54 protein-coding genes, 3 tRNA genes and 1 other RNA gene (2 of these 58 running past the window's edge) are annotated in these 57,671 nt (G+C 28.9%); 33 read left to right on the top strand and 25 right to left on the bottom strand.

All coding sequences use genetic code 11. The features are described from left to right. Both H0H60_RS00515 and fabD read right to left on the bottom strand, forming a co-directional pair. Positions 1–716, bottom strand: partial view of a GYDIA family GHMP kinase gene (locus H0H60_RS00515; RefSeq protein ID WP_185862780.1) — the 5' portion only. 238 nt of this gene lie to the left of the window's left edge; 716 of the gene's 954 nt are visible here — the first part of the coding sequence; its start codon is at positions 714–716; its stop codon lies beyond the left edge, outside the window. After that, a complete protein-coding gene (gene fabD, locus H0H60_RS00520) occupies positions 713–1,591 on the bottom strand; it encodes an ACP S-malonyltransferase (protein ID WP_185862781.1) in 879 nt (292 codons plus the stop codon). Before fabD ends, H0H60_RS00515 begins: the two co-directional genes overlap by 4 nt. 43 nt (positions 1,592–1,634) lie before the next feature. Between fabD and H0H60_RS00525 the strand changes: the two genes are divergently transcribed. Next, complete coding sequence (locus H0H60_RS00525) at positions 1,635–2,399, top strand: TatD family hydrolase (protein ID WP_185862782.1); 765 nt, start codon at positions 1,635–1,637, stop codon at positions 2,397–2,399. On the opposite strand, the gene fumC is transcribed toward H0H60_RS00525, so the two are convergent. Beyond that, complete coding sequence (gene fumC, locus H0H60_RS00530; RefSeq protein WP_185862783.1) at positions 2,396–3,781, bottom strand: class II fumarate hydratase; 1,386 nt, start codon at positions 3,779–3,781, stop codon at positions 2,396–2,398. The two genes, H0H60_RS00525 and fumC, sit on opposite strands and share 4 nt — an antisense overlap. A gap of 241 nt (positions 3,782–4,022) precedes the next feature. Here fumC and H0H60_RS00535 point away from each other — a divergent pair, with 241 nt between their 5' ends. Further along, on the top strand, positions 4,023–4,304 hold the full coding sequence (locus tag H0H60_RS00535; protein WP_185862784.1) for an FtsB family cell division protein: 282 nt from the start codon (positions 4,023–4,025) through the stop codon (positions 4,302–4,304). Here the strand turns inward: H0H60_RS00535 and mnmG are convergent. Beyond that, entirely contained in the window at positions 4,301–6,178 is a 1,878-nt protein-coding gene (gene mnmG, locus H0H60_RS00540; RefSeq protein WP_185862785.1) for a tRNA uridine-5-carboxymethylaminomethyl(34) synthesis enzyme MnmG, read from the bottom strand. The genes H0H60_RS00535 and mnmG overlap by 4 nt on opposite strands. Positions 6,179–6,187: 9 nt before the next feature. After that, entirely contained in the window at positions 6,188–6,607 is a 420-nt protein-coding gene (gene ybeY, locus H0H60_RS00545; protein ID WP_185862786.1) for an rRNA maturation RNase YbeY, read from the bottom strand. A 56-nt stretch (positions 6,608–6,663) separates the two neighbouring features. Between ybeY and H0H60_RS00550 the strand changes: the two genes are divergently transcribed. Both H0H60_RS00550 and H0H60_RS00555 read left to right on the top strand, forming a co-directional pair. Then, a complete protein-coding gene (locus H0H60_RS00550) occupies positions 6,664–7,365 on the top strand; it encodes a CDP-alcohol phosphatidyltransferase family protein (protein WP_185862787.1) in 702 nt (233 codons plus the stop codon). A 3-nt stretch (positions 7,366–7,368) separates the two neighbouring features. Beyond that, positions 7,369–8,136 carry a 3'-5' exonuclease gene (locus H0H60_RS00555; RefSeq protein WP_185862788.1) on the top strand — a complete coding sequence of 256 codons (768 nt, stop codon included), beginning with the start codon at positions 7,369–7,371 and terminating at the stop codon, positions 8,134–8,136. Here H0H60_RS00555 and htpG read toward each other — a convergent pair whose 3' ends face one another. The 5 genes from htpG to rpmB all read right to left on the bottom strand — a co-directional run bounded on the left by htpG (position 8,137) and on the right by rpmB (position 11,630). Next, positions 8,137–9,975 carry a molecular chaperone HtpG gene (gene htpG, locus H0H60_RS00560; RefSeq protein WP_185862789.1) on the bottom strand — a complete coding sequence of 613 codons (1,839 nt, stop codon included), beginning with the start codon at positions 9,973–9,975 and terminating at the stop codon, positions 8,137–8,139. A gap of 94 nt (positions 9,976–10,069) precedes the next feature. Continuing rightward, complete coding sequence (ftsY, locus tag H0H60_RS00565; RefSeq protein ID WP_185862790.1) at positions 10,070–11,029, bottom strand: signal recognition particle-docking protein FtsY; 960 nt, start codon at positions 11,027–11,029, stop codon at positions 10,070–10,072. Positions 11,030–11,053: 24 nt separating this feature from the next. After that, a complete protein-coding gene (locus H0H60_RS00570; RefSeq protein WP_185849899.1) occupies positions 11,054–11,218 on the bottom strand; it encodes a DUF4295 family protein in 165 nt (54 codons plus the stop codon). A 2-nt stretch (positions 11,219–11,220) separates the two neighbouring features. After that, positions 11,221–11,403: a 50S ribosomal protein L33 gene (gene rpmG / locus H0H60_RS00575; RefSeq protein ID WP_185849900.1), complete on the bottom strand. Its 183-nt coding sequence runs from the start codon at positions 11,401–11,403 to the stop codon at positions 11,221–11,223. Then, a complete protein-coding gene (gene rpmB, locus H0H60_RS00580) occupies positions 11,403–11,630 on the bottom strand; it encodes a 50S ribosomal protein L28 (protein WP_185862791.1) in 228 nt (75 codons plus the stop codon). Before rpmB ends, rpmG begins: the two co-directional genes overlap by 1 nt. Positions 11,631–11,721: 91 nt before the next feature. Between rpmB and H0H60_RS00585 the strand changes: the two genes are divergently transcribed. From H0H60_RS00585 to H0H60_RS00595, 3 genes are all read left to right on the top strand, one after another. Next, complete coding sequence (locus H0H60_RS00585; protein WP_185862792.1) at positions 11,722–12,453, top strand: YebC/PmpR family DNA-binding transcriptional regulator; 732 nt, start codon at positions 11,722–11,724, stop codon at positions 12,451–12,453. Positions 12,454–12,463: 10 nt separating this feature from the next. Further along, positions 12,464–12,765, top strand: an RNA gene (gene rnpB / locus H0H60_RS00590) — RNase P RNA component class A. A gap of 25 nt (positions 12,766–12,790) precedes the next feature. Then, positions 12,791–12,875: transfer RNA gene (locus H0H60_RS00595), tRNA-Ser, on the top strand. A 19-nt stretch (positions 12,876–12,894) separates the two neighbouring features. On the opposite strand, the gene H0H60_RS00600 is transcribed toward H0H60_RS00595, so the two are convergent. The 3 genes from H0H60_RS00600 to rho all read right to left on the bottom strand — a co-directional run bounded on the left by H0H60_RS00600 (position 12,895) and on the right by rho (position 15,742). Then, a complete protein-coding gene (locus H0H60_RS00600; protein ID WP_185862793.1) occupies positions 12,895–14,028 on the bottom strand; it encodes a DNA recombination protein RmuC in 1,134 nt (377 codons plus the stop codon). Positions 14,029–14,067: 39 nt separating this feature from the next. After that, a tRNA-Met gene (locus H0H60_RS00605) sits at positions 14,068–14,140 on the bottom strand. Between the two features lie 54 nt (positions 14,141–14,194). Beyond that, the gene (gene rho, locus H0H60_RS00610) at positions 14,195–15,742 is read right to left on the bottom strand and encodes a transcription termination factor Rho (RefSeq protein ID WP_185862794.1); all 1,548 of its coding nucleotides are present in this window, start codon (positions 15,740–15,742) and stop codon (positions 14,195–14,197) included. A gap of 132 nt (positions 15,743–15,874) precedes the next feature. Between rho and H0H60_RS00615 the strand changes: the two genes are divergently transcribed. Next, positions 15,875–16,282: a DUF4293 family protein gene (locus H0H60_RS00615; RefSeq protein ID WP_185862795.1), complete on the top strand. Its 408-nt coding sequence runs from the start codon at positions 15,875–15,877 to the stop codon at positions 16,280–16,282. Positions 16,283–16,334: 52 nt separating this feature from the next. Beyond that, positions 16,335–17,420 (top strand): peptide chain release factor 1, encoded by a 1,086-nt coding sequence (gene prfA, locus H0H60_RS00620; RefSeq protein ID WP_185862796.1) that lies wholly within the window; start codon positions 16,335–16,337, stop codon positions 17,418–17,420. A gap of 7 nt (positions 17,421–17,427) precedes the next feature. On the opposite strand, the gene accC is transcribed toward prfA, so the two are convergent. The 3 genes from accC to rpmF are packed head-to-tail and all read right to left on the bottom strand — an operon-like array spanning position 17,428 to position 19,522. After that, a complete protein-coding gene (accC, locus tag H0H60_RS00625; RefSeq protein ID WP_185862797.1) occupies positions 17,428–18,804 on the bottom strand; it encodes an acetyl-CoA carboxylase biotin carboxylase subunit in 1,377 nt (458 codons plus the stop codon). Positions 18,805–18,827: 23 nt separating this feature from the next. Next, positions 18,828–19,310, bottom strand: a complete 483-nt coding sequence (accB, locus tag H0H60_RS00630; RefSeq protein WP_185862798.1) for an acetyl-CoA carboxylase biotin carboxyl carrier protein — start codon at positions 19,308–19,310, stop codon at positions 18,828–18,830. Between the two features lie 20 nt (positions 19,311–19,330). Next, positions 19,331–19,522, bottom strand: a complete 192-nt coding sequence (rpmF, locus tag H0H60_RS00635; RefSeq protein WP_185862799.1) for a 50S ribosomal protein L32 — start codon at positions 19,520–19,522, stop codon at positions 19,331–19,333. A 123-nt stretch (positions 19,523–19,645) separates the two neighbouring features. Between rpmF and proS the strand changes: the two genes are divergently transcribed. Next, entirely contained in the window at positions 19,646–21,121 is a 1,476-nt protein-coding gene (gene proS / locus H0H60_RS00640; RefSeq protein ID WP_185862800.1) for a proline--tRNA ligase, read from the top strand. Positions 21,122–21,142: 21 nt separating this feature from the next. Here proS and H0H60_RS00645 read toward each other — a convergent pair whose 3' ends face one another. Then, complete coding sequence (locus H0H60_RS00645) at positions 21,143–22,090, bottom strand: dihydroorotate oxidase (RefSeq protein WP_185862801.1); 948 nt, start codon at positions 22,088–22,090, stop codon at positions 21,143–21,145. A 76-nt stretch (positions 22,091–22,166) separates the two neighbouring features. Here H0H60_RS00645 and pyrF point away from each other — a divergent pair, with 76 nt between their 5' ends. Together pyrF and H0H60_RS00655 are read left to right on the top strand one after the other, a co-directional pair. Continuing rightward, positions 22,167–23,534: an orotidine-5'-phosphate decarboxylase gene (gene pyrF / locus H0H60_RS00650; RefSeq protein WP_185862802.1), complete on the top strand. Its 1,368-nt coding sequence runs from the start codon at positions 22,167–22,169 to the stop codon at positions 23,532–23,534. Between the two features lie 243 nt (positions 23,535–23,777). Further along, positions 23,778–24,350 carry a MarC family protein gene (locus H0H60_RS00655; protein ID WP_185862803.1) on the top strand — a complete coding sequence of 191 codons (573 nt, stop codon included), beginning with the start codon at positions 23,778–23,780 and terminating at the stop codon, positions 24,348–24,350. Here H0H60_RS00655 and H0H60_RS03170 read toward each other — a convergent pair. Together H0H60_RS03170 and fbp are read right to left on the bottom strand one after the other, a co-directional pair. Next, entirely contained in the window at positions 24,344–24,520 is a 177-nt protein-coding gene (locus H0H60_RS03170; RefSeq protein ID WP_394366732.1) for a hypothetical protein, read from the bottom strand. The two genes, H0H60_RS00655 and H0H60_RS03170, sit on opposite strands and share 7 nt — an antisense overlap. Before the next feature lie 215 nt (positions 24,521–24,735). Beyond that, the gene (fbp, locus tag H0H60_RS00665) at positions 24,736–25,737 is read right to left on the bottom strand and encodes a class 1 fructose-bisphosphatase (RefSeq protein WP_185862804.1); all 1,002 of its coding nucleotides are present in this window, start codon (positions 25,735–25,737) and stop codon (positions 24,736–24,738) included. Positions 25,738–26,023: 286 nt separating this feature from the next. On the opposite strand from fbp, the gene H0H60_RS00670 reads away from it, so the two are divergent. Next, entirely contained in the window at positions 26,024–26,791 is a 768-nt protein-coding gene (locus tag H0H60_RS00670; protein ID WP_185862805.1) for a lysophospholipid acyltransferase family protein, read from the top strand. A 3-nt stretch (positions 26,792–26,794) separates the two neighbouring features. Beyond that, positions 26,795–27,280 carry a ribonuclease HI gene (locus H0H60_RS00675; protein ID WP_185862806.1) on the top strand — a complete coding sequence of 162 codons (486 nt, stop codon included), beginning with the start codon at positions 26,795–26,797 and terminating at the stop codon, positions 27,278–27,280. On the opposite strand, the gene H0H60_RS00680 is transcribed toward H0H60_RS00675, so the two are convergent. After that, positions 27,277–28,056, bottom strand: a complete 780-nt coding sequence (locus H0H60_RS00680) for an RNA methyltransferase (RefSeq protein WP_185862807.1) — start codon at positions 28,054–28,056, stop codon at positions 27,277–27,279. The two genes, H0H60_RS00675 and H0H60_RS00680, sit on opposite strands and share 4 nt — an antisense overlap. A 73-nt stretch (positions 28,057–28,129) precedes the next feature. Between H0H60_RS00680 and H0H60_RS00685 the strand changes: the two genes are divergently transcribed. Together H0H60_RS00685 and H0H60_RS00690 are read left to right on the top strand one after the other, a co-directional pair. Further along, positions 28,130–28,561 carry a deoxycytidylate deaminase gene (locus H0H60_RS00685; protein ID WP_185862808.1) on the top strand — a complete coding sequence of 144 codons (432 nt, stop codon included), beginning with the start codon at positions 28,130–28,132 and terminating at the stop codon, positions 28,559–28,561. A gap of 7 nt (positions 28,562–28,568) precedes the next feature. Then, positions 28,569–28,651: transfer RNA gene (locus H0H60_RS00690), tRNA-Leu, on the top strand. Positions 28,652–28,679: 28 nt separating this feature from the next. Here the strand turns inward: H0H60_RS00690 and ureC are convergent. Next, the gene (ureC, locus tag H0H60_RS00695) at positions 28,680–30,380 is read right to left on the bottom strand and encodes an urease subunit alpha (RefSeq protein WP_185862809.1); all 1,701 of its coding nucleotides are present in this window, start codon (positions 30,378–30,380) and stop codon (positions 28,680–28,682) included. Positions 30,381–30,382: 2 nt separating this feature from the next. Further along, positions 30,383–31,015, bottom strand: a complete 633-nt coding sequence (locus H0H60_RS00700) for an urease subunit gamma (RefSeq protein WP_185862810.1) — start codon at positions 31,013–31,015, stop codon at positions 30,383–30,385. 436 nt (positions 31,016–31,451) lie between these two features. On the opposite strand from H0H60_RS00700, the gene thrA reads away from it, so the two are divergent. From thrA to thrC, 3 genes are read left to right on the top strand one after another with little or no spacing between them, the layout of a single operon-like run. Next, positions 31,452–33,899: a bifunctional aspartate kinase/homoserine dehydrogenase I gene (gene thrA, locus H0H60_RS00705; protein WP_185862811.1), complete on the top strand. Its 2,448-nt coding sequence runs from the start codon at positions 31,452–31,454 to the stop codon at positions 33,897–33,899. 5 nt (positions 33,900–33,904) lie between these two features. Then, entirely contained in the window at positions 33,905–34,858 is a 954-nt protein-coding gene (locus H0H60_RS00710; RefSeq protein WP_185862812.1) for a homoserine kinase, read from the top strand. A gap of 35 nt (positions 34,859–34,893) precedes the next feature. Beyond that, the gene (thrC, locus tag H0H60_RS00715) at positions 34,894–36,204 is read left to right on the top strand and encodes a threonine synthase (RefSeq protein ID WP_185862813.1); all 1,311 of its coding nucleotides are present in this window, start codon (positions 34,894–34,896) and stop codon (positions 36,202–36,204) included. Between the two features lie 21 nt (positions 36,205–36,225). On the opposite strand, the gene H0H60_RS00720 is transcribed toward thrC, so the two are convergent. Further along, complete coding sequence (locus tag H0H60_RS00720; protein WP_185862814.1) at positions 36,226–37,023, bottom strand: thymidylate synthase; 798 nt, start codon at positions 37,021–37,023, stop codon at positions 36,226–36,228. A gap of 53 nt (positions 37,024–37,076) precedes the next feature. Between H0H60_RS00720 and H0H60_RS00725 the strand changes: the two genes are divergently transcribed. The 3 genes from H0H60_RS00725 to H0H60_RS00735 are packed head-to-tail and all read left to right on the top strand — an operon-like array spanning position 37,077 to position 39,111. Next, a complete protein-coding gene (locus tag H0H60_RS00725) occupies positions 37,077–38,009 on the top strand; it encodes a ribose-phosphate diphosphokinase (RefSeq protein ID WP_185862815.1) in 933 nt (310 codons plus the stop codon). Positions 38,010–38,021: 12 nt separating this feature from the next. Continuing rightward, a complete protein-coding gene (locus H0H60_RS00730) occupies positions 38,022–38,657 on the top strand; it encodes a 50S ribosomal protein L25 (protein ID WP_185862816.1) in 636 nt (211 codons plus the stop codon). 22 nt (positions 38,658–38,679) lie between these two features. After that, positions 38,680–39,111: a nucleoside deaminase gene (locus tag H0H60_RS00735; RefSeq protein ID WP_185862962.1), complete on the top strand. Its 432-nt coding sequence runs from the start codon at positions 38,680–38,682 to the stop codon at positions 39,109–39,111. Here the strand turns inward: H0H60_RS00735 and H0H60_RS00740 are convergent. After that, positions 39,104–39,757: a DedA family protein gene (locus H0H60_RS00740; protein ID WP_185862963.1), complete on the bottom strand. Its 654-nt coding sequence runs from the start codon at positions 39,755–39,757 to the stop codon at positions 39,104–39,106. The two genes, H0H60_RS00735 and H0H60_RS00740, sit on opposite strands and share 8 nt — an antisense overlap. 283 nt (positions 39,758–40,040) lie before the next feature. On the opposite strand from H0H60_RS00740, the gene aroB reads away from it, so the two are divergent. Continuing rightward, complete coding sequence (aroB, locus tag H0H60_RS00745) at positions 40,041–41,114, top strand: 3-dehydroquinate synthase (protein ID WP_394366733.1); 1,074 nt, start codon at positions 40,041–40,043, stop codon at positions 41,112–41,114. Positions 41,115–41,205: 91 nt separating this feature from the next. After that, positions 41,206–43,668 carry a DNA gyrase subunit A gene (gene gyrA / locus H0H60_RS00750; protein WP_185862818.1) on the top strand — a complete coding sequence of 821 codons (2,463 nt, stop codon included), beginning with the start codon at positions 41,206–41,208 and terminating at the stop codon, positions 43,666–43,668. Here gyrA and H0H60_RS00755 read toward each other — a convergent pair. Further along, entirely contained in the window at positions 43,643–45,736 is a 2,094-nt protein-coding gene (locus H0H60_RS00755) for a carboxy terminal-processing peptidase (RefSeq protein ID WP_185862819.1), read from the bottom strand. The genes gyrA and H0H60_RS00755 overlap by 26 nt on opposite strands. A gap of 51 nt (positions 45,737–45,787) precedes the next feature. Between H0H60_RS00755 and surE the strand changes: the two genes are divergently transcribed. From surE to purM, 9 genes are all read left to right on the top strand, one after another. Beyond that, on the top strand, positions 45,788–46,597 hold the full coding sequence (surE, locus tag H0H60_RS00760; protein WP_185862820.1) for a 5'/3'-nucleotidase SurE: 810 nt from the start codon (positions 45,788–45,790) through the stop codon (positions 46,595–46,597). 19 nt (positions 46,598–46,616) lie between these two features. Further along, positions 46,617–47,582: a Holliday junction branch migration DNA helicase RuvB gene (ruvB, locus tag H0H60_RS00765; protein WP_185862821.1), complete on the top strand. Its 966-nt coding sequence runs from the start codon at positions 46,617–46,619 to the stop codon at positions 47,580–47,582. Positions 47,583–47,674: 92 nt separating this feature from the next. Then, positions 47,675–48,988: an adenylosuccinate synthase gene (locus H0H60_RS00770; RefSeq protein WP_185862822.1), complete on the top strand. Its 1,314-nt coding sequence runs from the start codon at positions 47,675–47,677 to the stop codon at positions 48,986–48,988. A 24-nt stretch (positions 48,989–49,012) separates the two neighbouring features. Next, positions 49,013–50,440 (top strand): adenylosuccinate lyase, encoded by a 1,428-nt coding sequence (gene purB, locus H0H60_RS00775; protein ID WP_185862823.1) that lies wholly within the window; start codon positions 49,013–49,015, stop codon positions 50,438–50,440. 26 nt (positions 50,441–50,466) lie between these two features. Beyond that, entirely contained in the window at positions 50,467–54,192 is a 3,726-nt protein-coding gene (locus tag H0H60_RS00780) for a phosphoribosylformylglycinamidine synthase (protein WP_185862824.1), read from the top strand. A 17-nt stretch (positions 54,193–54,209) separates the two neighbouring features. Beyond that, on the top strand, positions 54,210–54,698 hold the full coding sequence (gene purE / locus H0H60_RS00785) for a 5-(carboxyamino)imidazole ribonucleotide mutase (RefSeq protein WP_185862965.1): 489 nt from the start codon (positions 54,210–54,212) through the stop codon (positions 54,696–54,698). Between the two features lie 2 nt (positions 54,699–54,700). Next, positions 54,701–55,423, top strand: coding sequence for a phosphoribosylaminoimidazolesuccinocarboxamide synthase (gene purC / locus H0H60_RS00790; RefSeq protein WP_185862964.1), 723 nt, complete (start codon positions 54,701–54,703; stop codon positions 55,421–55,423). Positions 55,424–55,465: 42 nt separating this feature from the next. Beyond that, a complete protein-coding gene (gene purF / locus H0H60_RS00795) occupies positions 55,466–56,893 on the top strand; it encodes an amidophosphoribosyltransferase (protein WP_185862825.1) in 1,428 nt (475 codons plus the stop codon). A 33-nt stretch (positions 56,894–56,926) separates the two neighbouring features. Next, positions 56,927–57,671, top strand: partial view of a phosphoribosylformylglycinamidine cyclo-ligase gene (gene purM, locus H0H60_RS00800; RefSeq protein WP_185862826.1) — the 5' portion only. 242 nt of this gene lie beyond the right edge of the window; only the first 745 of its 987 coding nucleotides appear in the window; it begins with the start codon at positions 56,927–56,929; the stop codon falls past the right edge of the window.

The raw sequence follows: 57,671 nt of genomic DNA on the forward strand, positions 1-57,671 counted from the left end.
CAAAAAGGAATTTTTTTAGTGATAGAAGATATGACATCCATACTTTTACCAAAAATATTTTTTTTTTTTCGAAAAAATCGGATACTTTCACAAGTATTCTGTTTCTTATTTAAATGTAAAAAAAAAAGTTTTTCTTTAAATGGGAGATTAAAATCTATAGGAATAACATGAGGTACTTGATTTTTTAATTTTCTAAAAATTATAGGTTTCGAATGAAATCCACAAGCAATATCATATCCACTTCCTGGAAAATTTTTTTCTAACAATAAATGAGGTTTTACTCTGGACCATTTTGCTATATTACTGATCAAAGTAGAACTACTTCCTAACCCCCAATTTCTAGGAAATTCTAATTTCGTTTTTACATATATTCCAAATGTATTGGAAAGAAAATTTTTTTGAATCTCTCTAGATTTTAGAAGTAAATTTCTTAATCGAAAAGCCGTTTTTTTTTCTGTTTCATAACAGATATCTAAAGAAGGAAGTTGAAAGATCCCCTCGAACCAAAGTTTATCTTTTTCATCAAAACTCTTCCAATGTAATAGTTCAGAACATGGATAGGTAGTAGGTTTATTTTTATAAAATATGGTAAATGATTGTCCTTTAATTGTAGGTAAAGCTAATCCAAAAGCTCCATGTAAAATCAAATACTCTCCTGTTAATAACAATTTTCCATGACTATAATAATAAAAAAAATGTAAATCTTGTAATTTCATATTTTTGATGAAAAATTATTCTTTTTTATAATTTTCTTTATAATCCCTTGTAAAACTTTTCCTGGTCCTACTTCAGTAAATGAAATAGCCCCTTTTTGTATCATATTTTCTACTGATTGTTTCCATTTAACAGGAGAAGTCAATTGTTCGATAAGATTTTTTTTTATTTCATCAGAATTACTTACTGATTTAGCGGTGACATTTTGATATATTGGACATTTAGAATCTTTAAAGGTAATTTTTTCTATAAATATTTTTAATTTTTTTTTAGCTGGTTCCATAATAGGAGAATGAAAAGCTCCATGAACGGGAAGTTTTAAAATTTTTTTAGCACCAATTTGTTCTAAAGAATGACAAACTCTTTTCAGAGCATTTTTTTCTCCGGAAATTACTAATTGTCCAGGACTATTATAATTAGCTGGAACAATAATTCCAGGATCTTTTTTGCAAACATTCTCTATGATTTCATCTTCTAATCCAAATACAACTGCCATTCCTCCATATATAGATTCACATATTTTTTGCATCATACTAGCTCTTTTTTCTACTAATTTTAACCCATCCTCAAAAGAAAATACTTCAATAGCAGCTAAAGCAGAAAATTCTCCAAGAGAATGTCCAGCTACCATATCCGGATTAAAATGATTTAATATTTTTGCTTGGATTACTGAATATATATAAATAGCTAATTGTGTATACTTAGTTTTTTTTATAACTTCCATCGTAGAACAATCGAACATGATATTTGTCATTTTAAATCCCAAAACGTCATCGGATAATTGAAACAATTTTTTTGCTAAACTAGAAGTTTTGTATAAATCTTTTCCCATGCCCAAAAATTGGGATCCTTGACCTGGAAATATATAAGCCTTCATATTCCTAATAAATTTTTAATTTGAACAAAATCAATAATTTTTTATGAAAATAACAGATACTCATACTCATTTATACATGAAACAATTTGATCTCGATAGAGATTTAGTCATAAAAAAAGCGATATATAATGGAATAAATAGGTTCTTGATTCCTTCTATAGATAGCTCCACGATTCCTAGCATATTAAAATTAGAAAAAAAATATCCAAAAAAATGTTTTCCCATGATCGGATTGCATCCTAATAAGGTACATCCAGAAAATGTAGAAAAAGAATTAAATGATATAAAAAAATGGTTAGATTTGCACTCTTTCATTTCTTTAGGAGAAATTGGAATGGATTTTCATTTAGAAAAAAAATTTATAATGGAACAAGAATATGCTTTCCAAACTCAAATACAATGGGCGAAAAGAAAAAATTTACCCATAGTTATTCATTGCAGAAAAGCATTTGATCAAGTTTTTGATATTTTAGAAAAATATTCTGCTACAAAAGGAATTTTTCATTGTTTTTCCGGAACTTTAGAACAAGCAAAAAAAATTATTGATTTTGGATTCAAACTAGGCATTGGAGGAATTATTACTTTTAAAAAAAATGATCTCTGTAACTTTTTACATAAAATTAGTTTAAATAATATCGTATTAGAAACAGATTCTCCATATTTATCTCCCGATCCATTTAGAGGAAAAAGAAATGAACCCATTTATCTAAAAATTATTTTAAAAAAACTTTCTCAAGTTTATTCTACTTCAGAAAAAAAAATAGCTGACATTATTAATATGAATGTACAAGAACTTTTTTTTAATTAAACCATTTTATCCGGTTTTACTAATTTATCAAATTCCTCTACGGTTAAATATCCTAACCTAATAGCTTCTTCTTTTAAAGTAGTATTATTCACATATGCACATTTTGCAATTTGTGCGGATTTTTCGTATCCTATGCTGGTGTTAAGTGCAGTTACTAACATTAGAGATCTCTCTAGTAGTTCTTGAATCCTTGCATGATTTGGAGTAATTCCTTGAACACAAAGATTAGAAAAAGAAATGCTAGCATCTGACAATAGCTGTGCAGACTGTAAAAAATTATAAGCCATTAATGGTTTAGAAACATTTAATTCATAATTTCCTGATGCACCTGCTATTGAAATAGCCATATCATTCCCTATTATTTGTGTGCAAACCATCATAAGAGCTTCACATTGTGTAGGGTTGATTTTTCCAGGCATGATAGAAGATCCAGGTTCATTTTCAGGAAGGATAATTTCTCCTATTCCACAACGAGGTCCAGAAGCTAAAAAACGGATATCGTTTGATATTTTCATTAAAGAAACCGCTATTTGTTTTAGAGAAGCATGAGATTCTACTATGGCATCATGAGAGGCTATAGATTCGAATTTGTTATTTGCAACTTTAAATGTAAGTCCAGTATATTTGCATATATAGTCAACGACTTTAAAATCATATCCTTTAGGTGAATTTAATCCAGTTCCTACAGCCGTTCCACCAATAGCTAACTCGGAAAGATGATCTAAAGTTTTTTTGATAGAATTTAAACCGTGATTTATTTGAGAAACATAACCGGAAAATTCTTGTCCTAAAGTTATGGGTACAGCATCCATAAGATGAGTTCTTCCTATTTTAACCACATTTTTGAATGAATGGCTTTTTTTTTCTAATGTATTACGTAATTTTTCCAGAGAAGGAATGGTTTTTTCTACCAATTTCTTATAAGAAGCAATGTGCATGGCGGTAGAATAAGTATCATTAGATGATTGAGACTTATTGACATCATCATTAGGATGTATAAAAGACTTTCCTTTTCCAAGAACCCCACCCATTAAAACTTTAGATCTATTAGATATTACTTCATTTATATTCATATTAGAATGCGTACCAGATCCGGTTTGCCATATAACTAAAGGAAATTGATCATCTAATTTTCCTTCTAGGATTTCTTCACAAACCAAAGAGATAAAGTCTTTTTTCTTTTTGGATAAAATACCTAATTCAAAATTGGCATGTGCCGCAGCTTTTTTTAAAATAGCAAAAGCGTAAATAATTTCTATAGGCATAGATCCTTCCAATCCGATTTTAAAGTTATTTCTTGATCTTTCAGTTTGTGCTCCCCAATACTTATCCACAGGAACTTGAACTGCACCCAAGGTATCTGTTTCTGTTCTAAAAATCATTTTCCTATTTTTTTTTACGAAATTAATAAACTTTATATAAAAAAAATTCGAATTTTTATTAAATTTTATCAAATTTAATCATGTATGATAATTAAATTTATAGGATTTTTACTCTTTCTATTCATAGCCATATCTGGATTTTGGTGTATTATTTTTTTATCTTTTTTTAGTATATACTGGATGATCAGTATAGGAATTAACACTATAAAAGAAATTGGAAAACGAAAATAAAAAATTTGTTATGAAACAAAAGATATTTAAGAGTAAATATTTTTGGATTAGTCTATTTTTTTTTATATGGATGTTTTTTTTTGATACAAATTCTTTAGTATTACATTGGAAATTTCAAAAAAATATAAATAAAATGATCTCAGATAGAGATTCTTTGAAAAGAAAAATTTTTTTGGAAGGGAATTATTTAAAAAAATTAAATACAGATCCTAAATATCTGGAAAGATTAGCTAGAGAAAAATTCTATATGAAAAAAGAGGATGAGGATTTATTTGTCATAAAAAAAAATTAACGTCCCATATACATTAGCAAAATACTTAAATCGGATGGGGAAACCCCACTAATTCTTGATGCTTGTGCCAACGACTCTGGACGATGATAAGTTAATTTTTCTCTAGCCTCTAGAGAGATTGATGGGATTTTCTCATAATCAAAGTTTTCGGGAATTCTAAGATTTTCAAGTTTTAACAATTTTTTTGCATTTTCTTTTTCTCTGTCAAGATATCCTCTATATTTAATCCGAATAGATACTTGCTCCAATATTTCTTGATAAAAATTATTTTTTTCTATTTTGTTTTTTAATAATGGAATAGAAATAAGATCATGGATCTCAATTTCAGAACGGGATAGAATAATATCTATTTTTTTTTCATGAGATATGATTGGAGATTTTTTTTCAATCAAAATAGGATTGATAATTTCTGGTTTTAAATTCTGTTTTTGAAAAAAAGAAAGACATTTTTCTACCTTAGATTTTTTCTTATCTACTGCTTTCATTTTTTCTTCTGAAATGAGCCCAATTTTATAACCCATATGGGTTAATCTTTCGTCTGCATTATCTTGACGTAATAACATTCTATACTCAGCTCTTGAAGTAAACATTCTATAGGGTTCTTCTGTTCCTTTTGTTATCAAATCATCTATTAAAACCCCTATATAAGCTTGACTTCTTTTAAGGATAAAAGGTTTCTTTTGATGAATCTTCAAATGAGCATTAATTCCTGCAATTAAACCTTGCGCCGCCGCTTCTTCATATCCTGTTGTTCCATTAATTTGTCCAGCAAAAAAAAGATTGCTAATCAACTTACTTTCTAAAGTAAGTTTTAATTGTATAGGAGGAAAATAATCATACTCAATGGCATATCCAGGTCTTAACATTTTTGCTTTTTCAAATCCTGAAATGTTTCTCAAAGCTTGATATTGTATTTTTTCTGGTAAAGAAGTGGAAAATCCATTTATATAGACTTCTACAGTATTCCAACCTTCTGGTTCTACAAATATGTGATGTTCTTCTTTATCTGGAAATCTATAAATCTTTTCTTCAATAGAAGGACAATATCGAGGACTTACGCCTTGAATAGATCCTGTAAAAATTGGAGAAAATTTTAAATTTTGACGAATCAAATCATGAACTTTTTTATTGGTACATGTAATGTGACATTTACGTTGTTTTCTTAATTTGATAGTATTTGAAAAAGAGAATTTCTTAGGATTTAAATCTCCTTCCTGAGATCTCATTTTCTGATAGTTTAAAGAGCGTCCATCTACTCTTGGAGATGTCCCGGTTTTCATCCTTCCATATCTAAATCCTAAACTTGTAGTTAATTGCTCCGTGATCCCTTTAACTTCTTGTTCCGCTATTCTTCCACCACTAATTATCTTTTTACCAATATGAATTTTTCCATTTAAAAATGTTCCATTTGTGAGTATAACCGATTTTCCTTTAATTTTTATTCCAAAAGAAGTTACAACCCCTTTTACTTTTTCCTTTTTTATAATTAAAGAAGTAACTGTATCTTGATATAAATCTAATTTTGTATTTTTTTCTAAAAAAAATCTCCAATTATTAGAAAATAATTTTCTATCACATTGAGCTCTCGGACTCCACATAGCAGGTCCCTTAGATTTATTTAGCATTCTAAATTGTATCATACTATAATCTGTAATTATTCCGGAATAACCTCCTAAAGCATCTATTTCTCTTATAATCTGTCCTTTAGCTATTCCTCCTATAGCAGGATTGCAAGACATTTGACCGATGGTTTGTAAATTTGTAGTGATTAGCAAAGTTTTGGATCCCATATTAGCAGAAGCATATGCCGCTTCTGCTCCTGCATGACCACCTCCAACTACAATAACATCATAAGTATCTGAAAATAAAAACATGATTTTTTTTCAAAATTGAAATAAAATTAAATAAAACTCCTCTTTTTTCTTCATTAGTTTTTCATTTATTCGATCATCATATCCCAAAAAATGCAATAAAGCATGTATCATAACTCTTTTTAACTCAACTTGAAAAAGTTGATTCCATTGTTTAGAATTCTCTAAAACACGATCTATGCTAATAAAAACATCTCCGGATATATTATTAGGATGATTAGTAGAAGAGTAAGCAAAAGCGATGACATCTGTATAAAAATCTTTTTGTAGATATTTTTGATTTATATTTAAAAGGTAATGATCATTACAAAAAATGTAATTAATATTACCAACTCCTTTTCCTTCATTTCTTAATATAAGATAGATTGTTTGAATAAAAAGAGATCTATTTGTAATAGAGAAGTTAGAAATTTCGTAAAAAAAATTAATCATAAAAAAATTTTTTTTATTTTTGCGACCACAAAATGATAGAGTTTGTATTATATTAAATGAAAAAAATAAGAAATGTAATTCCAAATATCTTTACTTTATTAAATCTACTTTTTGGATGCATTTCTATAACTTTTTTACAATCAAAATGTTTTGAATGTTCTGCTATTTGCACCATATTTTCATTGACTTTTGATTTTCTAGATGGATTTATTTCTAGACTCATGAAAAATGAAAGTCAATTAGGTAAAGAATTAGACTCTTTAGCAGATATGATATCTTTCGGTTTAGTTCCATCAATTATCGTTTTTATTCGATTGAAAAATATAGAAGAAATCCAAAAAATTCCATTCATTGAATGGTCTGCTTTTCTGATTGCCATATTTTCTGCATGGCGTTTAGCGGAATTTAATATCCATAACAATTATCGAAAAAATTGTGGATTAACTACTCCAGTAAATGCTTTGTTTTTCACTTCTTTATCTATTATAAAAAGTAAAAATATGGATTTTTTTGTATTATCTCCTATAAAAATACTTTTTATGATTTTATTTTCTTGCTATTTACTCATATCTAAAATAACAATGCTACCCTTGGTTTTTCAAGGTTTTTCTTGGAAAAAAAATAAAATACGTTATTTATTTTTATTGATTAGTATATTTCTTTTATTAATTTTACGCTTAGTAGCGTTACCATGTATTATCATTTTTTACATTATAACTTCAATTTATTTTCATAGATTTAGAAAAAAATCACATTAACACATGAAATTACGACTTTATCGTCCTATTTGCTTCTTCGATATAGAAGCTACAGGAGTCAATATTGGAAAAGATAGAATCATAGAAATATCTATATTGAAAATATTTCCAAATGGAAATCAGGAAGATAAAACATGGATTATTTTTCCGGAAAGACCTATTCCTCCACAATCTACAGCTATTCATGGAATTAAAGATGAAGATGTAGCAGGAAAATTACCATTTAGAGATGTAGCCATTCATATTTTTAGAATGATTGAAAATACTGACTTAGCGGGATATAATTCTAATAGATTTGATATCCCTATTTTAGTGGAAGAAATGTTACGCGCTGGGATCCCTTTCGATATCAAGAAACATAAAACAATAGATGTACAAGTTATCTTTCATAAAATGGAACCTAGAACTCTTTCCGCGGCTTATAAATATTATTGTAAAAAAAATCTTATAAAAGCTCATAGTTCCAAAGCCGATACATTTGCTACATACGAAATATTACTGGCACAATTAGAAAAATATCAAGATCTAAAACAAGATGTAAAAAGTTTAAATCAGTTCTCCCACCAAAAAAATTTAGCAGATCTTGCTGGTTTTGTAAAAATAGATGAAGAAGGAAACGAAATATTTAATTTTGGAAAGTACAAAGGAGAAAAAGTTCATGAAATTTTCGAAAAAGATCCAAATTATTATGGTTGGATACAGAATTCCGATTTTCCATTATATACAAAAAAAATATTGACAGGTGTGAAATTACGGAAATTTAATAAATAATTATTTAGCAAGATCTTCCAATTTTTTTGAAATAAAAAGAGTTAGATTTTTCCCATGCAACAAATTTTTGGATAAAAGAGTTAAATTTAAGGCTTCTTGAATGAGGGTTCTTCTCTTCTCTTCTTTTGGTTCCTTTAATATTTTTTTCATTAAAAGATGATTCGTGTTAACAATTATTTGATAAAATTTATCTTGATCATTTTTTCCAATTTCTTTTCCTAGAGTATTCATTTCTTTCATTCTTCGTAAAAATTCTGGGATGATGATTAAAAAAGGAGAATCATCCTTTGACAAATTTTCTAATTGTACGGAAAATTTATATTCTTTTATTAAATGAGTGTTGATAAGATTTTTTAAATCTTCTTTCTCTTTTTCCGAAAGTTCGGAAGAATACTTTTTCTCTTTGTGAATCAATTTATCAATATGATTTGAATCTATGCGAACAAAAGAAATATCTGGAGAATCCATTTCTAGTTTTTGGATCAAATGGACTGTAAGTGGACTATCCAAAACTAAAACTTCATAAGATCTATCTTCCGCATCTTTAATATAACTATATTGTCTTTCTTTATCTGAAGTATAGAGAATAATAATTTTTCCATCTTTGTTCTTTTGATAGTTTTTTATTTTTTCTTTGAATTCTTCCAAAGTAAAAAATATTCCATTTATAGTAGAAAAAATAAAGAACTTTTTAGCTTTTTCAAAAAAATTTTTTGTACTAATCATTCCATATTCTACGATAATTTTGATATATTCCCACTTATTTTGGAAATCTTTTCTATCTTTTCTAAACATAGAATCTAGTTTATCCGATACTTTTCTTGTAATATATTTTGATATATTTTTTACAGATGTATCTGATTGTAAATGAGAACGTGATACATTAAGAGGAATGTCTGGAGAATCAATCACGCCTTTTAATAAACTGAGAAAATCTGGGACTACTCCCTCTAAGTTATCCGTAATATAAACTTGATTTTGGTATAGATGTATTCTGTCTCTTTGAAAATCAATTTTATTTTCTATTTTTGGAAAAAATAAAATTCCTGTTAAACGAAAAGGATGATCAATATTTAAATGAATCCAAAATAAAGCATTTTCTAATTGATTTGGATATAATTCATGATAGAAATCCAGATAATCTTTATCCCTTAAAACGGTAGGATTTTTTTTCCAAGCGGGAGTAGTATTATTAATGGGGGTTTCTTTCTCTTTTTCCGTTGAATAAAGAGAAATAACTACAGGCATAAATTTACAATATTTATAAAGCAATTTTAAAATACGATCGTATTCTAAAAATTCTCTGCTTTCTTCATTAATAAAAAGAACTATTTCCGTTCCTCTATCTCTTTTTTCTATTTCCTTCATACTAAATGTTGGAGTCCCTTCGCAAGACCAAAAGATAGAAGGAGTATCTTTTTTATAAGATTTCGTGTAAATAAACACCTTACTAGCTACCATAAAAGAAGAATAAAAACCTAATCCAAAATGTCCAATAATAGAAGATCTAGAATTTTTATCTTGATATTTTTGAATGAATTCTTCCGCACCAGAAAAAGCTATTTGATTGATATATTTTTCTACTTCTTCTTTTGTCATTCCAATTCCATTATCAATGATATGAATAGTTTTATTTTTTTTATCAATTTTTACTTTTATTTTTAAATCATCAATAATTTCTTCTATTTTTCCCAATTTTGCTATAGTTTTTAATTTAAGAATAGCATCCGTTGCATTGGATACTAATTCTCTTAAAAAAACTTCTTGATCTGAATAAAGAAATCTTTTAATAATAGGAAAAATATTATCTGAAGTAACACTAATTTTATCTTTTTCCATAATAAAAATACGATGTGTTTGTATTATGATGCAAACACTAAAGAGGAATCACAAAGATTATACCATTTTCGATGTAAACGACATTATGTCAGTCCTACATTTGCATTTGTGGAATAAAAAAAGAATCAATAAACTTTTTTCCATCAAATTCTTTTAAATCTTGTATTTTTTCTCCTATTCCAATATATTTAATAGGAACTCGAAACTGATCCATGATCCCTATAACCACCCCGCCTTTAGCTGTTCCTTCTAGTTTTGTTAAGATGATGGAAGAAACTTTTACAAAAGTAAGAAATTGTTTTACTTGTTCAAAAGCATTTTGTCCTGTAGAAGCATCCAATACAAGCATAATTTCATGGGGAGCTTTAGGTATAACTTTTTTCATCACTCGACTTATTTTAGCAAGTTCTTCCATAAGACCAACGCGATTTTGCAATCTTCCAGCTGTATCAATCAACACAACGTCTATTTTTCTAGATTTAGCAGATTGTAAAGTATCGTATGCAACAGACGCTGGATCCGCATACATATGTTGTTTGATTAGTGGAACATTAACTGTATTTGACCATATTTCAAGTTGATTTATAGCTGCTGCACGAAATGTATCCGCAGCACCTATAATTAAATTAAATCCTTTTTTTTTTAGAAAAAAAGCCAATTTACCAATTGTAGTAGTCTTTCCAACTCCATTTACTCCGACCATCATAATTACGTATGGTTTTTTTTCTTCTTCTATTTTTTGTTCTAAACATTCATTTTTGATATCCTTAAATAGCGATTCAATTTCCTCTTTAAGAAGTTTATATAATTCTTGTATATCTCCACTATACTTTTCCTTTTGAATTCTTTTTTCAAGATTATTAATAATTTTTATGGTAGTTTCTGTTCCTATATCTGAAGACAACAACACTTCTTCTATATGATCAATAAAATCTGTATCTAATTTTGATTTTCGAAAAAAAAGACTCTTTATTCTAGAAAAGAAGGATTCCCTAGTTTTTTTCAATTCACGATCAAATGTTTCTTTTGTTTCCTTTTTTTTTAGAAAAAACATGATATCCGTATGAATTGAGTTATTTCAAAATAAGTCATTTTTTTTAAAAAAAATCTTGACATCGTTATCAGTTAACATTTTATTTTCAAAAGTATAAGAACCAGATTTTTTTGATTTAATTATTCTAATAGCTAAAATCATTTTTTTGGAAATCTTTTTCTTTTTATTTTCTGTAATTTTTTTAGACATATTTATTTAATTTCTTTATGAATAGTATGTTTCCTCAGTATCGAATTATATTTTTTTAATTCTATCCTGTTAGGAGTATTTCTTTTATTTTTAGTAGTCACATATCTAGAAGTCCCCCCCATCCCACTTTTTTTTTGTTCAGTACATTCCAAGATTATTTGAATTCTATTTCCTTTTTTTCCCATTAATATTTATATTTGAAACGTTTTAATGCTTTTTCGATTCCTATTTTGTTAATAAGTTTAATAGTAGAAGTACAAATTTTTAAGGTGATCCATTTTTTTTCTTTGGTTAAAAAAAAACGTTTTTTACATAGATTGATGTTGAAACGACGTTTGTTTTTATTATTAGCATGAGAAACTCTATTCCCGATCATTGCTCTCTTTCCTGTAAGTTCACAAACTTTTGACATAATTATTTTTTTTACTAACTTTAATTTCCTAGTTGAGCTAAGATAGATAAAATCTTTTTTTTCAAAAACAATCACAATATAATTATTTTCTATGTCAGGACACAGTAAATGGGCTAATATACAATATAGAAAATCTAATCAAGATTTTAGAAAATCTAAAAAGTTTTCTAAAATCATTAAAGAAATTTCTGTTGCAGTTAAAGAATCAGGTTCATATAAAACTTCGTTTCGTTTAAGAAATGCTCTACTAAATGCAAAATCCGTTAATATTCCTAAAAATACTATAGAAAGAGCTATGCAAAAAGCTTCACAAGCGAATACGAATAATTTTAAGAATTTAAATTTAGAAGGAAAAATTTTCGGAATTAGCATGATTATAGAATGTCTGACAGATAATAACATCAGAACTACTTCTGATATAAGAGTTTTTTTTCATAAAAAAGGAGGAAGATTATATCATAACGGTGAATTGGTACATTTATTTAATCGCATAGGAGTTTTTTCAATAAGAAAAAAAAATGTACCTAATTCTATGGAAGATTTTGAACTTATGGCTATAGATTTCGGAGCCAAGGATCTTATAAAAGATGGAAAAATGGTTTATATATACACAGATTTTGAATATTTTGGTTCTATGAAAAATCATTTAGAAAGATTGAATATTTCCCATCAATCAATAGTAAAGCGTATAGCGAAACACCCAAAATATATTTCAAAAAAAGAGGAAGAAAGAATATTAAGTTTCATGGAAAAAATTGAAAAACATGAAGATGTAAAAAATATTTACTCTGATTATGATCCCTATCATCAAAGAAATCAATAGTAATAACATGAAAGTAAAATGTCCTATCGCATTCTTTTTTTTAAGAATGAGGAAAGTCCGGACACCATAGAGCAGTACAATGGGTAATTCCCATCCACCGAAAGGTGAGGAATAGTGCAACAGAAAGAAAGTACAGGAAAGCTGTAGTGAAATCATGTAAACTCTGTACGGTGAAATGCCATGTATACCGGATAATAAAATAACTTGCTCGGTTTATACCGGGGGGTAGGCAGATAGAGATAGTGGGTAACCACTATCCTAGATAAATGATAGGTATAAAAACAGAATCCGGCTTATAGTCTTACTTTCATGTTCTTTTTTTTTTATGTTATGTTATGGAGAGATGGCCGAGAGGATTAAGGCGCACGTTTGGAAAGCGTGTTCACAAAAAAGTGTCAAGGGTTCGAATCCCTTTCTCTCCGCAGTATGAGTATTATCATATCAAGAGTTCTCTATATCTCTTAATTTTTTTTCAATTAAATTTTTCCTTACTCCCATTACCATATCTATATCTTTGGAAGCCGCTTGTAATTTATCTTGTGCTTGATGAAGTAAAAATCCAAATTTAGTAAACTCTTTTTTTACGGTTTCTAGAATATTCCACACTTCAGAACTTCTTTTTTGAATAGCTAATGTTCGAAAACCTATTTGCAAACTATTTAACATTGCAGCCAATGTAGATGGTCCTGCAATTACTATTTTGTACTTTCTTTGCAATTCTTCTAATAAACTTGAATTTCTTACAATCTCTGCATATATGCCTTCAAAAGGCAAAAAAAGAATAGCAAAATCAGTAGTATATGGAGGATCTATGTATTTTTCATTAATGTCTTTGGACATTTTTTTAAGAACAGATTCCATATTTTTTTTAGCTATTTCTAACTTTTTTTTATCTCCGAGACTATAGGCAATTTGTACTTTTTCATAAGTTTCTTTTGGAAATTTGACATCAATTGGTAACCATATAATATTTCCATCTCCAAGTCCTGGAAGTTTAATAGCAAATTCTACTACACAATTTGTACTAGATTTTGTAATGACATTACAGGCATATTGTTCTGGAGCAAGAATTTGTTGTAAAAGCATAGAAAGTTGCATTTCACTAAAACTACCACAAATTTTCACATGATTTAAAGTTCTTTTTAATGCATTCACATCTTGTGCTAAAATCTTCATATCTCCCAATCCACTCTGTAAGAATAACAATTGATTTCCAATAAATTCAAAAGATTTACCCAAATGTAAGTTCAAGGATTTTTGAAGTTTTTCATTCACACTTTTTCTGATATCTTCTAGTTTTTTTTCTGTTATTCTAACTAATTTTTCTTGTTCTATATGAACAACATTTAATTTATGAGATTGGTTTTCAAAATAAAGATTCATTTTTGCCTCAATAGAATTTTGAAAATCTCTTATAGATTGTATCAGACTATCTTTGAAATCTTTCGAAGTATTTGTGAACTCACCTCGCTGATCTTTCAATTCATCCCTTAAAATGGTTTCCAGTTTTCTAAAAAAGTAAAGAAAAAAAACTACAGAACATAATAAAAACCCTAAAGGATAACTTATTCCCATAAAAATAATCTCATAATTATTTTTTGAAGAAAAAAAAAATAGCGGGAATAGGACTCGAACCTATGACCTTCGGGTTATGAGCCCGACGAGCTACCAACTGCTCCATCCCGCGATAATTACGATAATATAAAGTTTTTTATTTATAAAACCAAATAATCTATAAAAATTATCCATTCATAGATATTAGGAATTCTTCATTATTTTGAGTTCTAGCCATACGTGATCTCAAAAATTCCATAGCTTCTACAGGATTCATATCGGAAAGATGTTTTCGTAAAATCCACATCCTTTGTAAGGTGTTGGTATCTAGCAACAAATCATCTTTTCTCGTACTAGAAGAAACCAGATCAATAGCCGGATAAATTCGTTTATTGGCAATTTTTCTATCTAATTGAAGTTCTTTATTTCCTGTTCCTTTAAATTCTTCAAAAATCACCTCATCCATCTTAGAACCTGTATCAATCATAGCAGTAGCAATAATAGATAAAGAACCTCCATTTTCTATATTTCTTGCTGCTCCAAAAAACCTTTTTGGTCTATGTAAAGCATTTGCGTCTACTCCTCCTGATAATACTTTACCAGATGCAGGAGCCACTGTGTTATAAGCTCTAGCTAAACGTGTTATAGAATCTAATAAGATAACTACATCATGAGAACATTCTACCATTCTCTTAGCTTTTTGCAATACTATATTAGCTACTTTCACATGTCTTTCTGCAGGTTCATCAAAAGTGGACGCGATCACTTCTCCTTTAACATTTCGTTGCATATCCGTGACTTCTTCTGGACGTTCATCAATAAGTAATATAATCAAATAGACTTCTGGATGATTGGCCGCAATAGCATTAGCGATTTCTTTTAATAAAGTAGTTTTTCCTGTTTTTGGAGGAGCGACGATCATCCCTCTTTGTCCTTTTCCTATAGGAGTAAAAAGATCGACTATTCTTGTAGAAAGAGTAGCATTTTTTTCAGCTAATTTAAATTTTTCATTTGGAAAAAGTGGAGTCAAATGTTCAAAAGAATCTCTTTCTCTTACAAAAGAAGGAGGTCTTCCATTTATTTCAAGAATTTTAATCAAAGGAAAATATTTTTCTCCATCTTTGGGTGGACGAACTTCTCCTCTTATCGTATCTCCCGTTTTCATTCCAAAAAGTCTAATTTGAGATTGAGAAACGTAAATATCATCAGGAGATGATAAGTAATTAAAATCAGAAGATCTTAAAAATCCATAATTCTCTGGCATTATTTCTAATACCCCCTCACTAATTATAATGCCCTCAAATTCATATTCAGGAGTACGATATTTATTAGTAACCTTCTGTGAAAATACACTTTCTGATCCCGAATAAGATTCTGATCTATCATTTTTTTTCCAATAATATTTTTTTTGGTATTTTCCAGTTTCTTCTGAAAGTTTTGAATAATTTTTTAGATTTTCTTGATTCGTCAATTTTTTTTTTCCATTGACACTTTCTAAAAATGTAGTCTTTGATTCCGTATTTTTTCGACCTTTAAATCCTTTTTTTAATAAAGAATTTTCTATCTTTGGATTTGTTGTAGATGTCGTATTTTTATTATTGCTATTGAAAATGGAAATAATTTTTTCTAGGAGTTCGTTTTTTCGTAATTGTGTACATTTTTTTAATCCTGAAGAACGAGCAATCTCCTGTAATTCAAAAAGTTTTTTACTTTTTAATTCAGTAATATCAAACATAAAGTAATTGGGTTATATTTTATATATGCCATTCTTGGCTTATAAGACAGTATATAATACTATAAACACAATACAATTATACAAATTAATTTGAACTTCTAGAGAAGAAATTAGAAAATATTTTTTTTGCCTATGTTCTATCGGATACAAACTTTTTATTTATTTATATCAATATTAGTTTCTTCTATTTCTTTACATTTTTATCCATATTCCAAAAAATATATCAAGCATTCCTTCTTTTTATTAGATAGATTTATTTTAATTGTTATAATAACATGTTTAATTTTATCTATTTTAAGTTTTCTTTTTTTTCAAAAAAAAAAACTACAAATATTTTTCAATAGTCTAAATATACTTTTCAGTAGTACTACTTTTATATTGATTCTTATTTTTTCATGTTTTCAATCGAATAAATATTTCTTTCTTTCAAGAAAAACGAACCTTTTTCTTACGTTTTTATCTATATGTTTCTTATATCTTTCTAGTAAAGCAATCAAAAATGATATAAAATTAATCCATTCCATGGATAGAATACGATGACAGATGAAATAAGTATTTAAATTCTTTTTGCTAAAAAAACATTGAAAAAAAAATGAAAAAAACTTCATTAATTAAGAAATTTGAAGTACTTGAAAAAGAATTTCATGAAATTTCCAATTCGATTATACAACCTCATATTGTATCCAATCAAAAAAAATATAAAATATTATTAAAGAAGTATCGAAAGTTGGAGAAAGTAGTAAATATTTATGATAAATACAAAAAAAAGTTAACAGCACTTCAAGAAGCTAACTATATTTTAAAAAACGATTCAGATCCAGAAATGAAAGAAATAGCTTATTTGGAAAAAAATCAAATTTTAGAAGATTTGTCTGATTTTGAAAAACAATCAGATGATCTACTATTTGATACTTCTACTACAGGAATAGAAAATATAGAAGACGATCATAGAAATGCTATCGTAGAATTACGTTCTGGAACAGGAGGAGATGAGGCTTGTCTTTTTGTAGAAGATATATTACGAATGTATATAATGTATTTTAAACAAGTAGATTGGAAATATAAAATCATCCATGCTCAAAAAGGAGGAATTCAAGGTTACAAAGAAATAATTTTAGATGTAAGTGGAAAAGAAGGAGTTTATGGAAATTTGAAATTTGAATCTGGAGTCCACCGAGTTCAAAGAATCCCAAAAACAGAATCTCAAGGTAGAGTACACACATCTGCTATCACCGTAGCAGTTCTACCTGAAATAAAAGACATAGAAATGAAGATCAATTTATCGGATATAAAGAAAGACACATTTAGATCCAGTGGATCTGGAGGACAACATGTAAATAAAACAGAATCAGCTGTACGATTAACACATATTCCAACTAAAATAACAGTAGAATGTCAAGAAGAACGTTCGCAACACAAAAATTTTGAAAAAGCGATGAACGTTTTACGATCACGTATTTATCAAAATGAAAAGGAAAAAAGATTTAAAGAACGATCTATAAAGAGAAAATCTTTAGTTTCTACAGGAGATAGATCCGTAAAAATACGGACCTACAATTATCCTAAAGGAAGAATTACGGATCATAGAATTCATAAATCTATTTATGATCTTGTAGGATTCATGAATGGAAATATTCAAGAAATGATTAATCTATTAAAATTATCTGAAAAGAAATAGAAAAAAATCAATAATTATGATTTGATCCATTATCATCAAAATTGGAATCTAAGTGAAGTGTATCTAAAAAATTTGTATTATAGTCTCCTTTCAAAAAGTCATTATTTTGCATAAGCTGTTTATGAAATGGGACAGTCGTACGAATCCCTTCTATTATAAATTCATCTAATGAACGACGCATTTTTTCAATAGTTTCTTTTCTACTTTTTGCGGTAGTGATGATTTTAGCAATCATAGAATCATAATAATGTGGGACTCTATATCCTGCATAAACATGGGTATCTACACGAACCCCTTTTCCTCCTGGTAAATGCATTTGAGTGATTTTTCCAGGCACAGGACGAAAATCTTGATAAGGTTCTTCTGCATTAATTCTGCATTCCATAGAATACATTTTTGGATAATAATTTTTTCCAGAAAGTTTTTTCCCATCAGCTAAAAAAATTTGTTCTTGTATAAGATCTAAACCTGTTATTTCTTCGGTAATAGGATGTTCCACTTGAATTCTCGTATTCATTTCCATAAAATAAAAATTACGATTTTGATCTACTAAAAATTCTATAGTTCCTACTCCTTCATAACGAATAAATTCAGCAGCTTTTATAGCTTCTTCTCCCATTTTCTTTCTCAAAAAATGAGTTAAAAAAGGAGAAGGAGCCTCTTCCACCAGTTTTTGATTTCTTCGTTGAATAGAACAATCTCTTTCGGATAGATGACAAGCTTTTCCATATTGATCACTAATAATTTGTATTTCTATATGTCTTGGATTAATAATTAATTTCTCTATATACATATCTTTTTTTCCAAAAAATGCTAAAGATTCTTTTTTTGCTTCTTCCCAAGAACGTTTTAATCCTTCTTTATCTAAAACAGATCGTATTCCTTTTCCACCACCTCCAGAAACTGCTTTGATAATGATAGGATACCCTATTTTTTCTGCAATTTTTTCTATTTCCTTATAAGAAGATTCCAAAAAACAATCCGATCCAGGAAGACACGAAATTCCAGCTTTTTTCATAGTTTTTTTAGCTGAAATTTTATTTCCCATCTGAATGATATGATTTGGAAGTGGACCTATAAACTTAATTCCATGTTTTTTGCACATAGATGAAAAATAGGCATTTTCAGATAAAAAACCATACCCAGGATGAATGGCGTCTGCATTTGTAATTTCGGCCGCAGATATTAAATTTGGAACATTTAAATACGATTTATATGGAGAAGGAGGACCAATACAAACGGCTTCATCTGCAAAATAAACATGGAGACTATGTCTATCTGCTGTAGAATAAACAGCTACCGTTTTTATCCCCATTTCTTTAGCAGTACGTATGACTCGTAAGGCAATTTCCCCGCGATTAGCAATTAATATTTTTTTAAACATAAATTGTAATGTATCCGATTCTTTTAATAATTAGGATCTAAAACAAATAAAGGTTGATCATAATCAACTGGAGTAGAATCTTCTACAAGAATTTTCACAATTTTTCCATCTACTTCAGATTCTATATCATTAAATAGCTTCATTGCTTCTATTACACAAATTTTTGTTCCTATTTTTATCTTATCTCCTACTTTCACAAAGGGGTCTTTATCTGGATGAGGTCTACGATAAAAAGTTCCAATCATAGGAGATTTAATAGTGATGTACTGATTCTTATCAGGTTTTTTTTCCATTTCTAATTTAGAAAACCTATCGGAAAAATCCGAAACAGGAGAATAAATTCTTCTGTTTTTTTTGTATAAAATTGGATTCAATGACTTGTTTCTTTTTTTTCTAAAAATGTTATTCTTAATATGAATTTGAGCTTCTCCTATTTTCACCCTTACTTCACGAATATTAAATTTCGAAATCAATTGAATCAGTGATTTAATATTTTTAAAATCCATAAATTTTACCGATAATCTACTTAAGATGGATTATCTTTTTGCAATACCATTTTCCCTCTATAATATAGTTTGCCTTCATGCCAATAAGCATGGTGATACAAATGTTTTTGGTGAGTTAAAGGACATTTAACTAATAAAGGTTCCTGTATTTTTATATGAGCTCTTCTTTTATTTCTCCTAGATTTAGATTGTCTTCTTTTAGGATGTGCCATAATAAATAATATACTCTTTTAATAAATCACTAATTTAGAAATAAAATTAAATGCTCTATAATAAAAATAATTTTTTTATATTTAATAATCATATTCCTAATAAGTTTTTCTTGATTTTTTTTTATGCATCAATTAACTAAACGTAGTGTGGATTATTCCAAATGGTATAATGAAATTATCATTAGATCTGGCTTAGCAGAATTTTCCGGCATTCGTGGTTTTATGATTATCAAGCCATATGGTTTTTCTATATGGGAAATCATAAAAAACACATTAGACAAAATGTTTAAAGAAACGGGACATGAAAATGTTTATTTCCCCATGCTTATTCCTAAATCATCTTTCTCGAAAGAAAAAAAACATATTGCAAGTTTTTCTAAAGGATGCGCTATAGTCACGCATTGTAAGTTGAAAAAAAATATAGATCAAGAGGAATTAACTGTAGATCCACAATCTAAACTACAAGAAGAATTAGTTATTCGACCTACTTCTGAAAGTATCATATGGAAAACTTATCGACAATGGATTCATTCTTATAGAGATCTTCCTATTCTTTTGAATCAATGGGGAAATGCTATTAGATGGGAAATGCGAACCCGTTTATTTTTAAGAACTTCTGAATTTTTATGGCAAGAAGGTCATACGGCTCATTCTACTGAACAAGAGGCCCTCGAAGAAACTAAAAAAATATTAAATATTTATACGGATTTTTCTGAAAACATTATGGCAATTCCTGTAGTACAAGGAGTGAAACCATATATGGATAAATTTTCTGGATCTGAAACCACATTCAGTCTAGAAGCCATGATGCAAGATGGAAGAGCTTTACAAATTGGAACTTCACATTTTCTTGGACAAAATTTTTCAAAAGCTTTCGATGTGAAATTCACTAATAAAAATGGGAAACAAGAATATGTATGGTCTACATCTTGGGGAGTTTCTACTAGATTAATAGGTGGAATCGTCATGTTACACTCAGATGATTATGGATTAATTTTACCTCCTAAAATAGCTCCTATACAAATAGTTATTATTCCTATATACAAAAACCAGCAAGAATTAAGTAAAATAAATGAAATAGCTGTAAGGATACAAAAGATTATAAAAGAAAAAGGATTTAGTGTGAAATATGATAACAGAGAGTTTTTTACCCCTGGATGGAAATTTCATGAATACGAAATGAAGGGGATCCCCATACGAATTCACATTGGTTTGGATGAAATCATAAAAGAAAAAGCCGAAGTGTTTAGAAGAGACACTTACGAAAAAGTAGATGTTTCTTGGAATCATCTCATCACTTTTATTCCAAAACTTCTTGATAAAATACAAAAAAATCTATATCAAAGAGCTTTAAATCGAACAAAAAAATTGACCATGATTTCAGATCATTATGAAGATTTTAAAAAAAAAATAAACAATGTAGGAGGTTTTATTTTGGCTCATTGGGATGGAACGCAAAATACAGGAAAAAAAATTCAAGAAGAAACGGAAGCTACTATACGTTGTATTCCAATTGATACTAAAAAAAAAGAAGTCGGAAAATGTATTTATTCTGGAAATCATTCTTCTCAAAGAGTTGTTTTTGCAAAATCTTATTAATTCAATTAAGAATAAGTGAGATTAAAAAACGTTTAATTTTCCTATAAATCTATTTATAGATGTGTATTTCTTTTTTTGTAAAAGATGAACTAACTCTTTTCTCAATCTATCAAAAATAGAGACCCCTTCTTTTATAAATTGTGTTCCTATTTGAACCGCTGATGCCCCACATAATATATGTTCAAAAATATCTTCTCCGGAACAAATACCTCCACATCCTATTATAGGAATTTCTTTGCGTAGGTAAGTATAAAATTGACGAATATTGGCTAATGCAAATGGTTTAATAGTTTTTCCTCCTATCCCTCCAAAACCCATTTTTGGTTGAATCACCACAGTTTCTTTATTGATATCAATGAAAAGACCATTAGGCAAACTATTAATACAAGTAACAAAGGAAATAGGATATTTATTTAATATAAAAGCCATTTTTTGAATATGCTTATTTTCAAAATAAGGAGGTAACTTAATCCCTAAAGGTTTTTTATAAAATTTAAATATATTTTCGAGAATTTTCGAAATATTATTAAAATCATAACCTAATACTTGATCTTTTCCAATAATATTTGGACAAGACAAATTTAATTCTACTGCACTGATATGGGAAGAAAGATTTGCTTTATGAAGAAGAATATAATTTTCCTCTATAGTAAGTCCTGATATCGATAAAAAAAAAGGTTTTTGATGATTTTTTTTTTCTAAGAAATCTAAATAAAAATCTATTCCGAGATTGGGGAGTCCCATAGAATTAATACTTCCCATATTCCATTCGAAATATCTAGGCTCTAGATTTCCTTTTCTTGGTTTCAATGTGCAACTTTTTGTTACAACAGCTCCAGAAGAGCTGACTATTAATTTATTAAGATCTACTTCTGTAGTACAGAGGACTCCTGATGCATTCATAATACAAGAAGCAAGTTTGATCCCATTTATATTAGCGGATATATCTATTTTTTTTTTCATGATCATATAATAAATTATGTAAATAATATAACACAAAACCCACAAGGATAAAATTTTTAACTTTACCAAAAAGAGGTTTTTTATGGAAGAAAAAGAACAGTTTTTTTTAAAAATTTATAATTTAGGTATCATCAAATTTGGTGATTTCACCTTGAAAAGTGGAATGACTTCTCCTATATATATAGACTTTCGTCCAATAGCTTCTAGACCAGATTTATTAATCAAACTTTCTGATTTGCTTCTTAGTGAAGTTCCATATCATACGTTTGAACTTATTTGTGGAGTTCCATATGCGGCTTTACCTATAGCTACTACTTTATCCTTAAGGTCAAACATCCCTTTGATTATTAAGAGAAAAGAAAATAAAGGCTATGGAACTAAGCGAATGATAGAAGGGATTTACAAAAGAGGACAAAATTGTCTTCTTATAGAAGATGTAATAACAAGTGGAGATAGTTTATTACAAACCGTGAGAGATCTTGAAAAAGAAGGATTGATTATTAAAAACATTCTATCTATTCTTGATCGTGAACAAGGAGGAATAGATAATATCAAAAAAAGAGGATTTAATATACGGACTTTATTTCGTATAGGAGAAGTTTTAAAAATATTAGAAAAAAAAGATCTTTTAAAGGAAAAAGAGATACATATCATTCAACTTTTTTTCAAAAAAAAGAATAAAAAAAATTTTCAGGAAAAACGTATTTCCTATGAAGAAAAAAAAGAAAAAATTTCTCATCCCATTGGAAAAAAACTTCTTGACATAACGTTGAAAAAAAAAACCAATTTGATTGTTTCAGCAGACTTAATATACTCTGAAAAAATTTTAGAACTAGTTAATTTGACAGGAGATTCCATTTGTGGATTGAAACTGCATGCAGATATTATTAGTGATTTTTCATCTTCATTCATTGCCTCTCTTAAAAAAATTTCTGTAGAAAAGAAATTTTTATTATTTGAAGATAGAAAATTATGTGATGTAGGACCTACTAATTATCTGCAATTACATCATGGAATACATAAAATTTCTTCTTGGGCAGATATTTTAACTGTACATGTACTTGCGGGAAGTATCAGTATACAAAACTTGAATATTCCTCCAAATATGGGATTGATTACTGTATCTGAAATGTCTTCTTCTGGAAGATTATCTGATGATAATTATATAAGAAAAGCTTTAAACATTTCTTTGAAAAATCCAAAAGTAATTGGAACCGTTGCACAAAGAAAAGTAGACGATAGATTATTATTATTTACTCCTGGAATTCATTTTTCTCAATCAAAAGAAAATTCTATGGGAAATACGTACATTCATCCTAATCAAGCATTTCAAGAAAGCAGAAGTGATTTTATCATAGTTGGAAAAGCTATTTATCAATCTAAAAATCCAAAAATAGTGGCAGAAAAATATAGAGAGGTAGGATGGACCGCTTATAAAAATGGACTTTAGAAATTATACTTAATATTATAACAAGACTTCAAATTAAAACATGAATAGATTAAGTTTTTTTTCAAAAAAATTAATGATACTGATTATATTTTTGTTTAATTTGTGCATAGATAGATAAGAGGAGGATGATAGAATTAAATATTTTTTTCTCGAAAGAGACATTATTAATTATGTTTTATCATCTTTATTATCCTCAAAAAACTCTAATTCGAAACTTAAAATTTTTTTGAATAAATTTTGAATATGGAATGGATAAATTCATTAATCAGTTGTTTCATGATCCTTTTTAGCATTATCGATATACTAGGAAATGCTCCCATAATTATGGGTTTTAAATCCAAAGGAAATATTATAGAGACAAAAAAAGTGATAGTGACTTCTCTTATTATCTTTTTATCTTTTTTGTTTTTAGGACAACCGATGCTAAAGATTATTGGTGTAGATGTCCACTCTTTTTCTGTTGCAGGATCTATCGTTTTGTTTCTAATTGGATTAGAAATGATTTTAGGCATAGATCTTCATAAAGTCACAGAAAATGCCCAAACTTCTATCGTTCCAATTGCTTTTCCACTTATAGCGGGACCTGGATCATTGACTACTCTAATTTCGCTAAGAACTACATATGATGTAAATGTTATTCTTATCTCATTGATACTAAATATGATAGTCGTTTACTTTGTCATAGATAGATGTGATTTTATAGCTGAAAAAATAGGAAATAATGGTTTAGATATACTAAAAAAGATATTCGGGATCGTTTTATTAGCTTTTGCAGTAAAAATTTTTGGAGCTAACGCAGGTCAATTATTTCAATAAATATGTTCAGTATTTATAATTATATTAAATATTTTTTTAATAGAGTAATTAATATCCTGGAATTTTGGTAAAAATTTTCCTACATAAATAAATACAATATGATAACTACAACTAGTTCGCTTTATTTTTTCTTCTAAAATAGATTTATTCAATAAAAAAGAGGCCCGCAATAAACGTTTTATTCTATTTCTATGTACGGATTTTTTGAACTTTTTTTTTTACCAAAGTCCCAATTAGCTTTGTCCATCTCGTTTTATTTTCCTTATTCGGATACAATAAAAAAAAACTATAAACAGGGAATACGGGTAATAATTTTCCGTATTTGATTGTATTATAAATAATATTTTTTTTTCTTTTTACTTCAAAGCCCATACATACATACATTTCAAGTTTTCTCATCATTCATAAATTCCTCCAACTTTGAAACCATCCCTACAGGTCCACAAATGAATGGAGTCCTTTGATGTAATTTGAAAGGTTCTATATCTAGAATTCTTTTTTTTCCATCAGAAGCTTTTCCACCCGCTTGTTCTGTTAAAAATGCCATAGGATTGCATTCATAAAGTAACCTCAATTTTCCATTTGGAGAAAGCGCTGTTTTAGGATATATATATATACCTCCTTGTATCATATTTCTATGAAAATCTCCCACTAACGATCCAATATATCGTGCCGTATAAGGACGATTATCTTTTTCTTCTTGACAATATCTTATAAATTTTTTTATTCCATTAGGAAATCTAATATAATTTCCCTCGTTGATAGAATAAATTTTTTCTACTTCAGGAAAATGAAGTTTAGGATGAGATAAATAAAAAGTTCCTACAGAAGGATCTAAAGTAAATCCATGTACTCCATTTCCTGTAGTATAGACTAAGATAGTGGAAGATCCATAAATAATATATCCTGCAATAATTTGTTGATTTCCTTTTTGTAAAAAATCTTCTATTCTTAAATCCATTTGAATAGGAGTATTTTTGATATACACTGAAAATATAGTACCAATAGACACATTGACATCTATATTGGAAGAACCATCCAGTGGATCTATTAAAACAATGTATTTATTTTGAAGAGGATTTTCTTTTTCTCCATTTATAACTATAAAATCTTTGCTTTCTTCCGAAGCTATGCCACAAACTACATTTCTGCTTTTAAATGATTCAATAAAAATTCTATGTGCAAAATCATCTAGTTTTTGTTGATTTTCTCCTTGTATATTAGTTATTCCGGAACTCCCAATTTTTTCGGTTAAACCGGCTTTATTCACCTCCTTATTAATAGCTTTAGCTGCTAATTTAATAGAACTGAATAAACGTAATAAATCTTCTGTGGAATATAAAAAACGATCCCTATTTTCTATGATAAATTCTCCTAATGTATACATGATGTATTGGAAAATATATAAATATCAGATTTTTTTTCTTTTCTGAAAGCATTGAATCTTTATGAAAAAGACAAAGATTTTTAAATAAAATAAAAATCATCTATTTATGTACTTAATATTCTATTTTTTGTACAAATTTAGAGTTAATTTCATTTGAAAACATGATAGAATACAAACTGTAAAAATTCAAATTTTAATCTTTAAAAAAAAAGTTATAAATTTTTAACCACAAAAAAAAGAAGGAATAAATACATTCATTCGTTTTTTTGAGTAATTTTATTAGTTCATGAAAATTCTTCAAATTTCATTTATATTATTATGGCGTGCCTGGTTTTTTCTAATCAATATCTTTTTAGTGCCATTATGGGCAGGAGCATCTATTCCATTTCTTTTTAAAGATAAATATTATCATATTGCATATTGGTTTCACCAAATGTGGGCAAGGAGCAATCTTTTTCTCATGGGGTTTTGGTATGTACTAGAAAAAGATAAAGAAACATTAGATAAGAATAAACAATATGTGATTATCAGTAATCATAGTTCTATTATGGACATTATGTTGATTTACTCTTTAATGAGAAACCATCCCTTAGTTTTTGTAGGAAAAGCAGAGTTAGCCAAACTTCCTTTTTTCGGTTTTGTTTATAGAAGAAGCAATATATTAATAGACAGGAAAAATTTGTCTAGTTGCATACAAGTATTTAAACAAATACAGGAAAAAGTCGATTCTGGAAAAAGTGTTTGTATTTTTCCAGAAGGAGGAGTTCCTAATCCTTCTATTTTTTTAGATCATTTTAAAAGTGGTGCCTTTTCTATCGCTATAATAAAAAAGATACCTATTGTTCCAATTACCATAGCTGATATAAAAACAAAATTTCCCAGTTTTCCTATTATAAAGGGTGGACCTGGAAAAATACGAATAAAACAACATCATTCCATTTCAACAAAAAACTTATCCTTAAAAGACAAAAATTTTTTAAAAGAAAAATGTTTTAATTTAATTAAATATCAATTAGAAAAATTTGAACGTGAAAAAATAAAAAATGATAATTAACTCGTGAACAAAAAGATTCATATTTACACAGATGGTTCTTCTAAAGGAAATCCTGGACCTGGTGGATATGCGATTTTTATAGAAGTAGTAGGAACTTCTTATAGAAAAGTACTTTCCGAAGGTTTTCGTTATACCACTAATAATCGAATGGAACTATTAGCCATCATAGTTGGATTAGAAAAAATTACAAAAACGAAACAGAATATTGTTGTGTTTACCGATTCTAAATATGTGGTAAATACTATTCAAAACAATTGGATATATAAATGGAAAAAAAATAATTTTTATAAAAAAAAAAACGTAGATCTATGGATCCGATTTTTAGATATATTTAATCAACATTTTATTGTGTTTCAATGGATAAAAGGACATGATTTTCATTATATTAATGATTATTGTGATCGACTATCCGTAGAAGCTTCCAAAAGAAAAAATCTAAAAATAGATCATGTTTATGAGAAATATGAAAAGAAAAAAAATATTCATTAATTATAATTTCTTTGTCTAAGAACTTCATATATGATTATAGACATAGCATTACTTACATTTAGAGAATCTATATCTCCAAACATCGGGATAGTTATTATTTTGTGAGCGATATTTAACCAAATAGGCGATACTCCCTTACTTTCTGAACCTAAAACAATAGCTAAACGTGAATAAAATTGAGTTCTATATAATTGTATAGACTTTTCATGAAACCCTGTTACTACAATTTCTATTTTTTTCTTTTGTAACCATGAAATAATAGAATTTGTTTCCTCAATGATAATTTTGTTTGTAAAAACACTTCCTAGACTACATCTGATTATATTAGGATTGTAGATATAAGTTTTTATATTACATAATATAATGAAATGAACCCCGACCGCATCAGCTATTCTTAGCATAGCTCCTAAATTTCCAGGTTTTTCTATCCCATCTAATATAAGAATAAAAGGATTTTTAGGGATTTTTATATTTTCTAATCTTTCAAGATTTTTTCTTTTAAATAATGCTATGATTCCACCGGAATTTTCTCTATAGGCTAATTTTTTGAAGGCTTTTATACTAATAAAAAAAACAATGTGATTAAACGATTTGATAAGATTATATTTATAAAATATTTTTTTACATATGAAAATTTCCATGGGGAAATAATTACCTTTTATAGCCATTTCAAATTCTTTAATTCCTTCTACGAAAAAGATTTTACTGTAACTTTTTTTATAAATTTTTATTAAATTCCTAATTTTATGACTACGTGTCCCATATATATTTTCCATGATTATGAAATTTCTAAAAAATATGATAGAACTTACATGAATCTAGCTATAGAATGGTCAAAATTATCTTATAATGAATTATGAAATTTCTAAAAAATATGATAGAACTTACATGAATCTAGCTATAGAATGGTCAAAATTATCTCATTGTAAAAAAAAAAAAGTAGGAGCTATTATCGTAAAAAATAACCGAATCATATCCGATGGATACAACGGAACTCCAAGTGAATTTGATAATATATGTGAAGATCAAAATGGAGATACTAAATGGTATGTTCTGCATGCAGAAGCAAATGCTATTTTAAAAATGTCCACCTATTCGTATTCTTGTAAAGGTGCTTTTTTATACATTACACATTTTCCATGCAAAGAATGTAGCAAATTAATTTATCAGTCTAAAATTAAAAGAGTCGTATATTTATATGATCATAAATATACCATAAAAAATGATGGATTAAACTTTTTAAAAAAATCTAAAATCATAGTAGATCCTATTTTTGAATAATTACAAAACCCAGATGGCGGAATAGGTATACGCGTTGGACTCAAAATCCAATGATTTTACATCATGCGGGTTCGAATCCCGCTCTGGGTACTACTACTACTAACTAGTACTACTATTTTTAGAACAAAAAATATCGTTGAGAAAGCGGTAAAAAATCCGATGGGTTGGATGTTATTTTTTTTCCTTCTATATAAACGCTATAGGTCTTTGGATCGACCTCCAAATCTGGTGTTTCTCCATTTAATATCATGTCTTTTTTGGATAAAGAACGACATCCTTTGACTATCTTTATCTTCTTTTTTATTTCATTTGTTTCTAGAAATCCATCATTAATAGCATGTGATGAAACAAAAATACTGCTCAATTTTGGTTCAAAATAACCAAACATTTTACGATACATAAATGGTTGTGGGGTAGGAATAGTTGCATTAGGATCTCCCATACTAGCGTATGCCACCATGCCGCTTTTTATAACTAATTCAGGTTTCACTCCAAAAAAAGATGGTTTCCATAATACCAAATCTGCCATTTTTCCAATAGAAATGGATCCAACATATTCTGAAATTCCATGAGTAATAGCAGGATTTATAGTATATTTAGAAATATATCTCTTTACTCTAAAATTATCATTTTGATAAGAATCTAAAGAACCTCGTTCTTTTTTCATTTTATCTGCCGTTTGCCAAGTACGTTTTACGACCTCTCCAATCCTTCCCATAGCTTGAGAATCTGAACTGGTCATACTGATAGCTCCTATGTCATGTAATACTCCTTCTGCACTAATTGTTTCAGATCTAATACGTGATTTAGCAAAAGCTATGTCTTCCGGAAGATTTGAATCTAAATGATGACATATCATTAACATATCTAAATGTTCATCAATAGTATTGCTCGTATAAGGCATAGTAGGACTTGTAGATGACGGTAAAATATTTGTATGAGATATTACTTTTAATAAATCAGGAGAATGTCCTCCTCCTGCTCCTTCTGTATGATATGTATGAATCGTTCTATTTTTAAATGTTTTTAAAGTATCTTCTACATAACCTGATTCATTTAATGAATCTGTATGGATGTTTACTTGTACATCCATTTGTTCCGAAACATTTAAACATTGATCTATCACATATGGAGTACTTCCCCAATCCTCATGAATCTTTAATCCACCAGCACCAGCCTTTATCTGTTCAATTAATGCTTCAGGATGAGAACTATTTCCACTCGCAAGAAAGATAAAATTTATCGGAATGTGATCTGTGCTTTTTAACATTCTTTGAATATTCCAAACTCCAGAAGTACAATTAGTAGCTATAGTTCCTGTAGCAGGACCTGATCCACCACCAATAATGGTTGTCGTTCCATTTTCTAATGCAACTTCAAATAATTGAGGACAAATATAATGAACATGACTATCTACACTACCAGTCGTTACAATCATGTTTTCTGAAGAAATAACCTCAGTTCCCGCACCAATATACATATTTGAAGTAACCCCATCCATAAAATATGGATTTCCTGCTTTTCCTATCCCAACAATGATTCCATTTTTGATTCCAAGATCGGCTTTTATAATTCCCCAATGATCAATAATAATCGCGTTAGTTAATACTAGATCCAGAACTCCTTCGTTTCTAGTGGCAAATGGATGTTGGCCCATTCCATCTCGAATAACTTTGCCTCCTCCGAAAACACACTCATCTCCATAAATAGTGTAATCTTTCTCAATCTCAATCCATAAAGAAGTGTCTCCCAAACGGACTTTATCACCTTTGGTAGGACCATACATACTTGCATAAGATTCTCTATCTAACTTTTTCATATTCATATTTTTGTATTTTCTTTTCCTGAAAATCCATAAATTTTTTGACTTCCACCTATTTTTACCAAAAAAACTTCTTTTGTCTCACCTGGTTCAAAACGAATCGATCTACCAGAAGGTATATCTAATCTATACCCTTTAGTTCCATTTCTATCAAAATGAAGAGCAGCATTTGTTTCATAAAAATGAAAATGAGAGCCTACTTGTATGGGACGATTTCCAACATTAGATACTACTCTTTCTATACGATGTCTACCAGGTAATAAAGCAATTTCTTCTTTGAGAAGATTATATTCCCCTGGAATCATGTTGGAGGAATCATTCTTAATGCTTTTTTTAATAGGATGATGAATGGTTACTAATTTTGTCCCATCAGGAAAAGTGGCTTCTATTTGAACATTATTAAGCATTTCATATACTCCATCCATCACTTGATTATCATGTAGGAGGTTTCCTGCTTCACACATAAGTTCTTTCACGGTTTTTCCATCACGTGCACCTTCCATCACATAATGAGTAATTAAAGCAACAGATTCAGGATAATTTAATTTTAATCCTCTTTCTAAACGTTTTTTCGCCAATTCTCCAGCCATGTGAAGAAGAATTTTTTCCTTTTCATAAGAAGTTAAATGCATATGCTTTCTTTGAGTTATTTTTCAATTCGCAAACAAACCAAACCTATATCGCCTATATCGTTGCAATCACATACAAATTTAAATATATTATTATCGAAAAAAAAATTAAACATTTATTGTTCATCACATTGATGTTTTTTATTAGCTATCTATCTTTTTTTTTAAAAAGTTATTTATTTTTTTCTTGAAAAAAAGCATCAATTCAAATGTTTCAATAACAATAGCTGTCTATTCCAACTGACTCAAACTTTTCAAATTCATTTTATACCAGTAAATAATTCAGGATATCTTGACGAAGATAATGATAGCATAAATAATTTTATGGAGAAATATTTTTAAACTTGAAAAAGACACTTCTCTGCAAATTATCATTATTTTTGTCTTCAATCTTTTCTTTAACATGGGAAAATTGTTTTAATAAATAATTCATTAAAAAATGCAAGTTTTAAAATTTGGGGGAAGTTCCGTGGCTCATTCTGATTCCATAAAACGTATTTGTTCTTTATTAGAAAAGAAACCAAAAGGAAGATATGCGATTGTGGTATCTGCATTAGGAAATATTACCGATCAGTTAATTCAATGTGGTAAATTAGCTTCTGAGAGAAAAAATACTTATAAAAATATTCTAGAAGAAATAGAAATTCGTCATCTTAATATTATCAGAGAGTTATTTCCAATTACTTATCAAAGTCATTTAATTAGTTGGATCAAAAAGAATATTAATGATTTAGAAAGTTTATGCGACGGAATTTTTCAGGTAGAAGAACTATCAAAACGTTCTTTAGACAAAATCATGAGTTTTGGAGAATTAAGTTCTTCTTTTCTCATTGCAGAAAAACTAAAACAATCTGGTTTAGATGCTGTTTGCAAAGATAGCAGAGAATTGATCATCACTGATTCCCAATTTGGATGTGCACAAGTAGATTTTATAACAAGTAATCACCATATTATTCAGTTTTTTAGGGAAAAAACATCCGAATATATTGTTTTACCAGGTTTTATAGGATCTACTTTAGAAAATGAAACTACAACTCTTGGCAGAGGAGGTTCTGATTATACGGCAGCTATTTTAGCCGCTGCGATATCTGCAAGTTTACTTGAAATATGGACGGATGTGAGTGGGATGATGACGGCAAATCCAAAAATAGTGAATCAAGCCTTTCCTATTAAAGAGATTTCTTATGAAGAGGCTATGGAATTATCGCATTTTGGAGCAAAAGTTATTTATCCTCCGACGATACAACCAGCTATGAAAAAACATATTCCTATACAAATTAAAAATACTTTTTCTCCTATAGACCCAGGAACTTTGATTTATATTAGTAAAAGTACTAATATTAGTCAACCAGTTACCGGAATTTCTGGAATTCAAAATTTGGCTTTGCTAACTCTTGAAGGAAGTGGGATGGTAGGTATACCAGGTTATTCTAAACGTTTGTTTGAAGCTTTATCACGTGAAAAAATCAATGTTATTTTTATTACCCAAAGTTCTTCAGAACATTCGATAACTACCGGTATCCATGAAATGGATGTCATCAAAGCAAAGGCTGTAATAGATAGCGAATTCGCTCAAGAGATCCATCAAAGACGTATTGATCCATTAACGATAGAAAAAGACCTTTGTATCATTGCCGTAGTAGGAGACAATATGAAAAATCTTCATGGAACTAGTGGAAAAATGTTTGCAGCCTTAGGGAGAAATAGTATTAATGTTAGAGCTATTGCACAAGGATCTACTGAAAAAAATATATCTGCAGTTATTCGAAAAGCTGATTTTAAAAAAGCTTTGAATACCTTGCATGAAGCTTTTTTTGAAAGTCCTCCAAAACAAATTAATCTCTTCATTTGTGGAGTAGGAAAAGTTGGAAGTAAATTACTTGAACAAATTGATCAACAACAAAATTACTTGCTTGAAGAGTTAAAACTTCAAGTAAGGGTGATTGGATTAGCTAATAGCAAAAAAATGTATTTTGATGATAATGGAATAAATTTATTTCAATGGAAGAATGATCTGAATAAAAAAGGTCATAAGATGAATATCTATTCTTTCATGGAAGAAGTATGGAAATTTAATCTAAGAAATAGTTTATTTGTCGATAATACAGCTAGTGAAGAAATGGCGATGACTTATGAAAAATTTTTGCAGAATGGAATTGGAGTAATCACTTGTAACAAAATAGCTTGTTCATCGGATTATGATCATTATAAAAGATTAAAAACTCTTTCTAGACATTTTAAAGCTCCATTTTTATTCGAAACGAATGTAGGAGCAAGTCTTCCAGTGATTAGCACACTTAACGATCTTATAAATAGTGGAGATAAAATAAAAAAAATAGAAGCTGTATTATCTGGAAGTTTAAATTTCATTTTTAATCATTTCGTAGGAGAAAAAACCTTTTTAGAAGTGGTAAAAGAAGCTCAATTAAAAGGATACACGGAACCAGATCCTCGCATTGATCTTAGTGGATTAGATGTCATGCGAAAAATACTTATTTTAGCAAGAGAATGTGGGGCTCCATTGGAACTTAGTGATATTCACCAAAAATCTTTTCTTCCTGAAAGTTGTTCAAAGGTTATTTCTATTGAAAATTTTTATCAAGAATTACATCAATATAGTGATTACTTTTTTAAAATTAGAGAAGAAGCAGAAAAAGAAAAAAAACGTCTACGTTTTATTGCTCGTTATGAAAATGGCCTAGCTTCTGTAGGTTTAGAATCTGTAAAACAAAGCCATCCTTTTTATCAACTAGAAGGAAAAGATAATATGGTTTTATATAATACATCTCGTTATGCTGAACAACCTCTGATTATAAGGGGAGCAGGAGCTGGAGCAGAAGTTACGGCTTCTGGGGTATTTTCGGATATTATTAAAGCTACTAAATAAAAATCATGAATAGGATTAAGATATTGGCACCAGCGACTGTGGCTAATTTAGCTTGCGGTTTTGATATTATTGGATTAGCTTTAGATATTCCAGTAGATGAAATTCTTTTATATAAGTCAAATAATCCTGGAATACGTATTAATCGAATAGATGGATCCACATTACCTAATGATCCAAAAAAAAATGTAGCTTTTGTTGCTTTACAAGCTTTGTTAAAAAAATATCAGCAAAAACAAAGATTTGATAAAGAGAAACAAATAGGTTTTGAAATAGAATTAATTAAAAATATACATCCAGGAAGTGGAATAGGCTCTAGTGCGGCTAGTGCTGCTGGTGTGGTATATGGAGCTAATATATTACTAGGAAATCCGTTTAATAGAATGCAGCTGATCCGTTTTGCTATGGAAGGAGAACGTATAGCCAGTGGGACTGCTCATGCGGATAATGTAGCTCCTGCTATTATGGGAGGAGTCACATTAGTAAGAAGTTATCAACCATTAGACATTACCAAATTACATTCTCCAAATGAATTATGGGTAAGCATAATTCATCCACAAATTGAAATAAAGACCTCAGACGCTAGAGAAATACTAAAACAAAAAATATTAATGACAGATGCTATACGACAATGGGGAAATATAGGTGCATTAGTAGCAGGATTATATCAAGAAGATTATGAACTCATTAGTAGATCTCTAGAAGATTTTATTGTTGAACCCATACGTGCAATGCTGATTCCTGCATTTTACGAATTAAAAATAAGATGTAAAGAAATAGGAGCTTTAGGTGGAGGAATATCTGGATCAGGTCCTTCTGTATTTATGTTAAGTAAAGGAAATGATATCGCAAAAAAAGTTACTGAAGTGATGAATCGTGTTTATTCTCCATTAAAAGTAGATTATAAAATTTATACTTCTCCTATTAATCAACAAGGAGTAAAGTTTTCTGAAATCCTTTAATAAGAATACAATACATTCAAAATAAAATTTTTCTTATGTTATATTACAGTTTAGAAGATCATAAAAATATCGTTTCTTTTGAGAATGCCGTTTTAAGAGGTTTAGCAACAGATGGAGGGTTATATTTTCCGGAAAATATTCCTATTCTAAAACGTCAATTCCTAGATAATCTACAAAAATATGACATATATACTATTGCGATGGAGATTATCAAACCATATATAGGAAAATCGATTTCTGAAGAATCTATATACCGTATAATTCAGACGACTTTGAATTTTCCTTTTCCATTACAACGAATTCATGATAATATATACGTTTTAGAACTTTTTCATGGACCTACTTTAGCATTTAAAGACGTAGGAGCTAAATTTATGGCCGGATGTTTAAGTCATTTTCACAAAAAAATAGGAAAATTAGTGACGGTTTTAGTAGCAACTTCTGGAGATACTGGGGGGGCTGTCGCCAAAGGATTTCATAATGTTTCTGGAATAGAAGTTATTATATTATATCCTTATAAAGGGGTCAGCTTATTACAGGAGAAGCAAATGACCTGTTTAGGGGGGAATATATTAGCTATAGAAATAAAGGGTAATTTTGATGATTGCCAATCCATGGTGAAGAAAGCATTTTTAGACAAAAAAATACGAGATAAATATTTACTAACTTCTGCTAATTCTATTAACATAGGAAGATTGCTTCCTCAAATGTTTTATTATTTTTTAGCTTATAGACAAATAATAGAAGAAAATAGAAAATTTATTTTTTCAGTTCCAAGTGGAAACTTTGGAAATATCTGTGCGGGAATGATGGCTGAGAAAATGGGATTACCTATTAAATATTTTATAGCATCCACAAATATTAATGACACCATTCCTAGATTTTTAAAAACAGAAAAATATCATCCTCTTCCAGTAAAAAAAACGATATCAAATGCCATGGACATATCCCATCCAAGTAATTTTTCTCGTATATGGCATTTATATGAAGAAAGTATGGTGCAATTACGAAAAAAAATGTCCTCTTATCAATTTACAGATGAAGAAACTTTAGCCATTATAGAAATGGTATGGCAAGAACATAAATATATGCTAGACCCCCATGGAGCTATTGGTTACTTAGGACTTAGACAATACTTACAAGAAGTGAAAGATCCTTTAGCCACAGCTGTTTTTTTAGAAACAGCTCATCCTATTAAATTCTTAGATCACATGCCATATTCTTTGCGAGAAGAAATTATTGTCCCTAAAAAATTAGAAGTCCTTTTGAATTCAGAAAAAAGTGAAAAAAAAATATCTATGTCCAACAATTACGATATGTTTCAAAATTGGTTAATTAATAGATAGGACTAATTATAAAGTTCGAAATTAAATAGCTACGTCTCCCTTTATATGTGGATGATAATTGTAATTGATTAATTTAAAATCTTCGAAAGAAAAATCAAATATATTTTTTACAGAGGAATTTAAAATAATTTTTGGCAATGGTTTAGGTTTACGTTGTATTTGAAGTTTAACTTGTTCTATATGGTTATTATATATATGAGCATCTCCTATCGTGTGAATGAATTTTTTTGCTCTAAAATTGAGTGTTTGAGCTATCATAGTAAGTAATAAAGCATAAGAAGCAATATTAAAAGGTAATCCAAGAAAAATATCAGCACTTCTTTGATATAATTGTAAAGACAATTGTTGGTTTTCTGAAACATAAAATTGAAAAAGTAAATGGCATGGAGCTAATCTCATTTCTCGAATCATTCCTACATTCCAAGAAGAAACGATCAAACGTCGTGAATGAGGATTTGATTTTATTTCTTTTATAAGATTAGTAATTTGATCAATAGAATGACCATCATAAGCAGGCCATCTACGCCATTGGAATCCGTATATTGGACCTAAATCTCCATTTTTATCAGCCCATTCATTCCATATAGATACTTTATTATCTTTTAGATACCGAATATTTGTATATCCTTTCAAAAACCATAATAACTCATAAATAATAGAACGTATGTTTAATTTCTTGGTAGTTAAAATAGGAAATCCTTTTTCTAAATCAAATTTCATTTGATATCCAAATAAACTTTTTGTTCCTATTCCAGTCCGATCCATTTTTTTTATTCCATTTTTTAATACATTTTTTAATAGATCTAAATATTGTTCCATAACTAAAATTATTTCTTTTTTAAAGAGTATTTTTGCATAAAAAAAACATAATTATGAATCAAAAGGTACTCTTCTTTTCTACAAGAAGTGGATTAAGACTATCAGAGAGTATAGCTTATCATTATGGAAATTTTTTAGGAAAAGTTCGTTTTTTGGAATTTAGTGATGGAGAATATTCCCCTTTTTTTGAACAGTCTGTTCGTGGATCACGAGTATTTTTGATTGGATCTACTTTTCCTCCAGTGGATAATTTGATGGAATTACTTTTAATGTGTGATGCAGCACGAAGGGCTTCGGCTCATAATATTACACTTGTAATTCCATACTTTGGATGGGGAAGACAAGATCATAAAGATAAACCAAGAACTCCTATTGCTGCAAAACTTATAGCTAATTTAATGGTTGCATCAGGAGCTAATAGAGTAATGACCATGGATTTACATGCAGATCAAATTCAGGGTTTTTTTGATATTCCTGTAGATCATTTATATGCATCTAGAATATTTATCAATTATATCAAAAAATTGAACCTAGATCAATTAACCATCGCCTCTCCAGATATGGGAGGAGCAAAAAGAGCTAGAAGTTATGCAGGATATTTAGGAACAGATGTGGTGATCTGCTATAAAGAAAGAAAGAAGGCAAACGAAATAGAATTTATGAATCTTATTGGAAATGTCAAAGAAAAAAATATCATCCTCATAGATGATATGGTAGATACAGCAGGAACTTTAACAGAAGCAGCTAGTCTAATTAAAAAACAGGGAGCGAAAAGTGTACGTGCTATAGCTACTCATCCTGTTTTATCAGGAAATTCATATGAAAGAATAATCAAATCATCTCTTGAGGAATTAGTCGTCACGGATACCATTCCTCTCAAGAAAAATCATGAAAAAATCAAAGTATTATCTTGCGCTCCTCTTTTTGCAGAAGTGATGCAATCGATTCATAATGACGAATCCATTAGTAATAAATTTATAATTTGATTTTATTTTAATATGCAATATGTAAATATATACGGTAAAAAAAGAAATATTGGGAAAAAGTTTATTGAAACCATTCGACTTTCCGGAGAAATTCCTTGCATTTTATATGGAAAAAATATAAATATTCCATTTTCTACTTCCTTAGAAACTTTTAAAAAGTTAGTATATACACCGGAAGTGTATTGGGTTTCTATTCAAATAGAAGGAGAATATAAAAATATCAAAGCCGTTAAAAAAGAAATTCAATTTGATCCTATTAGCGAAAAAATCTTGCATGCTGATTTTTGCAAAATAGAAGATTCTAAACCAATGACATTGGAAATTCCTATAAAAACTTTTGGAAGACCTATTGGAGTTTCCAAAGGGGGAGAATTTTATTCTCCGATTAGAAAATTAAAAGTAAAAGCAATTCCTTCTCATTTTCCAGAATATATCAAATTAGATGTTCAATATTTAGACATAGGAGATCGAATAACGGTAAAAGATCTATTAAAAAAGGAATATAACATCTTACATCCTTTAAATACTCTGGTAGCTAGAGTAAAACCTTCTCGTATTGTTTCTACTACTACTGATCATGTTGTGAAAAGCTCTCAAGACGAAAAAAAAGACCTTAAAGCTAAAGAAGATAAAAAAATTAAAAAATAATCAAGTGAACGATCGTTATTTTATGAAAATTGCTTTAGAGGAGGCTTTAATAGCTTTTCACAAAGATGAAGTCCCCATAGGAGCTGCAATAACATATGAAAATATAGTCATAGCTAGAGCACATAATTTAACTGAAACATTAAGTGATATTACTGCACATGCAGAAATGTTAGTCATCAACTTAGCTTCTGATTATTTAGGAAAGAAATATATACAAGAATGCACTTTATATGTGACTATGGAACCCTGTATTATGTGTGCTGGAGCTTTATTTTTTTCTCAAATAGGAAGAGTAGTATGTGGAACTCTCAATTATAAAAGAGGTTTTTTATATACGGGAATTAAATTGCATCCTAAAACAAAATTTTTATCTGGAATAATGAAAAATCAATGTAAGAATCTTTTACAGGAGTTCTTCTTCTTCAAAAGAAAAAGAATTTTTAAAATTAAATGAGAACTTTTTTCTTCTTGCTGATTCTAAGTTTTATAATGATAGGGAATGTTGTCATTAAAACAATGAGTAATACGATCCATTCCAAGTGGTTTTTAAGCTCTGGAAACCTTTTGTCTAGATAGTGGCCAGCTAACATGATAGAAAAAGTCCAAGCGAGTGCTCCTATAATATTATAGATCATAAATTTTTTAAAATCAACACGAATTGCACCTGCTACAATGGGTGCAAAAGTTCGAAGCATTGGAAGAAAACGGCTCATAATAAGTGCTGTTGTTTTATATTTGTTATAAAACAATTTGGCTATAATAAGATGTTTTTTCTTAAAAAGAAAGGTATCTTTTTTTTTATATAATAAATTTCCGGATTTATACCCTAACCAATACCCCAGCATATTTCCAAGAATAGCTACTCCTGCTACAATTAAAATTATTACAAAAAATGGGACATTATAAAAATTTCTGCATAAATCTTTTCCAAAAATTCCGGCAGTAAATAATAAAGAATCTCCTGGTAAGAAAAAACCAATAAAAAAACCCGTCTCTGCAAAAACAATTGCCAAAAGAATAAACAAAGCGGTATTTCCAAAATAGAAAAAAATCCATCTAGGATTGAACAAATGCTGAAAAAAATCCCAAAAATCTGACATTTTCAATAACGAATATGATTTTATTTCAAGAAAAGTAAAGTTAAATATTTCCGTTTTTTATTAGGAATATTCTCAAAATATAGGTTGAAAATATTTATTTTTACAGATATCAATGTGAATATTTATTTATGGAGTACTTGTTCAAAGTTATTAATATTTTAGGATGGGGACCAAATATATTTTTCTTAATAGTTTTTTTACTCTTTTTAATTTTTTGGTTATCCAAAATATTTTATTTTATTGATTAATTTAATTAAGTTAAGGGTTAAAAAACACACGTATGTTGTTGTATGATAAGAAAAAAATTTTTTATTTTAATGAAGAAGGCTATAAGATGTTGGAAAATTATCTACTTGATCAGGTGGATTCCACAATAAATACATTTATTTTAGTAGATCATTATACCAATATTCATTGTCTTCCCCGCCTCATTTCTCATGTGAAAATTTTAGAAAAATCTAATATAATTCAAATTAAACCAGGAGAAGAGGAAAAAAATATTTATACCTGCATTCAAATATGGAAAAATCTAGAGAAGTTTAAGGCTAATAGAAATAGTTTAATTATTAATTTAGGAGGAGGAGTAATTACAGATATAGGAGGATTTGTAGCATCTGTATTTAAAAGAGGAGTTCGTTTTATTAATATTCCTACCACATTGTTAGGAATGGTAGACGCATCTATAGGATATAAAACAGGAGTTAATTTAGAATCCATTAAAAATGAAATAGGCTCTTTTTATTCTCCAGAATTTTTAATTATTGATCCTTATTTTTTAAAAACTCTTCCTGAAAAGGAATTTATTTCAGGAAAAGCTGAAATGTTTAAACATGGATTGATTGCAGATGAAAAATTTTGGATAGAGATGAAAACATCGACCATGGATGATTATAGGAAATCTTATTATCAATGGGGCGATTTAATCCATAAATCCATATTAATAAAAAATAAAATCGTCGAGAAAGACCCTAAAGAAAAAGGGTTAAGAAAAATTCTGAATTTTGGACACACTATTGGTCATGCATTGGAAAGCTATTTTATGAATTATAAAAAAGGAAAACTTATACATGGTGTAGCTATAGCTATGGGGATGGTCTATGAATCATGGTTATCATATAAAGTGAATGGATTGTCTATGAATAGTTATCAAGAAATAAAATCCATTCTTTCTGAATTATATCCTATACAACAAAACATATCAGATTTAGAAATGGATAAAATATTCTCTATCATGGAACATGATAAAAAAAACGATAGGAATAAAATTCAATTTTCCTTATTAAAAAAAATAGGGACTTGTTCGTACAATTGTCATGTCCCGAATTTATTAATCAAAGAAAGTTTTTTACAAATTTAATAAAGGATTCAATCTTTTATGAATTCATTCATATTCTTTTTTTTTAAAAAAATATGTACTTTATCCTAATAAATACCATAATGTTTATAAAATGAATGAAGGAGAAAAATTAATTCCTATCAATATTGAAGATGAAATGAAATCATCTTACATAGATTACTCTATGTCTGTTATCGTATCCAGAGCTCTTCCTGATGCTAGAGATGGTTTAAAACCTGTACATCGTAGAGTCCTGTATGGGATGTATCAATTAGGAATTTTTTCTAATAATCCTTATAAAAAATCGGCTCGTATTGTTGGAGAAGTATTAGGAAAGTATCATCCACATGGAGACATTTCTGTTTATGATACCATGGTTCGTATGGCACAAAAATGGACTCTTCGTTATCCATTGATAGATGGACAAGGAAATTTTGGTTCATTAGATGCAGATCCACCTGCGGCAATGCGTTATACAGAAGTGCGAATGAAAAAAATGTCTGAAGAGATGTTATTGGACATCAAAAAAGAAACAGTAGATATGCAACTGAATTTTGATGATTCGATAGAAGAACCTACAGTTTTACCTACAAGAATTCCGAATCTTTTGATTAATGGATCTTCTGGAATTGCTGTGGGGATGGCGACAAACATTCCTCCTCATAATTTAAAAGAAACTATAAAGGCTATTTGCGCTTATATTGATAACAATCAAATATCTGTAGAACAGATAATGGAATATATTAAAGCCCCAGATTTTCCTACGGGTGGAATTATTTATGGATATGATGGAGTCAAGAAAGCTTTTTCGACTGGAAGAGGACGTATTGTGTTACGTGCCAAAGTTCATTTGGAAGAAATTCAGGGAAGACAATGTATTATTGTAGATGAAATCCCCTATCAAGTAAATAAAGCAGAAATGATCACTAGAACTGTAGAATTAATGAAAGAAGGAAAAATGGAAGGAATTTATCAGATTCGCGATGAATCTGATAGAAATGGGTTACGGATCGTATATATGCTTAAACAGAACACGAATCCTCATATATTATTGAATAATTTATTCAAATATACATCTTTGCAAACTTATTTTAATGTAAATAACATTGCTTTAGTTAAAGGAAAGCCAGTTCAATTAAATATTAAAGATTTTATCCAACATTTTGTAGACCATCGACAGGATGTTATCATTCGTCGAACTCAATACGAATTGAAAAAATGTCAAGACCGTGTTCACATTTTAACAGGTTTTCTAACTATATTAGATCATTTAGATAAAATGATTGAATTGATCAAAGAATCCAAAGATCAGCATGATGCTTCTAATCGATTAATCAAAAATTTTAAGCTATCTGAAAATCAATCTAAATCCATTTTAGATATGCGTTTACAAAATCTGACATCTTTGGAATTAAAAAAAATAAAAAAAGAATATGAAGAATTAGTAAAAAATATAGCATATTTAAAAAATGTGTTAATGCAACATTCTATACGAATGCAAATTATCAAAAAAGAACTTTTAGATATTCAAGATAAATATCAAGATAAACGAAGAACGCAAATAGATTACTTGGGAAATGAAGTGCACATAGAAGATCTTATTGAAGATGAACAGGTTGTTCTTACTGTTTCTCATGCAGGATATATTAAAAGAACTTCTTTATCCGAATACAAACGTCAAGGAAGAGGAGGTATAGGAAATAGAGGAGCTTCTGCTAGAGAGTCGGATTTTTTCAAACATCTTCTCATCGCTACCAATCATCAATATTTGCTTTTTTTTACAGAAAAAGGGAAATGTTTTTGGTTAAGAGTTTATGAAATTCCAGAGGGCTCCAAAATCTCTAAAGGAAGGGCTATCCAAAATATGATTCATTTACAACCAGATGATAAAGTAAATGCATACATATTAACTGGAGATCTGACAAATAAGAAGTATGTACAAAATCATTACGTGATGATGGTTACTCAAAAAGGAATTATTAAAAAAACTTCTTTAGAAAACTATTCACGTCCTAGAAAAGATGGAATTAATGCTATTGTGATTCGTAAAGGAGATTCTTTATTAGAAGCTATCTTAACTAAGGGAAATAGTCATGTTTTTCTTGCTGTAAGAAGTGGAAAAATAATTCGTTTTTCAGAAAAAAAAGTTCGTGTTACTGGAAGAAATTCTTCTGGAGTAAGAGGAATTAATTTATCCATTTCAGAGGATGCTGTAATTGGAATGATATGTGTAGAAGAAGGACATGAAAATGAAAAAGGACATTTATTAGTTGTTTCGGAAAAAGGATTTGGAAAAAGAACTAATCTAAAAGATTATCGTATCACAAATCGTGGAGGAAAAGGAATAAAAACAATAAATATCACTCATAAAACAGGTAGTTTAATTTCTATAAAACATGTCACGAATCAAGACGATCTAATGATCATTAAAAAATCCGGAATAATTATCCGTATTTCTGTATCGGATATACGAGTGATGGGAAGGGATACACAAGGGGTAAGGTTAATTAACCTAAAAGAAAAAGACGAAATTGCAGATGTTGAAAAAGTTAGTCAGACAATGGATTTTCATTAAAATCTCGTAAAATATTTACACATTCTGCTATATAAAAATCTTTCAACAGATTTTTTTTCCATTCTTTGTCCAGTTTTGAGATAATTTTGTAAGAATGAGGATGAGTATTTAACTCATACACATTCAAGTAATTTTTTAATGCTTGAAAATTTGCATTTATTTTTTGTATTTTGAAATTTTCATCCCAAAAATCTTTCCAATTTAGAGGAATATATTTTTTATTCAAAAAATTTTTTTCTAATAATTGTATAGTTTGATATATGGTCATCATATCCTGATATTTTTTCAAACGATTGATACTTTTCAACTTTATTTTTTCCAAATCTATTTTTTCTTTCCATGGTTGGTAAGAAATAGAATCAATACGATCCCATATCATAGAATTTGGTTGATCTTTTTCCATTCCTCTAACTAAGCAAGAAATATTAGTTGGGATAACTATGTCTGGATTGACGCCCTTTAATTGAGTAGAACTACCATTCACACGATAAAATTTATTCATAGTGAATTTTAAGGCTCCCAATTCTTTTTTAGAAAAAAGAAATCTATTTAATGGATAAAAGGTTTGAACTGTTCCTTTTCCATATGTTTGATAGCTACCAACAATAATTCCTCTTTTATAATCTGCTATAGACGCCGCAAGAATTTCTGAAGCGGATGCTGATAGTTCATTAACTAAAATAACAAGGGGACCTTTCCAAAGCAGCTCATTATTTTTATTTTTTAGTATTTTCTTTCTTCCAGAAGAAAGACCTACTTGTACTATAGGAACTTTACCCAAAAAGAAACCAGCAATTTCTATAACATTTTCTAATGAGCCTCCTCCATTATTTCTGATATCTATAATCAAACCTTTGATTTTTTCTTTTTTTAGCTCTTGAATAATTTTTTTCATATCTTTAGCCGCATTTCTTCCGTTTTTATTTTCCGGATTAAAATAAAATTCTGGTAATAATATCAAGCCATATTTATTATTATTATCCAATAATGTGACACTTTTTGCAAAAATTTCTTTTTTTTCAATAATATCCCGAATGAGGATGACTTCTTTTATCGAACCATCTTTTTTTTGAATTGTTAATTTTACTTTACTTCCTTTTTTTCCTCTTATAAGACGAATGGAATTTTCTAATAACATTCCTATAATATTTTTTGATTCTGAATTTATATCTTTTGCAACTCTAATAATTTTATCTCCTACTTCTATTTTTTTACTCTTCCATGCTGGTCCACCAACAATGAGTTTTACAATGGTCGCATAACCATTTTTATCTTGCAATTCAACCCCTATTCCTTCTGTTTTTCCAGATATATTTAAATCAAAATCCTCCTTTTCTTTAGGAGAAAAATAGTTAGTATGAGGATCATATTGCGAGGTAATAGTATTTACGTACATGGAAAACCAGTCTGTTTTTCTTTTCATTTTTAATTTCCTAAAATATTCTTGCATATATTCCTCTACCTTTTTTCTTGCTTGTTTTTCCTGGTTCATCCATCTAATATTTTTTTTTGGATATTTCCAAATACTTTCTTGTGTATTTTCTGGAGCAACTATTTCCATCAAAGTCAAATATTTTAGATATTTTCTCCATTCTTCTATCCATTCATTTTTATTTCTAGGATAATAAATTTTCTGTTCTCCAGGAACATATACTTCTTTTTTATGAAAATTGAAAGGTGTTTTTAAAATATTAAAACAGATATTTTCTACTTCTTTTATTCTTTGATAAAAACGTTTCATTGTAATGTTAAAAAAAGTGGGATCTCCATGAATCCAAGATTCGTCTAGTTTTTCTCTATAAGAAGAAATATCTTCTAAATCTTTTTGCAGGAAAAAACGTTTTTGTAAATCTAAATTTGTAAAATATTGCTTATATACTTTTTGTGAAAATTCATTATTAATTTTAATAGGGTTAGGATGTAAAAAATAGAGTGTTTTGTATATGGTTCTTAATATGAGACGATGTGTTTCTTCTTCTCCTTGTGGAGAACAGAAACTTAATAAAAAAGTAAAAATAAAACCAATGATTATATACTTAAAATTTTTAGATTTTGAATCTACGATCATACTAATGCAATAAATAACAAAATTACAAATATCTAGATCCTTTATGAAAAAATGAAAAACAAGCCAATTATTTTAGTAACAAATGATGATGGGATTATAGCTCCTGGAATTCGAGCTCTTGTTCATACGATGAATTCTTTAGGAGATGTATATGTGGTAGCTCCAAATAAACCTAAATCTGGAATAGGACATGCGATAACTATGGATACAGTTGTGTATTGTGATTCAGTGAAGATTGACAAAGGAATCCAAAAAGAATGGGAATGTTCAGGAACTCCTGTCGACTGTGTTAAATTAGCAATCAATCATATTCTTCCAAGGAAACCGGATATCTGTGTATCTGGAATTAATCATGGATCCAATTCTTCCATAAACATTATGTATTCCGGAACAATTTCTGCGGTGATAGAAGCTGGAATAGAAGGTATTCCATCTGTTGGTTTTTCTCTTTTAGATTTTGATTTGGATGCAGATTTTGAACCATCAAAAAAATATGTATGGAAAATTGTAAAAAAAATTCTTCATAATCCTATGGAAAAAGGAATCATTAGTCTCAATGTGAATATTCCAAAATTGAGAAAAGAAGAAATTAGAGGAATTAAAATATGCAGACAGGCAGAAGCTAAATGGAAAGAAAGTTTTGATCAACGTTATAATCCAAAAGGAAGAGCATATTATTGGTTAGTAGGAGATTTTGTGAATTTTGATAAAGAATCAGATACGGATGAATGGGCTTTAAAAAATGGATACGTTTCTATCGTTCCTATTAAATTTGATTTAACAGATTATTCAACTTTAAATATTTTAAGATCTTGGAATTTCATATTATTCATTTTTTTTTGGAAATATTGCTTATTTTGAAAAAAAAACTTTATAAATCGTGTCATCTATTGTAGAAGGAATTTTGAATCCAAAAAAATTTCAAGATTTTGTTGGGCAACAGGACATCTTAGACAATTTAAAAATTTTTATTCAAGCTGCAAAAAAAAGAAAAGAATCTTTGGATCATATTCTATTTCATGGACCTCCAGGATTAGGAAAAACAACATTAGCTCATATAGTAGCCAATGAGTTAGGTGTTAAAATTACTGTCACTTCAGGATCCGTTTTAGATAAACCAGGGGATTTAGCAGGTTTACTCATTCATTTAAATTCAAATGATGTTCTATTTATTGATGAAATTCATCGTCTATCACCTATAGTGGAAGAATATTTATATTCTGCCATGGAAAATTATAAAATCGATATTATAATTGATTCCGGATCCAATGCCAGATCACTTCAAATTGATTTATCTCCTTTTACTTTAATAGGAGCCACTACAAGATCTGGATTATTAACAGCTCCTATGCGTTCTAGGTTTGGAATCAATGGGCGGTTAACCTATTATAGAAAAGAATTATTAAAAAACATTGTAACCAGGAGAGCAAAAACATTAAACATTCCAATAACCGAAGAAGCATCTTATGAAATTGCTAATCGAAGTAGAGGAACTCCACGCATAGCTAATGCTCTACTTCGTAGAGTTCGTGATTTCGCTCAAATAAAAGGAAACGGGACCATAGATATTCATATTTGTGATTTAGGATTACAAGCACTTAATGTGGATAAACATGGATTAGACGAAATGGATAATAGAATCCTTATATCTATTATAGATCATTTTAAAGGAGGTCCTGTGGGAATAAATACAATAGCAACTGCTGTCAATGAAAATACTGATACTATAGAAGAAGTTTATGAACCTTTTCTCATTCAAGAAGGATATTTAGTAAGAACACCTAGAGGAAGAAAAGCAACATTATTAGCTTATGAACATCTTAAACGAGATTATGAAAAAAGATAAATGGCATTAAATTGAATTGATAGATTTGTATTTTTATCTATTTATAATAAATAAAAATTAACTTTGCCAAAAGTATCAAATTATCAAATATCATGCCTTCAAATGTTCTTGTTGGTCTCCAATGGGGTGACGAGGGAAAAGGAAAAATCACAGATCTTCTTGCAAAAAATTCAAATTATGTAATTCGTTATCAAGGAGGAAATAACTCAGGTCATTCTATTCACATTAATAATCGTTGTTTTATTCTTCATTTAATCCCTTCTGGAGTAGTTTATCCATCTGTTAAATGTATTATAGGTCCTGGAGTGGTTGTTGACCCTAAATCTTTAATTAAAGAAATACAAGATATAGAGTCAATAGGAATCAATACATCTCAAGTTTTTTTGGCGAAAAGAGCACATATCACTATGCCATATCATCGTCTATTAGATAAATACAAAGAAGAATCATTAGGAAATAGGTCTATTGGAACTACACATCGTGGAATTGGTCCTACTTATGAAGATAAAATAGCCCGTATGGGTATACGCGTATTAGATTTTTTTAATCCAAAAATTTTTTATAAAAAATTAAAGGAAAATATTGATTATAAAAATCAAATTATAACAAAAATATATAAAAGACAACCTGTTTCTTTTAAAGAAATATATGAAGAATATATGGAGTATGCGAAACAACTTTATCCACGTATTATCGACGCAGTACATGAAATTCATAGAGCTTTTCAAGAAGAAAAAAAAATTCTTTTTGAGGGAGCTCAAGCGATGCTACTAGACATAAATTATGGAACATATCCATATGTAACCACTTCTTCAACTTCTACAGGAGGAGTTTGTATAGGATCTGGGATTCCTCCTACTTTCTTAAAAAATTTTATAGGAATAGCAAAAGCTTATTGTACACGTGTAGGATATGGACCTTTTCCTACAGAAATTAAGAATAAAGAAATGAGTCATTTCATACGAGAAAAAGGAAAAGAATATGGGGCAACTACAAAAAGACCAAGAAGATGTGGATGGTTAGATTTGTTCTCTCTCAAATATTCTTGTATGATAAACGGAATTAATTATTTAATCATTACAAAATTAGATGTTTTAAGTCAATTAGAAACTATAAAAGTATGTATAGAATACCGTATTCATGGAGAAGTTATTCCAAATTTTCCAGCAAATATAGAATTGTTTGATGAAGAAAAAGTAGAAGCAATTTATGTGGATTTTCCTGGTTGGAAACAAAATATTTCTCAAATTCATGAGTATGAAGAATTACCAAAAAATTGCAAAAAATATATTAATTTTATTGAAAGTTATCTAAATTTGGATATTCTATTAATTTCTATAGGATCTGAAAGAAGTCAAAATATTATCAAAGATAAATCTTCCTTTTTTAAAATATTTTCCTATTAATTTAATTTAAAAAAAAATCTTTTTGTGAAAGAATATAAAAATCCTTTGGGAGAACGATACAGTAGTCAAGAAATGTTATATAATTTTTCTCCAAAAAAAAAATTTCTCACATGGAGAAAACTTTGGTTATCTTTAGCAGAAAGCCAAAAAAAATTAGGTTTAAATATTAGTCAAGAACAAATAAATGACTTAAAAAATCATTTAGATGATATTGATTGGAATAGAGTTTCTTTTTATGAAAAAAAATTCCGTCATGATGTTATGGCTCATTTATATGCTTTTGGAGAAAAAGCAATTATAGCTAAACCTATTATTCATTTAGGAGCTACAAGTGCTTTTTTAGGAGACAACACGGATCTTATTATTATCCGTGATGGATTAGAGATTATTCTTAAGAAATTAGTTAATGTGCTCTTTCGACTTAGAAATTTGACATTAGAATATCATAACACTCCTACTTTAGCTTTTACTCATTATCAACCTGCTCAATTAACTACTGTAGGAAAACGTTCCTCTTTGTGGATGCAAAGTCTATTATTGGACGTAGAAGAATTAGAATTTAGATTACAAAATCTTAATTTTAGAGGAGTAAAAGGCACTGTGGGGACAGCAGCTAGTTTCAAAGAATTATTTGATGGAGATATCCAAAAAGTCAAAGATTTGGAAAAAGAAATCTCCAAGAAATTTGGATTTGAAAAAGTTTTTCCTGTTACAGGTCAAACTTATGATAGAAAAGTAGATGCACAAGTATTAAATTTATTATCTAATATTTCTCAATCTTCTCATAAGTTTAGCAATGATTTACGTTTACTGCAAAACTTAAAAGAAATGGAAGAGCCATTTGAAAAAGAACAAATTGGATCTAGTGCTATGGCATATAAACGAAATCCAGTGCGTAGTGAACGGATAGCATCTTTAGCAAAATATGTGATTTCTCTATCAACTAGTTCAGCTATGGTTGCAGCTACTCAGTGGTTGGAACGGACATTAGATGATTCAGCTAATAGAAGATTAGTCATAGCTCAATCATTCTTAGCGACAGATGCTATTTTAACAATTTGGAATAATATATTAGAAAATATAGTGGTCTATCCTAAAATGATTGAAAAACATATAGATCAAGAACTTCCATTTTTAATAACGGAATCTATTATTGTAGAGAGTGTAAAAAATGGGGCAGATAGACAAGAGATTCATGAAAGAATTAGAATTCATTCTATGAATACAAATTCTAAAATAAAGTTAGAAGGAAAAGGAAATGATTTTGTCCAACGTATTTTAGATGATAAAAAAATACCTATTAACGAAGAAAAAATAAATCAAATACTTAATCCTGATAATTTTATAGGATTTTCATCGGAACAATCTATAGAATTTGTTGAGAAACAGGTAAATCCTCTCTTAGATCGATTTTATCATTTTATTGATTCCAATATGGATTTGAAAGTTTAGAAAATTTCTTTTATCCACAAATTCTAATGAATTTCAGAATTTATATACAAAAAAAAGCTCCTTTTGATGTTGATTCTAGAAAATTATATCATGAATTGAAAAATATGGAGATTTCGTTATCTCAAGTGATCATTTATCAGATATATGATATCTTTCGAATAAAGAAAGAAGTTTTTATAGATAGTCTATATAAAATTTTTGTGGATCCTGTAACGGATATTTTACATCAAGAAATACATTTAAAAAATCCCTATTTTTCTATAGAATATTTACCAGGAAAATATGATCCATGTGCAGACGCTGCTATGCAATGTATAAAAATTATAGATCCTATATCTACAGTTTTTATAAAAACGGGGCAATTAATTGAATTGATAGGAATGAATAATAAAAAAGAGGATATTCATAAAATTAAAAAACATTGCATGAATCCACATATTTGGAAAGAAAAGAATCTTCATGAAATGAATTTTCCTTTTTTTGATGAATCCAAAAAAATGATAGACAAAGACCATTATAGAAGGGTAAATGGATTTATTCATTTTAATCATGAAAAAATGCAAAATATTCATGAAATGTGGGGGTTTTCTATTACATTAAAGGATTTATTTTTTATACAGCAATACTTTTCTAGAGAGAATCGTGATCCTACAGAAGCAGAACTGAAGATTTTAGATACCTATTGGTCGGATCATTGTCGTCATACTACTTTTTTAACTACATTAGTGGACATCACATTTGATGGAATATTTAAAGACACATATCAGAATATTTTTAATGAGTATTTAATGGATAGAAAATCAATAGGAATATCTGATCTTCCTATAAATTTGATGGATTTATCTAATCTTCCTTCTAAAGTTCTTTATAAGAAAGGAAAATTAAAAAACTATGTATTCTCTCACGAACATAATGCTTGTACAATCATGGTAGATGTAGATATTATCGGTAGGAAAAAAAAAGAAAAATGGTATCTTTTATTTAAAAATGAAACTCATAATCATCCTACAGAAATTGATCCTTTTAGTGGAGCTTCTACTTGTATAGGAGGAGCGATTCGGGATTCTTTATCTGGAAGAGGATTTGTCTATCAATCAATGAGATTAAGCGGAGCTGCAAACCCTATTGATCCAAAAACATTGAATGGAAAAATTCCGCAATACAAAATATGCTATGAATCCGCTTATGGTTATAGTTCTTATGGAAATCAAGTAGGGATCGCTACTTCTCACATTCAAGAAATATATCATGAAGGTTATAGAGCTAAAAGAATGGAGGTGGGGATGGTAATTGGAGCCGTTCCAGTTGATGCAGTGAAACAAGAAAAGCCAAAAAAAGGAGACATTATTTTGTTGATTGGTGGGCTAACAGGAAAGGATGGGATGGGAGGAGCGACAGAATCTTCTAAAGAATATGAATTAAAAAATTCATTTGAAAATATTCATGTACAAAAAGGAAACCCAATAATAGAAAGAAAAATTCAAAGATTGTTTCGAAAAAAAGAAGTTATATCTTTGATTAAAAAGTGCAATGATTTTGGAGCAGGAGGAGCTTCCGTTGCTATTGGAGAATTAAGCAATAGTTTAGTTCTTCATTTAGATAAAATACCTACTATAAAACATGCAGCTTTAGAAGCTATAGAAATTGCTCTTTCAGAATCTCAAGAACGGATGGCCGTTGTATTAGATCCATCAAATGTAAAAAAATTTATGAAATTAGCTCATGAAGAAAATATCCTTTCCGTTCCAATTGCTGTAGTGACTGATAATAAAAGGATAATATTCTATCATAAACGAAAAGAACTTTTGAACTTGAAAAGTTCTTTTATAAATACAGGAGGATCTAATAAAAAACAAATGGTTCATGTTAATTCTCCAACTAATATTTCTCCTTTTCAAAAATCAAAAGATATCCCTTTCAACAAAAGAACGTTCTTAAAAACTCTTTCTCAATTAAATATTGCATCTCAAAAAAGTTTAGTAGAAATGTTCGATAGTACTGTAGGAGGGACTACTATATTGATGCCTTTTGGAGGAAAGTATCAGATGACTCCATCTGAAGGAAGTGTACATAAAATACCTGTTTTACAAGGAGATACAAAAACTGTTAGTTTAGCATCTTGGGGTTTTCATCCTGAAATTTCTACTTGGAGTCCTCTTCATGGAGGAGCTTATGCTGTAGTAGAATGTGTTTCTAAAATTGTTTCTATGGGAGGCTCTTACAGAAATATCTATTTCAGTTTTCAAGAATATTACAAAAAATTAGGAAATAATCCAGAAAATTGGGGACAACCATTTGCTTCTTTATTAGGAGCTTATCATGCTCAAATGTCATTTAATTTAGCATCTATTGGAGGAAAAGATAGCATGTCTGGAACATATAAAAATATACACGTTCCGCCAACATTAATAGCTTTTGGAGTGACAACCGGTGACTTATCAAATATTGTATCTCCAGAATTGAAAAATATAGGAAATAAAATATATTTGTATAATCACAAATCATTGAAAAACGAAATGCCAGATTTTGATTCTTTAAAAAAGGTATATGATAAAGTTTATAAAGGCATTTGTTCCGGAATCATTGTATCAGTAAAAACGGTGAAAGACGGAGGAATTTCTATATCTATAGCTAAAATGGCTTTTGGAAATCGTTTAGGAGTTGTTATCCGTTCTGTAAATCCTTTATTTGAGATTAGCATAGGTTCATTAATTATCGAATCTACTTCTTCTCTTTCAGAAGATTTCATTTTAATAGGAGAAGTCGTGTCTTCTAACAGCTTAAATTTTAATGGAATATCTATTGATATTCATGATGCTATCCAAAGTTGGGAAAAAACTTTGACTCCTATTTTTTCTAATAATAAGGTAATTCATAGACAAAAACATCATAAAATCAATCTGCATGAAAATAGAAAAGAAGATATTTTTCCATTAATATGGAAATCCAAAAAGAAAGTACTTCCACGTGTATTTATTCCAATATTTCCTGGAACCAATTGTGAATGGGAATCTATTCACGCTTTTGAAAAAGAAGGTGCCATTATTAAAACATTTGTATTTCAGAACTTAATAGATAAAGATATTGGAGAATCCATAGATAAAATAGGAAAATATATAAAAGATGTACAAATATTTGTGCTTTGTGGAGGATTTAGTGCTGGAGATGAACCTGATGGTTCTGCAAAGTTTATTACGTCTATTTTACATAATCCATACGTAAAAGACGCTGTCCAATACTTTCTTGATCAAGATGGATTGATTTTAGGTATTTGTAACGGTTTTCAAGCTCTCGTAAAATCTGGATTGTTACCTTATGGAAAAATCTGCTTACGTCATTATCATTCTCCTACACTTACCTATAATGAAATAGGAAAACATATATCTCAATGTGTTCATATTAAGGTTATTAATGATCATTCTCCATGGTTAAATGGAATGAAAAATAAAATATACACTATTCCAATATCTCATAGTGAAGGAAGATTTTATGCTAGTGAAAAAATAACTAAAATTTTATTCAAAAAAAATCAAATTGCAACGCAATATGTAGATTTACAAGGTGTTCCTACCTTAGAAAGGTTTTATAACCCTAATGGATCCGTTGGATCCGTAGAAGGCATATTAAGTGAAGATGGAAAAATTTATGGAAGAATGACTCATCCAGAACGTTATAATCATGGATTGTTAAAAAATATACCGGATATTCATGAACATTCCATTTTTAAAAATGCAGTACAATATTTTCTATAAAAATTACAAATATGACAGTGGCTATAGCTATATTTTGTGGAAGCGCATCCGACAAATCGACTATGCAAATAGCGGAAGAAATATTAAATAAATTCAATATAAATAATAAAACTTATGTTATATCTGCACATCGTTTGCCCGATATCCTATCAAATACAATAAAAAAAATTGAATCTACAAAGGGAATGGAATTAATTATTGCCGGAGCTGGTTTATCTGCTCATTTACCAGGAATAATTGCTTCAAAAACTATTTTACCTGTTATCGGAGTTCCAATCCATTCCCATAATGGTGGATTGTTAGGAGGGCTAGACGCTCTTTTTTCCATTGTGCAAATGCCTAAGGATGTTCCTGTTGCTACAGTTGGAATCAATAATGCCTATAATGCTGCTTTATTAGCTATTCACATATTATCTATAAAATATGACGAAATCAAAAAATTATTACTAAAATTCAGAATGGAAAGGAGAGAAAAATTAGTTACTGAAATAGAGCAATATTTATGATTATGAGCAGCATAATTAAAAGAAATCTTTTATTAGAAGGAAAAACAAAAAAAATATATTCTACAGAGAATCCGTATGAGGTCATTATTCATTATAAAGATAGCATAACTGCTTTGGATGGATTAAAGAAAGATTTCTTACAAGACAAAGGAATTTTGAATAATGAAATCAGCACATTTATCTTTAAGTTTATTAATTCTTATGGAATACAAACTCATTTTATTCGTAGAATCAATAATAGGGAACAATTGTGCCATAAAGTAGATATTATTCCATTAGAATTTGTTGTTCGTAATATTATTGCTGGAAGTATCTCAAAACGTTTAGGAGTAAAAGAAGGTACCACTCCATCGAATACTATTTTTGAAATTTTTTACAAAAATGATAAACTAAAAGATCCATTGATTAATGATCACCATGCAGTTTTTTTAGGTTTAATTTCTTATGAAGAATTAAATATCATTTATTGCATAACTTCAAATATTAACAATATTCTTAAAAAATTTTTTTTAGATAAAAATATTATATTGGTAGATTTTAAAATAGAATTTGGAAAGGATTCAAAAAATAAAATTTTGCTTTCTGATGAAATCAGTCCTGATACTTGTCGTTTTTGGGATCAAAAAACAAGTAAAAAACTTGATAAGGATATATTTAGAAGTGGATTATCTGAAAATGTCTTTAATACCTATCTAGAAATATTAAAAAGACTTAATGTAGGTTAATCCATTCAATTCACGGGACAAAGATCTTCTTTAAAGAAAAAGATGATATCTAAATTATTCCCTATTTTCAATAAAAAAAAATCTTCTGATAAGTTTCATGAGGAGTGCGGCATTTTTGGGATTTATTCTCCTAAAAAAGTTGATACATTTTCTTTAATTCAGTTTGGGTTATTTGCCTTGCAACATAGAGGTCAAGAAGCTTGTGGTTTTTCCGTTTTGCGAGATGGTTTTATTTTATCCCATAAAAGTGAAGGTCTTGTTTTAGATTCTTTTCGAAAAATTTCGAATTCTGAATATTATCATGGAAATGCGGCTATTGGACATACGCGTTATTCTACAGAAGGAGGACAGAGCAAAAAAAACATTCAACCATTTTTTGGAGAAGATTCCTATGGAAAAAGTACGATTTCCATAGTCCATAATGGAAATTTAATAAATGCTCAAAAAATTCGTAAACATCTAGAATCAGAAGGAGTTACTTTTATATCCGAACATTCGGATTCCGAAGTGATCTTACGTTTGATACAAAAATATTTGTCGGAACATAATAATAACCTAGAAATAGCTATTCAAAAAACGACTATAGATATTCAAGGAGCTTATTCTGTAATAGTACTTATGGATAATAAAATAGCGGCATTTAGAGATCCAAATGGAATCCGTCCTTTATGTTATGGAATGCTTAATGAAAAAACTTATATATTTAGTTCTGAAACTTGTGGAATAGATTCTGTAGGAGGATATTACATAAGAGATTTGTTTCCAGGAGAAATGGCAATTGTAGATCAAAAATCCATTCGATTCTCTCTTTTGAAGAAAAATACAAAACGTAGAATTTGTTCCTTTGAGTATATTTATTTTTCACGTCCTGATTCTTTAATTGAAAATATAAATGTTTATGAAATACGGGAAAAAAGTGGAGAAAAACTTTATGAGCAACATCCAGTAGAAGCAGATGTGGTTATTGGAGTTCCAGATTCTGGAGTTCCAGCATCTATTGGATACTCTAAAGCATCTGGAATTCCTTTCAAACCAATTTTAGTGAAAAATAAATATATTGGTAGATCTTTTATTATCCCCAAACAAGAGATGCGTGAAAAAATGGTAAATCTAAAACTGAATTCTATTTTAAATGAAATCAGAGGCAAACGTATTGTTATTATTGATGATTCCATTGTTCGTGGAACTACTAGTCGTAGATTGGTTTATATTTTAAGAAAAGCAGGAGCTAAAGAAATTCATTTTAGAAGTGCTTCTCCACCTATTATAGCTCCATGTTATTTAGGGGTAGATACTCCAAGTCGAAAGGATCTCATTTCATATAATATTGATAAAGAAAAAATTGCTAAAATTTTAGATGTAGATAGTTTAGAATTTTTAAGCATGACCAATTTAATTGACATTCTTGGAGGTAAAAATTACTGTTTCGGGTGCTTTACTGGAAACTATCCTATCCGTAAAAAAAAATGATTGTATATTATAAATTCTTGTAATAAATTCACCATGAAAGAAAGTCATCGGACCATACGTAAAATTGGTCCAATTTTAGAAAAAACTTATACAAAAAATGTTCTAAGCAACTTGGATTATTTTTCGGCACTGTATCAATTATCTTTATGCAGTTATAAAGAGCCTGTTCTAGTATCTGGAGCAGATGGAATAGGAACGAAATTACGTTTAGCTATTGATTACCAAAAATATGATCTCATTGGAACAGATTGTTTTGCCATGTGCGTTAATGATGTATTATGTCATGGAGCAAAACCTTTGTTTTTTTTAGATTATTTAGCTTGTGGTAAATTGGATTCTAATGTCGTAGAAAAAATAATACAGGGAATAGCTGTATCTTGTAAAAAAACTAATACATGTTTTATTGGGGGGGAAACGGCGGAAATGCCTGGATTTTATCAAGATAAAGACTATGATATAGCAGGATTTTGTGTAGGAATCGTAGATAAGGGAAATATTATAGATGGAAAAAAAACTATACAGGAAGGAGATATTCTAATTGGACTTCCTTCTTCTGGAGTCCATAGCAATGGTTTTTCTTTAATTAGAAAGATTTTTTCTAAAGAAGATTTTTTAATGCATAGAATTAAAGACAAACCATTTTATGAAATTCTTTTAATTCCAACTAGAATTTATCATGAACCTATTCATATTTTGCTAAAAGAGTTTTTAATACATGGATTAGCTCATGTTACAGGAGGAGGAATATCCGATAATTTATTTCGGATACTTCCGGATA

Source organism: Blattabacterium cuenoti (genome assembly GCF_014251735.1).
Taxonomy (GTDB): Bacteria; Bacteroidota; Bacteroidia; order Flavobacteriales; family Blattabacteriaceae; genus Blattabacterium; species Blattabacterium cuenoti_C.

Excerpts from the sequence above, each read along its gene's own strand:
- fabD (WP_185862781.1), bottom strand. The coding sequence starts at position 1,591 with ATGAAGGCTTATATATTTCCAGGTCAAGGATCCCAATTTTTGGGCATG.
- H0H60_RS00525 (WP_185862782.1), top strand. The coding sequence starts at position 1,635 with ATGAAAATAACAGATACTCATACTCATTTATACATGAAACAATTTGAT.
- fumC (WP_185862783.1), bottom strand. The coding sequence starts at position 3,781 with ATGATTTTTAGAACAGAAACAGATACCTTGGGTGCAGTTCAAGTTCCT.
- H0H60_RS00535 (WP_185862784.1), top strand. The coding sequence starts at position 4,023 with ATGAAACAAAAGATATTTAAGAGTAAATATTTTTGGATTAGTCTATTT.
- mnmG (WP_185862785.1), bottom strand. The coding sequence starts at position 6,178 with ATGTTTTTATTTTCAGATACTTATGATGTTATTGTAGTTGGAGGTGGT.
- ybeY (WP_185862786.1), bottom strand. The coding sequence starts at position 6,607 with ATGATTAATTTTTTTTACGAAATTTCTAACTTCTCTATTACAAATAGA.
- H0H60_RS00550 (WP_185862787.1), top strand. The coding sequence starts at position 6,664 with ATGAAAAAAATAAGAAATGTAATTCCAAATATCTTTACTTTATTAAAT.
- H0H60_RS00555 (WP_185862788.1), top strand. The coding sequence starts at position 7,369 with ATGAAATTACGACTTTATCGTCCTATTTGCTTCTTCGATATAGAAGCT.
- htpG (WP_185862789.1), bottom strand. The coding sequence starts at position 9,975 with ATGGAAAAAGATAAAATTAGTGTTACTTCAGATAATATTTTTCCTATT.
- ftsY (WP_185862790.1), bottom strand. The coding sequence starts at position 11,029 with ATGTTTTTTCTAAAAAAAAAGGAAACAAAAGAAACATTTGATCGTGAA.
- H0H60_RS00570 (WP_185849899.1), bottom strand. The coding sequence starts at position 11,218 with ATGTCTAAAAAAATTACAGAAAATAAAAAGAAAAAGATTTCCAAAAAA.
- rpmG (WP_185849900.1), bottom strand. The coding sequence starts at position 11,403 with ATGGGAAAAAAAGGAAATAGAATTCAAATAATCTTGGAATGTACTGAA.
- rpmB (WP_185862791.1), bottom strand. The coding sequence starts at position 11,630 with ATGTCAAAAGTTTGTGAACTTACAGGAAAGAGAGCAATGATCGGGAAT.
- H0H60_RS00585 (WP_185862792.1), top strand. The coding sequence starts at position 11,722 with ATGTCAGGACACAGTAAATGGGCTAATATACAATATAGAAAATCTAAT.
- H0H60_RS00600 (WP_185862793.1), bottom strand. The coding sequence starts at position 14,028 with ATGGGAATAAGTTATCCTTTAGGGTTTTTATTATGTTCTGTAGTTTTT.
- rho (WP_185862794.1), bottom strand. The coding sequence starts at position 15,742 with ATGTTTGATATTACTGAATTAAAAAGTAAAAAACTTTTTGAATTACAG.
- H0H60_RS00615 (WP_185862795.1), top strand. The coding sequence starts at position 15,875 with ATGTTCTATCGGATACAAACTTTTTATTTATTTATATCAATATTAGTT.
- prfA (WP_185862796.1), top strand. The coding sequence starts at position 16,335 with ATGAAAAAAACTTCATTAATTAAGAAATTTGAAGTACTTGAAAAAGAA.
- accC (WP_185862797.1), bottom strand. The coding sequence starts at position 18,804 with ATGTTTAAAAAAATATTAATTGCTAATCGCGGGGAAATTGCCTTACGA.
- accB (WP_185862798.1), bottom strand. The coding sequence starts at position 19,310 with ATGGATTTTAAAAATATTAAATCACTGATTCAATTGATTTCGAAATTT.
- rpmF (WP_185862799.1), bottom strand. The coding sequence starts at position 19,522 with ATGGCACATCCTAAAAGAAGACAATCTAAATCTAGGAGAAATAAAAGA.
- proS (WP_185862800.1), top strand. The coding sequence starts at position 19,646 with ATGCATCAATTAACTAAACGTAGTGTGGATTATTCCAAATGGTATAAT.
- H0H60_RS00645 (WP_185862801.1), bottom strand. The coding sequence starts at position 22,090 with ATGATCATGAAAAAAAAAATAGATATATCCGCTAATATAAATGGGATC.
- pyrF (WP_185862802.1), top strand. The coding sequence starts at position 22,167 with ATGGAAGAAAAAGAACAGTTTTTTTTAAAAATTTATAATTTAGGTATC.
- H0H60_RS00655 (WP_185862803.1), top strand. The coding sequence starts at position 23,778 with ATGGAATGGATAAATTCATTAATCAGTTGTTTCATGATCCTTTTTAGC.
- fbp (WP_185862804.1), bottom strand. The coding sequence starts at position 25,737 with ATGTATACATTAGGAGAATTTATCATAGAAAATAGGGATCGTTTTTTA.
- H0H60_RS00670 (WP_185862805.1), top strand. The coding sequence starts at position 26,024 with ATGAAAATTCTTCAAATTTCATTTATATTATTATGGCGTGCCTGGTTT.
- H0H60_RS00680 (WP_185862807.1), bottom strand. The coding sequence starts at position 28,056 with ATGGAAAATATATATGGGACACGTAGTCATAAAATTAGGAATTTAATA.
- H0H60_RS00685 (WP_185862808.1), top strand. The coding sequence starts at position 28,130 with ATGAATTATGAAATTTCTAAAAAATATGATAGAACTTACATGAATCTA.
- ureC (WP_185862809.1), bottom strand. The coding sequence starts at position 30,380 with ATGAAAAAGTTAGATAGAGAATCTTATGCAAGTATGTATGGTCCTACC.
- H0H60_RS00700 (WP_185862810.1), bottom strand. The coding sequence starts at position 31,015 with ATGCATTTAACTTCTTATGAAAAGGAAAAAATTCTTCTTCACATGGCT.
- thrA (WP_185862811.1), top strand. The coding sequence starts at position 31,452 with ATGCAAGTTTTAAAATTTGGGGGAAGTTCCGTGGCTCATTCTGATTCC.
- H0H60_RS00710 (WP_185862812.1), top strand. The coding sequence starts at position 33,905 with ATGAATAGGATTAAGATATTGGCACCAGCGACTGTGGCTAATTTAGCT.
- thrC (WP_185862813.1), top strand. The coding sequence starts at position 34,894 with ATGTTATATTACAGTTTAGAAGATCATAAAAATATCGTTTCTTTTGAG.
- H0H60_RS00720 (WP_185862814.1), bottom strand. The coding sequence starts at position 37,023 with ATGGAACAATATTTAGATCTATTAAAAAATGTATTAAAAAATGGAATA.
- H0H60_RS00725 (WP_185862815.1), top strand. The coding sequence starts at position 37,077 with ATGAATCAAAAGGTACTCTTCTTTTCTACAAGAAGTGGATTAAGACTA.
- H0H60_RS00730 (WP_185862816.1), top strand. The coding sequence starts at position 38,022 with ATGCAATATGTAAATATATACGGTAAAAAAAGAAATATTGGGAAAAAG.
- H0H60_RS00735 (WP_185862962.1), top strand. The coding sequence starts at position 38,680 with ATGAAAATTGCTTTAGAGGAGGCTTTAATAGCTTTTCACAAAGATGAA.
- H0H60_RS00740 (WP_185862963.1), bottom strand. The coding sequence starts at position 39,757 with ATGTCAGATTTTTGGGATTTTTTTCAGCATTTGTTCAATCCTAGATGG.
- gyrA (WP_185862818.1), top strand. The coding sequence starts at position 41,206 with ATGAATGAAGGAGAAAAATTAATTCCTATCAATATTGAAGATGAAATG.
- H0H60_RS00755 (WP_185862819.1), bottom strand. The coding sequence starts at position 45,736 with ATGATCGTAGATTCAAAATCTAAAAATTTTAAGTATATAATCATTGGT.
- surE (WP_185862820.1), top strand. The coding sequence starts at position 45,788 with ATGAAAAACAAGCCAATTATTTTAGTAACAAATGATGATGGGATTATA.
- H0H60_RS00770 (WP_185862822.1), top strand. The coding sequence starts at position 47,675 with ATGCCTTCAAATGTTCTTGTTGGTCTCCAATGGGGTGACGAGGGAAAA.
- H0H60_RS00780 (WP_185862824.1), top strand. The coding sequence starts at position 50,467 with ATGAATTTCAGAATTTATATACAAAAAAAAGCTCCTTTTGATGTTGAT.
- purC (WP_185862964.1), top strand. The coding sequence starts at position 54,701 with ATGAGCAGCATAATTAAAAGAAATCTTTTATTAGAAGGAAAAACAAAA.
- purF (WP_185862825.1), top strand. The coding sequence starts at position 55,466 with ATGATATCTAAATTATTCCCTATTTTCAATAAAAAAAAATCTTCTGAT.